This is a genomic window from Streptomyces sp. NPDC102451 (genome assembly GCF_044765485.1).
GTDB lineage: Bacteria > Actinomycetota > Actinomycetes > Streptomycetales > Streptomycetaceae > Streptomyces.
This window is the reverse complement of record NZ_JBIWKD010000002.1, coordinates 456,598-513,349: the sequence shown is the minus strand read 5'-3', so window position 1 is coordinate 513,349 and position 56,752 is coordinate 456,598. Positions and strand designations below refer to the sequence as shown.

The following is a 56,752-nucleotide window of genomic DNA, read 5'->3' as shown; positions in this document are numbered from 1 at the left end:
GGCGCTGCGCTCCTGGCAGGAGTACAGCGAGGACAACCGGATCATCCCGTTCCTCAGCCGGTTCTTCAGCTACATGAACGCCCAGGGCCCCGGTGCCTTCGACACCAGCTGGATCGCCCTGCGCTGGGGCGACGGCCTCGACAGCGTCTACTGGCTGTTCAACCGCACCGGCGACACCTTCCTGCTGGATCTCGTCGACAAGATCCACCGCTACGGCGCCAACTGGGGCGACAACCTGGTCAACCCGCACAACGTCAACATCGCCCAGGGCTTCCGCGAGCCCGCCCAGTACGCCCTGCGCAGCGGTTCGGCGCAGGACACCCGCAACACGTACGGGACGTACGCCAAGGCCATGGACCAGTACGGGCAGTTCCCGGGCGGCGGTTTCGCCGGGGACGAGAACGCGCGGCCCGGGCACGGAGACCCCCGGCAGGGCTTCGAGACCTGCGGGATCGTCGAGTTCATGGCGAGCCACCAGCTGCTCACCCGGATCACCGGCGACCCGCTCTGGGCGGACCGCTGCGAGGAGCTGGCCTTCAACTCGCTGCCCGCCTCGCTCGACCCGTCGGGCAGGGCGATCCACTACATCACCAGCGCCAACAGCGTCGACCTGGACGACGTGCCCAAGCGGGACCGGCAGTTCCAGAACGGTTTCGCCATGCAGGCGTTCCTGCCGGGTGTCGACCAGTACCGCTGCTGCCCGCACAACTACGGCATGGGCTGGCCCTACTTCGTCGAGGAGCTCTGGCTCGCCACCCCGGACGGCGGTCTCGCCGCGGCGATGTACGCGGCCTGCGAGGTTACCGCGAAGGTCGCGGACGGCACGGAGGTCACCTTCACCGAGGAGACCGGCTACCCGTTCACGGACACCGTCGCCCTCTCGCTCGCCTCCCCCAAGGCACTGCGCTTCCCCCTGGTCCTGCGCGTGCCCGCCTGGTGCGCCGAGCCGGAGATCCGGGTCAACGGGCAGCGCGTCTCCGCTCCGGCGGGCCCCGCCTTCACCCGGGTCGAGCGGACCTGGTCCGACGGCGACCGGGTCACCCTGCGCTTCCCGCAGCGGACGACCGTACGCACCTGGGCGGACAACCAGGGCTCGGTCAGCGTCGACCACGGGCCGCTCACCTACTCGCTGCGCATCGGTGAGTCGTACGAGCGCATCGGCGGCACCGAGCAGTTCCCGGAGTACGCCGTCCACGCCACCAGCGCCTGGAACTACGGCCTCGTCCTGGACGGCGCGCGGCCGGCCGTCTCGACGCGCCGCCGGGCCGCCGACGCGAACCCCTTCACCCTGGAGGGCACCCCGCTCGTGATGACCGCCCGCGCGCGCCGCATCCCCGAGTGGGGCGCAGACGACGAGCACGTGGTGGCGCCCCTCCAGCGGAGCCCCGCGCGCAGCACCGAGCCGGTCGAGGAAGTCACGCTCGTCCCGATGGGCGCGGCCCGGCTGCGGATCACGTCCTTCCCGACGGCGGGCCCCGGCGCGGAGCCCTGGCTGGCGGACCGCTGGTACCGGATCGGCAACCGGAACTCCGGCAAGGTGCTGGGCGTGGACGGCATGTCCACCGCGAACAGCGCCCACGTCGTCCAGTTCGGCGACACCGGGACCGCCGACCATCTGTGGCGGCTGGTGGCCAACGGCGACGGCTGGTACCGCATCCGCAACCAGCACTCGGGCAAGGTGCTCGGGGTGGACGAGATGTCCACGGCGAACAGCGCCCATGTCGTGCAGTTCGACGACAACGACACCGCCGACCACCTGTGGCAGCTCGTGCCCGACGGCGACGGCTGGTACCGCATCCGCAACCGCAACTCGGACAAGGTCCTCGGCGTGGACGGCATGTCCACCGCCGACAGCGCCCACGTCGTGCAGTTCGAGGACAACGGGACCGCGGACCATCTCTGGCAGCTGCTCTGAGCGGCGGTTCCCGCAGACGTCCCATCCCCCGCGCCGGCCGGCGCGGGGGCTCCTCCTCATCAAGGAGTAACCGGAATGCGATCCGCACCCGCACCGCGCCGCGGCACCTGGTGGAGACGGTTAACCGCCGGCAGCGGCCTGCTGGCACTGCTCGCCACCGCACTCGTCGGCGCCGGCACCGCCCCGGCCGCCGCCGCACCCACGGCCTGGACACCGAAGCCGGCGCCGATGACGACGCCCTGGACGAACCAGGTGTCCGTCGACAACCCGCTCCCCGAGTATCCACGTCCCCAGCTCACCCGCCCCGACTGGGCGAATCTCAACGGCATCTGGGACTTCGCGGTGACCGGCCGCGACGCCGGGCAGCCCGCGTCGTTCTCCGAGCAGATCAGGGTGCCGTTCGTCGCGGAGTCCTCGCTCTCGGGCATCAAGCGGAAGATCACCGAGAACGACAAGCTCTGGTACAAGCGCACCTTCACGGTGCCGTCGAACTGGAACGGCCGCCGGACCGTGCTCAACTTCGGCGCCTCCGACTGGCAGAGCACCGTCTGGGTCAACGGCACCCAGGTCGGCGCCCACAAGGGCGGCTTCGACTCGTTCTCGTACGACATCACCCCCCAGCTCAACGGCGGCACGAACACCGTCGTGGTCTCCGTGTACGACCCGACGCAGACCGGCGGCCAGGCCGTCGGCAAGCAGCGGATCAACGACGTGAACCCGCACCCGGGCGGCGGGATCTTCTACACCGGGGCCTCGGGGATCTGGCAGACGGTCTGGCTGGAGCCCGTCGCGGCCTCGCACGTGACACGCCTGGACATGACGCCGAACCTCGGCAACAGCACCCTGCGGGTGAAGGTCCAGGCGGCGGCCGCCTCCGGCCGGAGCGCGCGGGTCACCGTATCCAGCGGCGGCACCGTCGTGGGTACGGCGACGGGCGCCCCCGGTGCGGACATCTCCGTGCCCGTGCCCAGCCCCCGGCTGTGGAGCCCGGACGACCCGTTCCTCTACGACGTACGCGCCGAACTGCTCGACGGGACCAGCGTGGTGGACTCGGTCGGCAGTTACGCGGGCATGCGGTCCATCGGCATCGCGAAGGTCGACAACATCCTGCGCCCGGTCCTCAACGGGAAGTTCGTCTTCCAGACCGGCACCCTCGACCAGGGTTACTGGCCGGACGGCATCTACACGGCGCCCACCGACGCCGCCCTGAAGTCCGATCTCCAGGCGCACAAGGACCTCGGCTTCAACATGGTCCGCAAGCACATCAAGGTCGAACCGCAGCGCTGGTTCTACTGGGCGGACAAGCTGGGCCTCCTCGTCTGGCAGGACATGCCCGCCATGGACACCGGGAAGACCCCCGACTCCGCGGCGCGCACCCAGTGGGAGGCCGAGTACCACGCGATCATCGACCAGCACCGCAGCTCGCCCTCGGTGGTCATGTGGGTCAACCAGAACGAGGGCTGGGGCCAGTACGACCAGGCCAGGATCGCCGACGAGGTGAAGGCGTACGACCCGTCCCGCCTGGTGAACAACATGAGCGGGGTCAACTGCTGCGGTTCCGTGGACGGCGGCAACGGCGACGTGATCGACAACCACATCTACGTCGGCCCGGGCAACACCGCTCCGACGGCGACCAGGGCCGCGGTCCTCGGCGAGTTCGGCGGGCTGGGCTACAAGGTGCCGGGCCACGAGTGGTATCCGGGCGGCGGGTTCAGCTACGAGGACCAGGCGAGCCTCTCCGCCCTCAACAACCGCTTCGTGGGCCTGCTCGACTCCATCCGCGTCGGACAGCTGCCGGCCGGGCTCTCGGCTTCGGTCTACACGGAGATCACCGACGTCGAGAACGAGGCGAACGGGCTGCTCACCTACGACCGCCAGGTGGTCAAGGTGGACACCGCCCGGGTGAAGGCCGCCAACCAGGCCCTCATCCAGGCGTCGAAGAACCCCCCGCCGCCGGTCACCCTGCCCACCGGGAACAGGTCGCTCCGGGTCACCACCCCGGGCCACACGAACAAGTACCTGCGCCACTCGCAGGAGCTCGCCTACACGGCGGTCGTCGACAGCGGCAGCACGGCGCTGCTGAAGAACGACGCCACCTGGAAGGTCGTCACCGGCCTGGCGAACGGCAACTGCTACTCGTTCGAGTCCCGCAACTACCCCGGTGAGTACCTGCGCCACCGGGACTTCCGGGTCCGCCGCGACGCGAGCGACGGCTCGGCGCTCTTCAAGGCCGACGCCACGTGGTGCGCGGTGGCGGGTCAGGGCGGCGTACGCCTGTCGAGCGCCAATCTGCCCGGCAGCTATCTGCGCCACATCGACTCGGAGGTGTGGCTGGCCACCCCGGGCGGCGGTCACGCGTGGGACAACGCGGCAACCTTCACCGAGGACACCACATGGGCGGTGGACAGCCCCTGGGCGCCCTGAGGTGAGTGCCTCCGGGCCCGGTGACCGACTGCCGGGCCCGGAGGCGTCACGCGTCACGCGTCGCCCATGACCAGCCCCTCGATGGTGTGCTTCTGCACGATGGGCGTCAGCTCCTCCACCACCGGGCAGTGCAGATGCGCCCGCACCCGGCCGGGCAGCGAGGACCAGTACGCGCGGGTCACCGCCATGTCGTGCTGTGCGTCGTTGCCCGCGCCGGGGGCGTCGACACCCAGCACCAGGACCGGCCGGGCGTCTGACGAGTGGTTCGCGGTCCCCCGGTGGATCGTCAGGGCGGAGCGGGCCGAGATGTCCCCGCGCATCGGGTACTTGCGCTCGGCGAGGTCCGTGTAGCGCGGGTAGGTGTCGCGGGGCGGGAACATCCCGTGGCCGAAGCCCGGGTCGTCGTCCCACTGGGTGCCCGGCGCGATCTCGAACGGGCCCATGTCGTCCCGGGTGTCCACGGCGGTGAGGTTGAAGGCGAGGGACGTCAGCCGGCGCCGGTGCCGGGTGGCGTCCGGCATGGGGAAGTCCCGGTGCCACGGCTGGTTCACCGCTCCGGCCAGCGGGACGTCGAAGCCCAGCTCGACGATCCGGTAGTCCGGCCCCAGGACCGCCTCGGAGACCGCACGCACCCACGGGTGGTCGACCAGGTCCACGAACCCCCTCAGCTGCTCGGGGTGGATCTCGGCGTAGAAGCGGTGGGGCCCCCTGCCGACCGCTCCGCCCTCCCGGCCGCGCGCCTCGGCGAAGGCCTTCTCGATGTCCTCGCGCATCGCGTCGGCCCACTGCGGGGTGAACGCGCCCCGGCACGCGGTGATTCCAGCGGTGTACAGGTCCTCGACGGCCGAGTCGTGGTGCGGGCCGGGAGCGGTCTCGGGCATGGCGGTGGATCCCTTCAACTGCACGGGAGACGGGGACGACAGGCAGGTCGCGGGGACGGTGTTCCTCTCCCGCCGACCTGCCGACGCGTTCATATTGCAACGTTGCAAGCAACGTGGCAAGAGGCGGTACGCGACTCACCGGTCCTGGCCTGTTACGGTGCACAGCGCAGAGGGCACGGTCCGCCGACCGCCCCCGCGGGCAGAGGGACGGGAGCGCACCGGCTGTGGCAGCGAGACTCAAGGACGTCGCCGCGCTCGCCGGTGTGTCCGTCAGGACCGTCTCCAACGTCGTGAGCAACGCCACGGCCGTCGCGCCGGATACGCGCGCCCGGGTCATGGCGGCGGTCGAGGAGCTGGGCTACCGCCCCAACCTCGCCGCGCGCAACCTGCGGCAGGGGCGCACGGGGCTCATCGGAGTGGTGGTGCCGGAGATTCACTCCCCCTACTTCGGCGCGCTGGCGGGTCTCCTCATCGACGCGGCCCAGGAGCGCGGCTGGACCGTGCTCCTGGAGCGGACCGGAGGGCGTGCGGACCTGGAGCGGCGGCTTCTCGACGGGAGCGAGGGGCACCAGGTCGACGGGATGATCGTCAGCCCGTGGTCGACGTCCCCGGCCGAACTGGCCTCGCGCGCCGGGGGCCTGCCGCTGGTCGTCCTGGGCGAACTGGAGCCGGACGGGGCCATCGACCATGTGGCCCTGGACAACGTGGGGGCCGCCCGGGACGCCGTACGCCATCTGGTCTCCCGGGGCCGCCGGCGCCTCGCGGCGATCGGTCTGCAGTCCGGGCTGGGTCATGGCACGGCCGAGCTGCGCGCCGAGGGTTTCCGGCAGGGGCTGCGGGAGGCCGGTCTGGATCCGGTGGCCGAGGTGGAGGTGGCCGACCTGCACCGGGCGGAGGGGGCGCGGGCCCTGCGTGAGTTGCTCCGGCTGCCCGCGCCTCCCGACGCGGTCTTCTGCTTCAGCGACGAACTCGCCCTCGGCGCCCTGCGTGTGGCCGCCGAACAGGGGGTGCGGGTGCCGGACGACCTGGCGCTGATGGGCTTCGACGACATCGAGGACGGCCGGTTCGCCGCTCCGTCCCTCACGACGATCGCCCCGGACCGGGAGCAGATCGCCGAACGTGCGGTGCAGTGTCTGACCGAGCGCGTCTTCGGCCGTCTGGAGGCGCTGCCCGCCCGCCGGATCGTGGTTCCGCACCGTGTGCTGGTCCGGGAGAGCACCGGGGCCGCGGTCTCCCCGGTGTGACCGGGGTCAGCCGTACCGGAGGAAGAGCGCGTGGAGGTACTCCTCCATCCTGTGCGTGAGCAGGGCCGGCGTCAGGTCGGTGCGTCCCAGGTCCTGCCAGGGCATCGCGACCTTCTCGAAGTCCGAGAAGGCGAGCGCGTCCAGGATCCGCCAGTACAGGTGCGCCGAGGGATCACTGCTCAGGACACCTCCGGCGGCTGCATAGCGCTCGGCCAGCCGCATGGCTTCCGCGGGGCCGTGCAGGAGAGCCAGGGCCGTGGAGCAGTGGGCCACGTCGAGATCCGCCGGGCCCCAGGACGTCTCGACCCAGTCGACCACCCCGGTGATCCGCGTGCCGGCGCCTTCCCCGCTGAACAGCACGTTCCCGGGGTGGAAGTCGCGGTGCAGGAAGCAGGGGCGGTGGTCCGGGGGTTCACGGCGGATGACGTCGACGGCGCGCTGCCACAGGTCCATCCGCTCCGTGGCCTCGGGCAGGCGCACGCGTTCCGGGGAGGTCCACGCCTCGTAGGCACGCGGCCTGGCCTCGGCCGGGACGCGCACCCGGTGGATGCCGACGAGCTGGCGCGCCAGGAGTTCCGTCCGCAGTCCCGCGTCCTCCTCACCCAGGCGCACGGTGCCGGGCAGCAGCGTCATCAGCAAGGACGGATGGTCGCAGTGCTGCGCGGTCGCGTCGACGGCCTCGAACGCGGCCACCGGCACATCGGTCTGCGCGAGGAGCCGCAGGATGTCGGCCTCCCGCGTGAGGAGCCCCTCCGCGTGGCGGAGGAAGAAGGGCTTGACGAAGGACCGCAGCACGAACCACCGCGGGGCGTCCGGTCCGCCGAGGCGCAGACGGCGCATCTCCGAGGTCCAGCCGCCACGCAGCCGTTCGGCGGCGTCCACAGGACTGCCGTCGCCCACCTGCTCCTCGACCCACGTGCGCGTACGGGACCATCCTCGGTCATCGACGCCGGGCTCCGCGAACGCGACATGTTCGTCCATGCGCACGACTTTATCGATCACGGCAGACGCAGCACACGGACCGGTGGCGGATGCCGGAGCTCCCGGCGGCGCGGCGCGTGCGCGCGCTGCCGGGAGCGGTCCTGCGGGGGTGCTCCCTACGGCTGTTCGCCGTCATGGGGAGCGGGGGCGGTCACTTGCCGGCGGCGGCGCCCGCGGCGATGACCTCCTGGTTGATCTTCCGCACCTTGGCGGGGTCGACCTTGATCTCCCGGCGGTCGTACGTCCAGAGACCGTTGAGCTCGGTCTCCAGGTCGGTCACCTGGGTGTAGATGGAGCCGGAGAGCTCCGCGCCGGCCTGCTTCAGGTAGTACGTACGGGTGTTCTCGACGTACTTGGCGGTCAGGGCGTCCTTGTCCGCGACGCCGCTGTAGATCGCCGTGGGGGCACCCGGCCACATGTGTCCGGGCATCCGCAGGGTGAAGCCGCCGTGCTCACCGTCCATCGCGGCCCGGTTCTCGTCCGGGAACGCCGGGTCGGTGTTGTTGTAGTCGTGGTGGTCGATGATGTCGCCCTTGCCGGAGTCACCCTTGGAGTTGCAGCAGTTGACACCGCTGTGGGCGTTCACGACACGGGAGGGGTCCGCGGCCTGGACCTGCTCGGTGATCTTGCCGGTCTCGGTGCGGTCCCACTCACCCCAGCCCTCGTTGAAGACGATCCAGGCGCCGATCGAGGGGTAGTTGTGCAGCTGCTGCATCATCTCGGCACCCTGGTCGAGGAAGGCCTTCTGGCCCTTCTCGCTGACGATGTCGCCGGAGACGAAGTCCTGCCACACGAGGAGACCCAGCTGGTCCGCGTGGTAGTACCAGCGCGCGGGCTCGACCTTGATGTGCTTGCGGACCGAGTTGAAGCCGAGGTCCTTCTGGGCCTTCAGGTCGAAGACCAGGGCGTCGTCACTGGGCGCCGTGTTCAGACCGTCGGGGTAGAAGCCCTGGTCGAGCTGGGCGAGGGAGAAGAACGGCTTCCCGTTGAGCACCAGCTTCTGGTAGTTGCCGACCTTGGCGACGCCGAAGGAGCGCATACCGAAGTAGCTGTCGACGGTGTCCTTGGAACGGCCGTCCTTGAGGGTGACCTCCAGGTCGTACAGGTACGGGTCGTCCGGGGTCCACAGGTGCTGCTTGGCGACCGGCAGGCTCAGCGCGCTGTTGGCCGCACCGGTGACGGTGCCGACGACCTTGCCCTTCTTGTCCCGGGCGACCGCGGTGACCTTGGCGGACTTCGAGGCGCCCGCGGAGTTGACCTTGACGGCGAGACGGCCCTTGTCGATGTCGGGCGTCGTCGTCAGGGAGTCGACGGCCGCCGGGGCGACAGGCTCCATCCAGACGGTCTGCCAGATACCGGAGGAAGGCGTGTACCAGATACCGCTGGGGTTCGTGACCTGCTTGCCCCTGGGCTGGTCGGCACCGGTGGTGTCGGTGACCGCGACCACGATCTCCTGGGGGCCGCTGCCCTTGACGGCGTCGGTGATGTCGGCGCTGAAGGCGGTGTAGCCGCCGGTGTGCTCGGCGACCTGCTTGCCGTTGACCCAGACCCGCGCCTGGTAGTCGACGGCGCCGAAGTTGAGCTTCAGACGGTCGTCGCTGTCGTGCTTGCCGATCGACCAGCTCTTGGGCACCGTGACGAGCTTGCGGTAGAACATGTGGTCTTCGTGGCGCTCGACCCCGGAGAGCTGGGACTCGACGGGGTAGGGCACGGTGATGCGCTCGTCGAGCTTCTTGCCGAAGACCGGCTCCTCACCGGCGGTGGCTCCCGCGAACTCCCACTGGCCGTTGAGGTTCTGCCAGTCGTCGCGCACCTGCTGCGGCCGGGGGTACTCGGGCAGCGGGTTCTTCGGGTTGACCTTGTCACCCCACGGCGTGGTCAGCCGGTGCGTGGAGGCGTTCTGCGCCCTGCGGCTGATCTCCGGAACGGTCTCGTCGCCGTTCTTCAGGCCGCCCTCGCCGTCGTAGACGAACTTGGTCTGCTGGCCCTTCTGGATTGCTTCGCCCAGGGTGACGACGAGCGCCTTGCGGTTGTTCGACGCCCTGGCGACCGACTTCACCGGCATCGGCGTGGTGTCCGCCTCGATGGCGAGGTGGTCCTTGAGGTCCTTGTAGCCGCTGACCTCGTGGTCGAAGGTCGCCTGCACCTTGCGGCCGTCCGCGGCGACGTCCAGCCCGACCGGGTAGACCTCGAAGTCGGCGGGCGGGGTGAACGCGGACTCGGGCACGATCTGCTTGGCGAGCTTGTCGCTCGACCAGCGCAGGAACATGTTCGCGCCGCCGGTGTCCTGGAACATCTCCAGCCGGAACGTGTGCTGTTCGCCGGCCTTCAGGGAGACCGGAGCGCTGGTCTGCTCCTTGTCCCAGTCGGGCTCCCAGTGGTCGATGACCGCCTTGTCGTCGATGAACAGCCGGAAGCCGTTGTCACCGATGGCGGAGAAGGTGTAGTCGCCCGTCTCGGGAGCCGCGATCTGGCCCGTCCAGCGGGCGGTCGTGTGCTCGGTCCTCCCGGTGGCCGCCTCGAACGCCCCGGTCAGACCGGGGAAGTTGATGTCCGGGTCGAGCGCGGTCGCACCGAGCTCGGCGAAGTCACGGGCGCCCGGCTCGGACATGGCGAAGTACTCGCCCTTGAGGCCGTGCACCTCGGTGGAAGGGTCACCCTTGACGAACGCCGGAGCGGCGGCGGCGCCTCCGGTGGCGGCGGGGGCGGCCGTGGCCGGGACCACGGCGGCCCCGACCGGCAGCAGCAACGCCGCCGTACAGGCAAGCGCTCTCACATACGTGCGGGGGCGGACTGGTTGTTGTATCAAGGCGTCGTCCTCATCGAAGAAGCCGTAGTGCTCCGAACCGCGAAGCACTGCACATAGTCGAACATTGAGCCACAGCCTCAAACACCTGACAACGGTCGTGCACACATAATTTTCAACGATAGAAAATCGAGACCTGTCCCGCCGCCCACGACGGACGTCCGGGACCCGGCGGCCGGCACGTGGCCGCCCACCGGGCCTCGGACAGGGCCGAGTTGGTGCGCTATCGCGGAAGATCCGCAGGTCCAGTGGCCCAGGACGTGTTCGGCCGGTCAGCGAGCCGGTAGCTCAGCGACCCTCCCTCGGTGACCAGCCGAGCATCCGTCCACGACCTGTCGGCCGCCCGCCCGTCGACCCTCACCGCGTCGATGTACGGATGTGTCGCATCGGCCTCCGGAGCGGTGATGCGGATGTCCCCGCCCTGCGGCCGGTCCAGCACCGCGGAGGGGAACAGCGGTGCTCCCAGCAGCATGGTGGCGCTGCCCGGCGTCTGCGGGTAGAGGCCGAGCGCGGAGAAGACGTACCAGGCGGACATCGTGCCGAGGTCGTCGTTGCCGGGCAGGCCTCGCGGGCCGGTCCCGTAGACCGTGTTCACGATCTCCCGTACGGTCTCCTGGGTCTTCCAGGGCTGTCCCAGCGCGTTGTAGAGCCATGGGGCGTGGATGCCCGGCTCGTTGGTCGGGTCGTAGCGCAGCGCGTCGCCGCCCTTGACCGACCAGGAACCGTCCGCCTTGTGGAAGAAGTCGTCCAGCCGCTCCGCCGCCACGTCCCGGCCGCCCATGGCCTCGGCCAGCCCCTGCACGTCCTGCGGGACCATCCAGGTGTACGTGGCGCTGGTTCCCTGTGCGAAGCCCCGGTCGCTGCCCGGGCTGAAGGGGGTCACCCAGGAGCCGTCGAGGTTGCGCGCCTGGATGTAGCCGGTGGTCCCGGCGCCGTCGCCGGCCTCGGGGTTGAACACGTTGCGCCACCACAGGCCGCGCTCCTCGAAGGCCGCGGCCTCCTCGTCACGTCCGAGCAGCCGGGCCCACCGGCCGAGCGCCGCGTCGGCGACCGCGTCCTCCAGGGTCTCGGCGGCGCCGCCCCAACAGTGGCAGACGTCCTGGGCCGCGTAGTGGGACTCCAGGTACTGGGCGAGGTTGGGCCGCTGCCCGGTGCACTGACCGGGGCATCCCGCGTCGGAGAGGCCGTCCGGGTGGGGCACGGTGGCCTGTCGGGCCAGGGACTCGAAGGCACCCTCGTAGTCGAAGTTGCGTACGCCCATGGCGTAGAAGGTGGCGAGGGTGGCGGCCGTGGGGTCGCCCGTCATCACGTGCGTGGCGCCGTTGACGTGCACCCAACGGTCCCAGACGCCTCCGTTCTGCCGGGCGAAGTTGTAGAGCGACTGGGCGAAGTCGCCCGCGATCCTCGGTTTGAGGAGGGCGAGGAGCTGGATCTGGGCGCGGTACTGGTCCCAGCCGGAGAAGTTGCTGTACTGCGCCTTCTGCCCGCGCGTCACGCGGTGCGGCTTGCCGTCCATGCCGGGGTAGCGGCCGTCGGTGTCGCTGATCAGGTTCGGCTGCATCAGCGAGTGGTACAGCGCGGTGTAGAAGGAGGTGCGCTGCGCCTCGCTGCCGCCGCCGATGCGCGCGGAGGACAGCTCGCGGTCCCAGGCGGCGGATCCCGCCCGGGCCACGTCGTCGACGCTCGCCCTCGGTGCGATCTCCTGGCGGAGGTTGGCCTCGGCCCCGGCCTGGCTGACGTAGGAGATCCCGATCCGCATACGGACGTCGTCGTCGGCCGTGGTGTCGAAGCCGACCCAGCCGCCGGAACCCCGCCCGGCGCGGTCCGCCCCGGTGGCGTACCCCTCGCCGCCGCTTCCGCTGGTGGCGCCGGGCGCGAGGGTGCCGTCACGCCAGGTGCCCGTGGTGGAGAAGGCGCGGTCGAAGGAGGCGCTGAAGTAGAGCCGGTAGTAGCTCTTGCGGTTGTTGGTTCCGCCGTTGGCACGCCGGCCGCAGAACGCCCCGGTGAGCACCGAACCGGTCACCTTGCGGTGCGCGGTGTCGATCTCGATCTCGGCGTCCTCGCTGCCGTTGAGGGAGTTGGACACCCTGAAGAGCAGGTTGGCGGGCTTGTCGGCGGGGAAGCTGAAGTCGGCCACCCCCGCGCGTTCGCTCACGGCCAGGTCCGCGGTGGCGCCGGAGTCCAGTCCGACGGTGTAACGGCCCGCTACGGCGCGCTCGTTGTCGTGGGAGAAACCCGAGGCGTAGACGGCGTCCTTGGTGTCGGCGGAGGGCGAGGACGTGACGTCGCCGACGAACGGCATGATCGGCACATCACCCGCGGCGCCGGGGTTGCACCCTGCGCCGTTGACGTGGGTGAGGCTCAGTCCACGCATCCGGGTCACCCCGTACTCGTAGCCGTTGGCCGCCCCGGTGCTCGTCTGGTCGCCCGTCGTGCTGGTCGGGGACCAGGCCATCATGCCGTACGGGCGGACGGCGCCGGGATAGGTGTTGCCGCCGTTCGCCGTGCCGATCATCGGGTCCACGTATGCGGTCGGCCGTGTGACGAGCGCATCGGCCTGGGCGGCGGGCGGCATGAAGGCGCCGGCGAGCGCGCCGGTGAGGACGATCGCGGCGGCCCGTGCGGCGGCGCGCCGGGCCCGGGACGGTCTGGGGGGCATGTTCTCGGATACCTCCGACAGAGGGGGACAACGTTGTCAGTGCCGTTCGGACCACGGCCGGCAGCGTTGATCGATTCGCGGCCGAGCGTAGGTCCCCGGGGCGTGCGAGGGAATGCCACGGACGGATCCGACCGGTGAATGAGTGATGAACGGGCCTCCGCGACCGAGCCCCTGACACGATGGAGCGTGCCGGAAGACGCTTCGGGCCACAGCAGAGGAGCACCGTGATCCGCTGGACGTACGCCTTCATCGACCGCCCCGCGGCAGCCGCCGGCCGCGCCACCGCCTTCTGGAGCGCGGTCACCGGGACCCGCCCGTCCACGATGTGGGGCGAGCGGGGCGAGTTCACCACTCTGCTCCCGGACGGGGACGGAGCCGGGGCCGATGCCTGTCTGGCGATCCAGGCGGTGAGTGGGGCGGCCGGAGCCCACCTCGACCTGGCGGTGGAGGACATGACCGCCTTCACCGCACGGGCCGGGCGGCTGGGCGCCGAGGAGGTGGCCCGGCTCCCGGAACTGACCGTCCTGCACTCCCCCGGTGGCATGCCCTTCTGCGTCGTACCGTGGCGGGGCCAGAGGACCCGGCCACCGGTCCTCACCGGGCCCGGCGGTTCGGTGAGCCGACTGGACCAGATCTGCGTCGACGTGTCACCGACGGCGTTCGAGGCGGAGGCCGCCTTCTGGGCCACGCTGACCGGCTGGGACCACCGCCCGGGCGTCCACCCGGAGTTCCATGTGTTCCGCCCCTCCCTGGACCTGCCCGTCCATCTGCTCGTCCAGCGCCTGGACGAGGAACGCCCCGCCTCGGGACATCTGGATCTGGCCTGCTCGGACCGCGTCGCCACCCGGGCGGAGCACGAGCGGCGGGGCGCCGCGTTCGTACACGAGGGGGCCACGTGGACGGTGATGCGGGATCCGGCGGGCGGGATCTACTGCCTCACCGGGCGCGATCCCCTCACGGGCGATTAGGGCCACGACCGCCGCCGCGCCGACCCCGCCCAGCTCCTCGGCGAGGGAAGGCGCAGCGGGCCGGCCCGCCTTGATATCCGGAGGCGATTCGGGCAGGAACGGCGTGGTCGCGGAGGGAATCGGCAAGCCGATTCCGATCGCGGCGATGCCGTGCGTGAACGCCGCCTACGTGCAACATCGGGCGTTCGAGCGGAGCCTCGCCGAGCTACGCGGCATGGGTGTGACAGTGCTGTACGGCGAGGGTGGCTTCGAGCCGAACCAGCCCGGAGAGCGGCGACCGTTCCCTTGGCACCTGGCCCTGAAGGCAGTCGAAGGGATGGTCGGTTCTCGCCCGTAGGGGTCGGCGTACGCGTAACTCCGGCTGTCCCGTTATCGGCGTCCTGTTCGACGTAAGGTCTGCGAGACGGTGCGGCCGGCGCTGTTGTCTCGGCGACATGAGAGGGCATCGTTGAACCCGAACCCCATCTGCTGCTTCTGCTATCAGGTCATCGATCTCGACCAGGACGGGGCAGCGACCAAGCTCAGGCTCGGTGCGGTTGACCCCATGCGAGGCGGTGCCGTGCGGCAGCAGGCCTATTCACACTCAGACTGTCTGCGCGAACAAGTCCACCCGAACATCGATCTGTGGTTTGAGCTCTGAGGCCAGGCTGACCTCCAAGACTGCCGACCGTAGGTGCGATGATCCTGCGATGTCTCGCGTGATCACGACGTCGGAGCCGTCCTGGACAGCCCGTTCACCGGACTGAGCCCGCGCGACTTCCGCAGCCGGGCCACATCGACCCGGCCCGCAGCCAGGGCGTCGTAGAGCCCGCCGTGCCCGCGACGGTGTTCGCCCACCAGCGACAGTTCCACCAGTGACCGGACCGGCACGTCCGCGCACAACACCGCGTCCACGAGTTCGAACAGCGCATCCGCACGCCTTGTCGGACAGGAGTAGACACCTTGCTGGTCCTCCCACGACCGAATCCCCTCCCAGCCCAGCGGCCGGCGACGGGTCTCTGCCACGAAGGCTTCACTTAGCAGGGCTGCGAGCACTCGGTCTCGGGGAGCGACATGGAACGTCGGTTCCAGGCTCGTTGCCTGGTGGTGGGAACACCAGGGGCAGCACACTCCCCTGTCTTTCGGTGAGGTGCTGCCAGGCTGACTGCCATGAACCAGCGCACGACATTGATCACCGGAGCCACACAGGGCCTGGGCCGCGGCATCGCGCTCGATCTGGCCGGCCGGGGCCAGGCCGTCCTGTTGCACGGCCGTGACCGGGCCCGTCTGGACGCCGTCGCGGCCGAGGTGCGTACTGCCGCGCCAAATGCGACCGTACGCACCTACCTCGCCGATCTTGCCGACCTCGACCAGGTACACGCGCTCGTGGCGCGGATCCGAGATGCCGAGCCGCGGCTCGATGCCTTGGTGAACAACGCCGTCGCCGGCGGCGGCCCCGACCCGCACGTGCGGCGGTTCAGCCGGCAGGGACACGAACTGCGCTTCGCGGTCAACCATCTCGCCCCCTACGCCCTCACCCGCGGCCTGCTGCCGCTGCTGACCGACTCGGCGCCGGCCCGCGTGGTCAACGTCGCTTCGATCGGACAGGAGGCCATCGACTTCGACGACGTCATGCTGGAGCAGGACTACGAAGGGCTGCGTGCCTACTGCAGGAGCAAGCTCGCCCTGATCGTGGCCACCTTCGAGCTGGCCGCGGAACTGGACGGCACCGGCGTCACCGTCAACGCGCTCCATCCCGCCCATCTGATGGACACCAACGGGGTCCGCGCCTACGGTCTGACCCCTGCGACCACGGTCGACGAAGGCGTGCGGCCGACGGTGCGGCTGCTCCTCGATCCGGATCTGGAGACGACCACCGGCCGCTACTTCGACCAGTTCACCGATGCCCGAGCCCATGAGCAGGCGTACGACACCGAGGCCCGGAAGCGGCTGATGACGTTGACCCGGACTTTCTGCGCCGGATCATGAGGTGAACCACAGCCGGATCGCGGCCACGGCAAGGGTGCCGTGTGGACGACGAAGTCACGCTTGTCGCATCCCCTCGCACCCGCCCGCTTCGAGCAGTACGCCTGAACGGCGGCTGCGGAGAGACTTCCCCGCAGCCGCCGTCCTGGTCCGTGCCCCGTTACGGCGTCGTGATGCTCGGCCGCGGCGCGGTCGCCATCCCGCTGCCGATGGCGAAGCTGGGGTGCGGAGGCTGGTTGTACGCCGTGTTCTGCCAGGCCAGCGCCGTCCGGTACATGGTGTCGTGGAGCAGCGTGGTGATCCTCGTGCCCGTCTCGTACGGCGTGGAGTAGATCCGCAGTGCCGTGTTGTTGGTGGTCGGCCAGACGACCTCCTCGCGCCAGTCGCCGAAGAGGTCGCCGGAGATCGCGGGCGTGGCCTTGGTCCCGTTACCGGAGTGGACCGAGGACCCGGTCAGCAGACGGGTGTCGCCCGAGGTGCCGTACTTGTCGATGTGGGTGTCGTCCAGGAGTTCACGGGTCGTGTCGCCGTCCCACCAGGACAGGAAGTTGGTGCTCGACGGCTTGCGGCTGCTGACCACGTCCCCCTTCGGTCCCCGCACACCGGAGACGGCGGAGGACCAGGACTCGGCGCCGGCGCTGCCGGACCAGATGTCGCCGGACACACCGCGTCCGTTGTCCCCGCTCGCGGGGGTGGACCAGAGGATCTGCCCGGTCTTGGCGTCCGCCATCCACGAGGACGGCTTCGAGCTGTCCTCGTCGACCTTGAACTCCTCCAGCCCCGCCCGGGAGGGGTCGAGGTCGCCGACGTGCATGGCGTCGCCGTGGCCGTTCTTCGTCGTCCAGAGTCCGCTGCCGTTGTCGTCCACGGCCATGGCGCCGTAGATGATCTCGTCCTTGCCGTCCCCGTCGGCGTCGGCGACGGACAGCTGGTGGTTGCCCTGGCCGTCGTACCCCTTGCCGGAGTTGGTCGAACTGCTCGTGTCGAAGGTCCAGCGGCGGGTGAAGGCACCGCCCCGCCAGTCCCAGGCCGCGATGACGCTGCGCGTGTAGTAGCCGCGGGCCATGATCAGGGAGGGCCTGGCGCCGTCCAGGTAGGCCGTACCGGCGAGGAAGCGGTCGACCCGGTTGCCGTAGGAGTCGCCCCACGAGGACACCGTGCCGCGCGCGGGGACGTAGTCGACGGTGCCCATCGCCGCGCCGGTCCTCCCGTTGAACATCGTCAGGAACTCGGGTCCGGAGAGGATGTATCCGGAGGAGTTGCGGTAGTCGGCGGAGGAGCTGCCGATCACCTTCCCGGTTCCGTCGACGCTGCCGTCGGCGGTCTTCGTCGCGACCTCGGCCTGGCCGTCACCGTCGTAGTCGTACACCTGGAACTGGGTGTAGTGCGCGCCGGAGCGGATGTTGCGCCCGAGGTCGATCCGCCAGAGCCGGGTGCCGTCGAGGCGGATCCCGTCGATGATCGTGTTGCCCGTGTAGCCGGACTGGGAGTTGTCCTTGGCGTTGGTGGGCTGCCACTTGAGTACGAAGTCGAGGGCGCCGTCGCCGTCCAGGTCGCCGACGGACGAGTCGTTGGCCTCGTAGGTGTAGGCGACCCCGTCGGGTGTGGTGCCGCCGGCGGGCGGGCTGATGGGGACGTCCTTGTATCCGGTGCGGAACTGGATCGCGTGCACGGAGTCGCTCTGCTCCACGCCGCCGACGACCGCGCGCACCGTGTAGTCGGCGGTGGCGGGCGCGCCGGAGTGGAAGTAGTTCGTCGAGGCGGTGACCGGGGTGGCGTTGACCTTGGTGCCCGCCCGGTAGACGTTGAACGACACGTTGTCGGGGTCGGTACCCAGCCAGCGCCAGCTGACGAGGTTCCCGCTGTCGGTGTGCACGCTCACGACGCCGCGGTCGAGCGCCTCGGCCTGCCGGGCGGTGGCGGCCTGCGAGGCCGGGCCGAACGCCACGAGACCGCCGGCGGCGAGCAGTCCGGCCGCCAGGGCGCCCAGCAGCGCGCGGGTACGGGTGATGCGGCGTCTGCGACGGGGGCGGGAATCGGGGTGGGGAAGCAGAGGCTCCACGAGAGGCACCTTCTGGCAGGGGATGGCTTACGCCCCCTCAGTTGCTCCCGGACGCCGAAAGGTTGCCGTCGGATTTCGCCGGTGTCGCCGCCGGCCGCCCCCGCCCCACGCCGGCCTTCTGCGCCGCGGCGTGCAGCGAGCGCAGGGCGAGCAGCAGGAAGCCGATGTCGTCGAGGTAGACGGGGTCGGGCAGGAGGTCGACGGGCGACACGGTGTAGATCACCGACGCCCAGACGAGCGCCTTGTCGCGCAGGGGGATGCCCGCGTCGACGAGGAGCTTCCTGGCCCGGATCACGCGTACGAGCAGGACGGCGGCGGCACCTGCCATGAGCAGGAGTACGAGCGCGCCGATGAGGAGCCAGACCGAGGTGTCCATGGCTCATCGTCTCCCGGCGGGGCGGCCGGAGCGCGGAGGCGTCATCCGTGGCTCCTGGCCTGTTGCCGGGCGCGGCGGCGCTTGAGGGCACGGCGTTCGTTCTCGTCCATGCCTCCCCACACTCCTGCGTCCTGCCCCTTTTCCAAGGCCCATTCCAGGCACTGCTCCCGCACGGGGCAGATCCCGCAGACCGCCTTGGCCTCCTCGGCCTGTACGAGTGCCGGGCCGCTGCTGCCGATGGGGAAGAACAGGTCGGGGTCCTCTTCGCGGCAAGCCGCGTGCATGCGCCAGTTGTCCATGTCTCTCACTCCTTCTCGCCGGGAACGGTCCGTCGGTCTCTGCTGGGTTCTGCTGGTTCTGCGTGTACCGCACTGTGCGCGTGACCGTCATCCGGCGATCGAAACCACAACAGGCCCGGCCTTCAGGGGTTCGCGGCGCCCCAGCCGTCCTCCGGCAGCGGGGAACCCGGGTGCGGGGCGGCCGCGCACGCGCCGTCCAGCCGGATGCGGTAGTCCATGACCGCTGCCGGTTCGTCGATGATGTCGACCCGCACCCCCGCCGTCTCCAGGAGGACCCGGTCGCCGATCTCCGGGGCCGGTACGCGGAGCAGGTGCAGCGACGGGACACCGGTCATGGGGTGCGGCGGGAAGTCGAGGGGCACCACCTGCACCGTAAGGTGCTGCCGCTGCGTGGCCTCCTCCAGTGCCGTCCGCTGTTCGGCCATCACGGCGGGGCCGCCGACCCTCGTGTGGAGGGCGGCGGACGGGAACAGGGCCCAGAGGGCCGCGCCCCTCGCCTCCAGCCGGCGCTGCCGCTCGGCCAGCAGTTCGACCTGGCGGTCGCGCCGCTGCGGCGGATCGGCGGTCAGGGTCCGGCGCAGGGCAGCCTCGTAGGCGGGGGTGCGCAGGAGTTCGGGGACCAGCGCGGGGTGCCACGTCCGTACGAGTGCGGCGGAGGACTCGATGCCGATGACCTCCTGCTGCCACGGCTCCATCGCGTCCCGCCACGCGTGCCACCAGCCCGGCAGGTTCGCGGCCGCGATCCCCGCCATGATCGGTTCGGCCTCCTCGGCGGACACCGCGTAACGCTCCAGGAGGACGCGGACCTGGTACGGGTCGAGCCCGGTCTCGGCGCGTTCGATGCGCCGGACGGTGGCGGGGTGGGCACCCAGTGCCACGGCCGCCGCCTGGAGGCTCACGCCCGTGCGCTCCCGCAGCATCCGCAGGCGCGCCGCCAGGACGCGGTGTTCGACGGTGGGGCCGGACCGGGGCCTCATCCACGTCCCTTCCTGGTGCTCCGACGCCGTACGGATTCCGGGCGGTCTCACAGCAGATCCGGAAGCATCCCGACATTCTGCCTCTTGCAAAGTATGCACTTTGCACGGAGAGTACGTACATGTCGGAAATAGTTACGTGCGTGCGTTCGGCCCCGGAGGGATCGGGCGGGCGTAGCGCACAGAGCTGGTGGATTCCCCGCCTCCCACGGGCCGTGCCCGTGGCGAGGCACCGCGTGCAGAAAGCCATGCGGGGGTGGGGAGAACCCGACGAGCGGGTCGAGGCGGCGGCCCTGGTCATGACCGAGCTGGTCACGAACGCGGTGGAACACACCGCGGGCCGGCGGATCCGGTGCCGTCTCCTGCGGACCCGCGGCCGGGTGCGCGTCTGCGTGTGGAACCGCGGCCGTCGGCACATGCCGGAGCTGCCGGGTCCACGGGCCCCGCAGCCGTCGGACGCGCCTGCGGGGGGTTTCCACGGGGCGGAAGGTCCCGGCCCGGTCCCCTTCGGTGGGCCGGACGGCACGGACGACGGCTTCAGCCTCGCGTCCGTGGCCGAGGACGGCCGGGGTCTGATGCTCGTGGACGCGCTGGCGACGCGATGGGGCACACGTACCAGCGTGTCCGGCCGGCTCGTCTGGGCCGACATCTGACGCCTGCCTGACGCCCCCGGGACGGCCCCGGAGAGCTCAGGCTCGGGACGGCCCCGACAGCTCAGGCCCGGGACGGCCCCGGACGCCTCAGGCCCGGGACGCCCGCGGACGGCTCAGGCGAGCGCCGCCCGGCACTCCGGGTGACCCCAGCCGTTCGGATTCTTGGCGATCATGTCCTTGGCCGCGTACGGCCTTCCGCAGTGGCACCGGCCCGCGAACTTCGCCCGGATCGTGCCGCTGGAGCGCGCCTTACCCGTCGAGCCACCGGTCACCCCGCCCTTCGCGGCGCCCGCCGACCTGCTCTTCGTCGAGCGTGCGGGAGCCGGCACCGGCAGGTCCGCGGTGCCGTGCGCGGTCCCCGCCGCCTGCTGCGAGACGGCCACCTCGCTCGCGGCCTGGTCGGCGAGAGCGTTCAGCGGATCGCCGTCCACCTGGTGCGCGGGCACGTAGCGGAAGGTCACCGCACGGCTGCTCAGCAGTTCGTCGATGCCGACCACCAGCTCCCGGTTGGCGACCGGCTTGCCCGCCGACGTCTTCCAGCCGTTGCGCTTCCACCCCGGCAGCCACTTGGTCACCGCGTTCATCGCGTACTGCGAGTCCATGCGCACCTCGACGGGCACGGCAGGATCGGTCGACCTCAGCAGTTCCAGCAGGGCGGTGAGCTCGGCGACGTTGTTGGTGGCGGTGCCCAGCGGGCCGGCTTCCCACCGCTGGGGGTTCCCCTGGCCATCGGCCACGACCCATGCCCAGGCGGCAGGTCCCGGATTGCCCTTCGATGCCCCGTCACACGCGGCGATGATGCGCTCTTCCATGCCCCTGATCATGCCAGCCCAGAAGCTCAGGGCACGATCGAGTCGATGTACCCGCCGTCCACCCGCATGGCCGCGCCCGTGGTGGCGGACGCCTGCGGGGAGCTGAGGTAGACGACGAGGTTCGCGATCTCCTCGGGTTCGATCAGTCGCTGGATCAGGGACTGCGGGCGGTGCAGGCGCATGAACTCGCGCTGCGCCTCGTCCCACGGGAGATCGCCCACGAGCTCGCGGACGAAGTCCTCGACACCACCGGTGTCCGTGGGCCCGGCGATCACGGAGTTCACGGTCACCCCGGTGCCCGCGGCCTCCTTGGCGAAGCCACGGGAGACGGCGAGCAGGGCGGTCTTCGACATGCCGTAGTGGATCATCTCGGCGGGGATGACGATCGCCGAGTCGCTCGCGATGTTCTGCACCCGGCCCCAGCCCCGCTCGGTCATGCCGGGCAGATAGCGGCGGATCAGGCGCACCGCGCTGAGGACGTTGGTGTCGAAGTAGGTGCGCCACTCCTCGTCGCTGATCTCCAGCGGCGGCCGGGAGCCGAAGACGCCGAGGTTGTTGACGAGGATGTCCGTGGCGGGCACGGCGTCGCAGAGCTCTGCCGCTCCCTGCTCGGTGGTGAGGTCGCAGGCGACGGTGCGGACGTCGGCGTCCGGCTCGGTGCCGCGCAGCACCTCAGCCGCTCCGTCGAGCCGGTCCTGGCCCCGCCCGGTCAGTACGACGCGCGCTCCGGCCCCGGCCAGCCCGGTGGCGATGGCGAGCCCGATGCCCTGCGAGGAGCCGGTCACGACAGCCGTCCTGCCGGCTAGATCGATACGCACCTTGCGGTCCTTCCGTCCCGTGCCCACGGTGTGCGGGGTTCCACCCTGGCACTCCCCGGTCCGGGACGCCTTCCGGCCGTACGGGGATCCCCCCGCAGCCCCGGCCGGATCAGGCCATGGCACGGCCCGGGGCCCCCGGCCGGGTCGAACCGGCCGGGGGCCCCGTGGCGTGGCTCAGAGAACGCCGGACTCGGAGACGGCGATCTTCGACTTCGTCTTGCCGGTCGAGGAACCGTACGACTCGATCTTGCGGACGAGCTCCAGGCTCGCCTCGTCGGCGACCTCGCCGAAGACGACGTGCTTGCCGTCCAGCCACGGGGTGACGACGGTGGTGATGAAGAACTGCGAACCGTTGGTGTTCGGGCCCGCGTTGGCCATCGAGAGCAGGCCAGGCTTGTTGTGCTTCAGCGTGAAGTTCTCGTCGGCGAACTTCTCGCCGTAGATGCTCTTGCCGCCGGTGCCGTTGCCGTTGGTGAAGTCACCGCCCTGGAGCATGAAGTCGGGGATGACACGGTGGAACGGCGAGCCCGCGTAGCCGAAGCCCTTCTCACCGGTGGCCAGGGCGCGGAAGTTCTCCGCGGTCTTGGGGGCCACGTCGTCGAAGAGGTTGAACACGATCCGCCCGGCGGGCTGGTCGTCGATGGTGATGTCGAAATACGCCTTGATGGTCATGAGTCCCATCCTGACATCACCCGCCGCCTGCCGATGCACAGCCCCCGCCCACGGCGGGTGCGCGCCGCATGAGTACGGCGTACCACGGGGATCAGCCGTGGTACGCCGTTTCAGTCAGTCAGGGAGTACGCCGCTCCCCCTGCCGGTGCGGTTCAGCGGTTGCCGCGGTGGCCTCCCCCGCGGTGCCGGCCGCCCCAGGACTCGGAGTCGACCTTGTGCCCGCGGGCGTCGCGGAGCGTGGCGGTGTCCCGGCTGTCCCACACGTAGTGGCGCCGGTCCTGGTACACGTCGTGCCGGGTGTCACGGCCGACACCGGTGTGGACGCGGACGGAGGAGCGGCCGGCCAGCCGCAGGTCGAAGGTGTACGAGCGGCGGCTCTCGTCGGTGAGCGTCCAGCCACGGAGGTTGACGGCGTGGCGGCCGGTGTTGGTGACGGTGACCCACTCGCCGTTCAGGCTGCGGTTGGAGCCGTTGTCGCGGCCGGGGCTGTCGTACTGGATCTCGCCCAGGACGACCGCCGAGCGCTGTGCCGGCCGGTGGTGACCGTGGTCCCGGCCATCGGCCGTGGCCGGAAGGGCCGCTGCGGCGAGCAGGGCGCCCGAGGCGAGAACCGTGGCGGTGATCCGTCGTGCGGAACGGGACATTGAAACCCCTCATCATGCAGGCCCGGAATGGAGTTCCGGGCGTTTTCCGATCCCGGCGACGTGCCGGGAACGCAAACTTTGTCCCGCTTTCGAGGTGGCCGAAAGGCGCCCTGGTTCGTGTGACGAAGTACGGACATTTCTGTCACACACGACTGCACCCGACATGGATCCGGGCGGTCGTATACCTGTCAACCGTTGATCGTTGCACCGACCCTTTCGAGGGACGGTTCGCCTGGTCGTGGCGCCCCGTTCACCCCCGCCCCGCTCCCCCGCGCACCCCCGTCCCGACCGGTCGGATCCGTGTAACAGCAGCGACAGCGCTTACCTGGACAATCGTTCCATTACCGACGGGAAAGAAGCTCGCGCGTTCGAGCCTTCAGCATCCATCGCGAGGGGGCGAGACGTGCACGCTGTCCGCCGCTGGTGACCAAGGCGTTCACCGGTGCCAGCGGATCCAGCGCCATCGTCCTGGCCAGCAGCACGCCGACGGCCAGCGGGAGCAGGGTCACCGCCAGCGCGGTGCCGGCGGTGGTCAGGCTCTGGATGCGGGGGCGCGTCGGCGCGGCGGGGACCATGGCCCCATTCCACCGGCACCGGCCCGGGCCGGGATCGGGCCGCGTACTCAGACCTTCCGCTCCCCCGTACTCACTCCCGCTCGCCCCGGCCCGGGAACGTACCTACGGGCGTGCCCTCTCAGCCGGTGTGCAGGACCCGGAAGCGGCCGGGATCCGCCGGATCCCGGTCGACGACCTGGACCGGAGCCCGGACCCATTGCCGGATGCCGGTGCCGGGGGTGCGGGAGAAGCGGATCTCCCCGCGGGTGCCCTCGACCGCGACGTCCGGCCAGGACCGGGCGACCGCTGCCCGGTCCGCTCCGTGGGAGCGGAGCACGTCGGCGAGGACGGCGACCGCGTCGTACCCCTCGAAGGCGACGAAGGAGGGTGCTTCGGCCAGGCGCTCACGGAGGGCGGCCCCGACCCGCGTACCGAGCGGGCCGAAACGTTCGGGCAGGTAGCGCAGGAACGGGACCGCGGCACCGTCCTCGCCCAGGGACGCCGCCCACGCGGGGAACTCCGGCTGCCCGGCCGGAGCGCCGATCGTGATTCCGGCCAGGCGCGGGTCCCGGCGGACGGCCGCGACGATCGGCACCGCCGGCTCCGGGTATCCCGTCAGGAGAAGGACGGCGCTCGCGCCGCTCCGGGCGAGTGCGTCGCACACCGCTGTGGGGTCCGGCGCGCTCATGTCCAGCTCCACGACGGTGCCGCCGCGGGGAGCGAGGTGGTCCCGCAGTACGCGGACCCCGGACGCCCAGTAGACGCTCGGCTCGGCCGCCACGGCGATCCGGCTGTGACCCGCGCCGAGGAGGAAGTCCGCGTAGATCCGCCAGCCGTGGGACTGCGTCGGGGCGAGGCGCGCGACCCATTCCGTGGGCTGTTCCGTGAGGGCGTCGAGAACCGCCGACGAGCAGAGGAACGGCAGTCCGAGGGCGTCGGCCCTGGCGGCGGCGGCACGGGCGACGACGCTGTGGTACTCCCCCGCCAGGGCTGCCACGCCCAGACCGGCCAGCTCGTCCACCGCCGCCGCGGCCCTGGGGGGATCGGCGGCGGTGTCCCGGACCACGAGTTCGAGCGGTCTGCCGGCGATGCCGCCGGCCGCGTTGACCTCTTCGGCGGCCAGCTCGAATCCGGCGAGCAGGTGCCGGCCGGCCTCGGCCCAGCCGGGCCGCGTCAGCGGGGCGAGGACGCCGATCAGGACGGACGGTCCGTCGGTCCGCTCGACTCCGGTGGGCGATGGTGGCGTGTTCATACGTCGACGTCTCCCCTGTGACGACCCGGTCGCGGTCCGCCGGACCGCAGCGTGGACGTCAGTGTGGCCGAGCCGGCCCGGGACGGCGTCGGCGCCCCCACCCCAGGAGACCTGCCGCGTGCCCGTACGTGCCAGGCGTCGGCCGGGGCCACAACCCGCACCCGGCGGGCCACAACCACCGGTTGTGCACGCCTAGGGTGATCCGGTGGACACCGAGGCACTGCGATCGTTCGTCCGGGCCGCCGAGCTCGGACGGATCAGCCATGCGGCCGATGAGCTGGGGGTGACGCAGCAGGCGGTCTCCAAGCGGATCGCCGCACTGGAGCGCGAGCTGGAGGTCCGCCTCTTCACGCGCACCGCCCGGGGGGTCGAGCTGACGCTCGACGGCCAGGCGTTCCTCCCCCACGCACGGAGCGTCGTCGTGGCGGCCGAGCGAGCCGTCACCGCGGTCAGGCCGGGCTCCCGGGCTCTCCGGATCGACGTTCTCGGTCTGCGCAGCGCGCAGGCCGTCGTTCTGCACGAGTACTGGCGGTCGCGTCCCGGCACCGGCCTCGACGTGGTGACCCTCCGGGTCGACGACCCACGCGTGGCGGCCGCCGCGGTCGCGGCGGGCGATGTCGACGCCTCGTTCCGTACGGTCACCTCCCCGGACGCGCTGCCGGACGACGTGCGGATGATCCACGCGTTCGACTCGCCGCTGGAGCTCCTCGTCGGACCGCGGCATCCACTGGCCTCAGCGTCGAGCCTGACGCCACCGCAGTTGCGCAAGCACCGGATCTGGGTGCCGGGCATCGCGCCGCGCAGCGAGTGGTCGGAGTTCTACGATCAACTCGCCGACGCGTTCGACCTGCGCGTCGACGCGGCAGGCCCGCACTTCGGGGACGAAGTGCTCCTGGACACCCTCGCGGACTCCGCGGACGTGGCCACGCTCGTCGGGGCACGCGACCGGTACATCTGGCCGGCAGGTCACGACCTGCGCCGCATCCCCGTCGTGGATCCGGTCCTCGCGTACCCGCTCTCCCTCCTCGTCCCTGGGACGAACCCGCATCCAGGGCTGCGCGGAGTCATCGCACACCTCGGAAGCCTGCCGAAGCTCCCCGGGACGGTCTGGCGCCCCTCGTGGGCGACGGCTCCACGACACGACGGCGACTCCGCCGGCCACTGAAGGCGGCGTGGCGGGTCCCGTCCGGTCACCGGTACACCAGAAAGGATCGCTGTATGCCCGGCGAACACCTCATGCGCATCCACAGCCCCGAGTTCGAGGCCATGTCGGAAAGGGTCCTGCGGGCCACCGAGCTCACCTCCCGCCTGAACGTGCTGCCCTTCGACGACGAGGCGGGCAAGGCGGAACTGTTCGAACGGATCCTCGGCCGGCCGCTGCCGCCGAAGGTCACGATCTACCCGCCGTTCCACACGGACCACGGCCTTCGCCTGGAGCTCGCGGAGCGGGTGTTCATCAACCAGAACTGCACGTTCCTCGACTACGCCGGCATCCGGCTCGGCGAGCGCGTGATGGTGGGGCCGAAGGTCACGTTCATCACCGTCGGCCACCCGGTCGATCCCGGGGAGCGGCGGGAGTGGCTGAGCGGCGGTCCCATCGACGTGGCGGAGAACGTGTGGATCGGCGCCGGTGCCACGATCCTGCCCGGCGTCAGCCTCGGCCGCGACGCCGTGGTGGCGGCCGGCGCGGTGGTGGCCGACGACGTACCGCCGGCAACCCTGGTCACCGGCGGCAAGGCGACCGTGAACCGGCAGTGGTGACGGGACCCGGTCACGCCGGTGCGGCAGCCGTCCGGCCCGCGCCCGGCCGGCTCAGCGGTCCGGTCCTCGCCTGCCCGCCGTGTCGGCCCTGCCGCCGGCCCCCAGGAGGCCCGTGGCCTCGAACGGAGCCTTCCGCGCCAGCTCGGGCAGCTCGCGCTTCGACAGCGCCGTGACGACCGGGGGCATCGCGGCACGTACCAGCTGCGTGGCGCGGAGCCACCCCGGCACGTACGCCGCGGCGCTGCGCCGTTCGACCGCACGCGCCATGTGGCGCGCCACGGTCTCCGCCGGGTAGACCTTGCGCGCGGGCCTCGGCATGTGTGCCCGCAGCTCGCGCAGTACGGGGTGCTGGTCGACGCCGCGGATCATGTCGGTGTCGGTCCAGTTCAGGTAGCCGATGCCCACCCCGACGTGCTCGTGGGCGAGCTCCGCCCGCAGGGAGTGCGCGAACGACTCCACGCCGGCCTTGGAAGCGCAGTAGGCGCTCATCATGGGCGCCGCGCCGATGGAGGCCAGCGACGCGATCTGGAGGTAGTAGCCGCGCGTGGCGCGCAGCTGGGGCAGGAAGGCGCGCGCGGTGATCGCGCTGCCGATCAGGTTCACCTCGACCACACGCCGCCAGGTCGCCGGGTCGGACTCCCCGAAGGGGCCGCCCTCGGCCAGCCCCGCGTTGGCGACGACGACCGAGGCGGGCCCGAGCTGCATCCGGACGTCGTCGGCCACCCCTGCCATCCCGGCCTCGTCGGTGACGTCGGCCTCCCAGCACCGCGCAGGGCCGGGGAGCGAGTCCCGCACGCCGGCCAGACCCGAGGCCTCCCGGCCGATCAGGGCGACCGTGGCACCACGACTCCCCAGTTCCCGTGCGAGGGCCGCGCCGAGCCCGCGTGCGGCGCCGGTGACCACGGCGACGCGGCCCTCCAGAGGACCGGCTGTGCCCGTCATACGCGTCTCCTCCGGGGTCGGCCGAGCCGGCGGGCCCGTTCCGCCGGCCTCATGAACGGTCCCTCCACCTAAGCATTCCCGGAGGCCGGTCGCGCTGCGGGACGGACCGGCGCGCACCGTCCCGGAGGGCGGACGGGCTTCATTCCGGGGAGGGCGGGCCCCAGTGGGAGAATCGGGGCAGCCACTTCACCCGGTAGTCGGGGTGCCCGGCGTGCTCGGCGGCCATCTGCCGGACGACGAATCCCAGCCCGACGGCACGCCCCGAGGTGAAGTCCTGGGCCGGACGGTCGGTGTCCAGGGCCGCGATCTCCTCGTACTCGTCCAGGAGGACCCGGGTCGTCTCGACGCGGCGCAGGGTGCGTGCGGGATCCTGGAAGGCGATGTGCCGGTCGTAGCCGCGCGACCGTACGACGAACGCGATACCGCTCGTACGGTCGTGCACCTCTCCGGGCGCCTCGGCCGGAGTGCGCCAGCCGTCGCCACCCGCCTCCCGCGCGATGTCCTCCTCCTCGGCGAGGCGTGCCCGCACGAAGGCCAACAGGTCCGAGTTCTCTGCCATCTGGTTCCGAATCCTTCTCCGTCACAGACCGCGGGGACGAGCCACTCGCCTCCGCGGGCCCGTTCTGCCCGACCAGCAGAGGATGCCTCACCCGCGCGCCTCCGACGCAGTCGGCACGGGGAGCGTTCCGGATGACGGACACCGCATCCGGCTGTGGTGGCACGCCGCCGCCGGGAGCCAGGGCTGCTTCGGAGACCGGCGCCCCGTACGTGTCGGGCCCGCCGGGGGCACCAGGTCACACGGCCAGGATGCGCCCGTCCGTGCAGACGCGCGCACCCTGGCCGTGTGACCGTGCTCCGTCAGATGCCCGCCGGGGCGGTGGGCTCGGTCCCCGCCCGCGCGCACACGGAGGCGGCCGCCTCGGAGGCGAAGGCCAGCATGTCCCGCACCTCCTCCGGGTCCTGTGCGGCGGTGAACGCCCCGCGGGAGCCCATCCGGCTCAGCAGGCCCGCGGCGAACGCGTCCCCCGCGCCGATCGTGTTGACGACCTCGACGGGTACGGCCGCGACGGACACGGGCGGCGCGGACGCGGTGTACGCCGTACTCCCCCGGGCGCCCCGGGTGAGGACCACCAGCCGCCCTCCGGCCGCCAGTTCCCGGCAGGTCTCCTCCGGGGCGGCGCCCGGCCACAGCCGCTCCAGGTCCTCGTCGCTGGCCTTCACGACGTGGGCGAGGCGGCACAGTTCGCGCAGCGCCGCCGCGCCGTCGTCCGCGCCCAGGGTCCGGTCGCGGCGGACGTTGGGGTCCACGAAGAGGAGTGAGTGCTCGGAGGCCGCGGCGGCGGTCGCACGTACGGCCGAGGCCGCGGGCTCCACGACGGCCGCGAGCCCGCCGACGTAGACGGCCCCGAATCCGGCGGCCCGCGCGGACAGGTCGGGCAGCCGGAACGTCGCGGTGTCCTGGAGGTGGAAGTGGTAGCCGTTCCCCCCTTCGCCGGGCTCGGCGACCGCCAGCGCGGTGGGCAGGCCGGAGCGTGCGCACAGCGTGAGGTCGGCCCCGGCGGCCCGCAGCCGGTCCTCGATCATGCGGGCGAAGCCGTCGCCGCCCAGCCCTCCGGCGAACGCCGCCGGGGTGCCGAGCGTGGCCAGCCCGACGGCGACGTTGGCCGGCGCCCCGCCGAACTGCGCGGCCCGTACCCCGCCGTCCCCGGCCACGGGCACGAGGTCGACGAGGGCCTCGCCGAGCACGAGGACGGCGCCCGGGCCGCCCGTCACGGCTCGACCACGATCTTGCGGCCGATGCCCGCCTTGAAGCGGTCGATGGCCTGCGGGTACTGGTCGAGCGGCAGACGGTCGCTGATGAAGACGGCGGGGTCGAGTACCCCGGCGGCGAAGAGCGCGGCGGCGCGTTCGTAGCTGTGCAGGACGGCCATCGAGCCGGTGATGGTGATCTCCTGGTTGTAGATGCGGTACGGCTCGATGACGGCCGTCGTCGCGTAGTCGGCGACCCCGAACTGGAGGAAGGTCCCTCCCTTGGCGACGCGGCCCAGGCCGTCCTGGATGGCCGCCGCGTTGCCCGTGGCGTCGATGACGACGTCCCAGCCGGTTGGCCGCTCCAGCTCGTCGGCACCGGCCGCCGACCGGGAGCATCCGAGGAGGCCGGCCGTGGCGAGGCGGTCGGGGTTGACGTCCAGGACGTCCACGCTCGCCGCCCCGGTGCGCTTGGCGAGCTCCAGCATCATCAGGCCCATGGTTCCGGAGCCGTAGATCAGGACCTCCGCGCCGAGGGTGCTGCTCAGGACGTCGTAGCCCCGGACCGCGCAGGACAACGGCTCGATCAGGGCAGCGTCCTTCACGTCGATGTGCTCGGGCAGCCGGACGCAGTTGGCGACGGGCGCCACGGCGTACTCGGCGGCCCCGCCGGAGACGGTGACACCGATGGCGGCCCAGCGTTCGCAGAGGTTGCCGCGTCCGCTGCGGCAGTAGCGGCACTCGTGGCAGTGCAGGGAGGGGTCGACGGCGACGTGGTCCCCGACGGCCAGTTCCGTGACGTCACGTCCGATACCGACGATCTCCCCGGCGAACTCATGGCCCGGGACGAGCGGCAGGCTGGGTGCGAACTCGCCCTGGAGGATGTGCAGATCGGTGCCGCACAGCCCGCACGAGGCCACGGACACGACGACCTCGCGGGGGCCGGGTGTGGGGTCGGGGACGGTGGTGACGGAGATCTTGCCGGGTGCTTCGACGATCGCTGCCCGCATTATTTCACTGCTCCGAGAGACAGGCCCTGGACGAGTTTGTCCTGGGCGGCGTAGCCGGCGGCGAGCACCGGCAGGGACACGACGACGGACGCGGCACACAGCTGGGCCAGGAAGAGGCCCTGGCTGGTGACGAATCCGGTGAGGAAGACGGGTGCGGTCTGGGCGACGACGCCGGTGAGCACCCGTGCGAAGAGCAGTTCGTTCCAGCTGAAGATGAAGCAGATCAGCGCGGTGGCCGCGATGCCGGGGGCGGCCATCGGCGCGACCACCCGGGACAGGACCGTCGGCAGCCGCGCACCGTCGACCTGGGCGGCCTCGATGACCGACACCGGTACGTCGGCGAGGAAGGACTGCATCATCCAGACCGCGATCGGCAGGTTCATCGAGGTGTAGAGCAGGACGAGGAGCCAGATGTTGTCGAGCATCCCGGCGTTCTTGGCGAACAGGTAGACCGGGAGGAGTCCGGCGACGACGGGCAGCATCTTCGTGGAGAGGAAGAAGAACATCACGTCCGTCCACTTGCGCACGCGCCGGATGGACAGGGCGTACGCCGCCGGGAGCGCCAGCAGGAGCACCAGGACCGTGGAGAAGAACGAGGCGCCCAGGGAGTTGAGCAGCGGCGGCCACGGGGTGACGCCGGTGTCGGCGCCGAAGAAGGCCCGGTAGCCGTCGAGGGTGAGGGGCGCGAAGACGGAGGGCGGGTTGGTCGCGGCGTCGGACTCCGCGTGCAGCGAGGTCAGCAGCATCCAGAGCGCGGGCAGGCAGAAGGCGAGTCCTGCCGCCCAGGCCAGCAGGCCCAGCGCGGTGGAGCGGCGTTTGGCCCGACGCAGGATCCGTGACGCGGACGGGGCGGGGACGGTGGCGGTGGTCATGCGCGGTTCGCCTCCTCGCTGAAGAGGGACGAGACGGTCCGGAGCGCGAAGGTGGCGATGATGATCGTGCCGATCACCACCACGACTCCCGCGGCGGACGCCAGTCCGTATTCGTGGGCCTGGTAGAAGGTCTGGTAGATCGTGTACGGAAGGTTGGCGGTGCCGAGCCCGCCGGCGGTGATGGTGAACACCGCGTCGAAGTTCTGCACGATGTAGACGGCGCCGAGCAGAACGCCGAGTTCGAGGTACCTGCGCAGGTGCGGCAGGGTCAGGTAGCGGAAGGTCTGCCAGGCGCTCGCCCCGTCCAGGCGCGCCGCCTCGACGACCTCGGCGGGCCGGCTCTGGAGCCCCGCGAGCAGGATCAGCATCATGAACGGCGTCCACTGCCAGACCAGTGCGGCGATGACGGCGAGCAGCGGCATGTCCGCGATCCAGTCCGGCTGGCTGGGGTTCGTGTCGCCGAAGAGGTCGCCGATCCAGCTGAGTGCGCCGTTGAGGAGGCCGTACTCCGGGTTGTAGAGCGCGTGCTTCCACAGGAGGGCGGCGGAGACGGGCACGATCAGGAACGGCGTGATGAGCAGGGTGCGGACCATGCCCCGGCCGAAGAACGTCCGGTCCAGGAGCAGTGCGAGGGCCAGCCCGATGACCACGGTGGCGAGGACGACGCCCACGGTCAGCAGGATCGTGGTGAGGACCGAGTCGCGGAGCGCGGCGTCGGTGAACACCGAGGCGTAGTTGTCGAGCCCGTTGAAGGCGCGTTTGTCGGGGCTGAGGGAGTTCCAGTCGAAGAGGGAGATCACCAGGGTCGCCACGAAGGGCAGTTGGGTGACGACGATCAGGAAGACCAGCGCGGGCAGGAGCGGGGCCCTGGTGGCCCAGGCCTTGGCGCGGTTCGCCTTGGGGGCCGGGGCTGCGGGTGGCCGGGGTGGTGACTGGGGGGTGGTGCCGACTGCTGTGGTCATCGGTACTCCTTGGCGACCTGTTCGGCCAGCTTCTGGGAGGTGGCCAGCGCCTTGTCGACGGACTGGCGGCCCGCTATGGCCGCGCTGATCTCCTGCGCGACCCTGGTGCCGAGATCGGTGAACTCGGGGATGCCGACGAACTGGATGCCCGGCACGGGGCGGGGCTGGGTGCCCGGGTTCTTCGCGTCGGCCCCGGAGATGGCCTGCTCGGTGACGTCCGCGAAGGCGCCTGCGGCCTTGCGGTATTCGGGGTTCTCGTAGGTGGAGGCGCGTTTGCCGGCGGGGGCGTTGGACCAGCCGCTGGTCTCGCCGACGAGCGACTCGTACTCCTTGCTGGAGGCCCAGGAGACGAACTTCCACCCGTCGTCGGACTTCTTGGAGGCCTTCTGGATGCCCCAGGCCCAGGTGTAGAGCCAGCCCGAGCTCCTGGTCTTCTCGACCGGCGCCGGTACGTACCCGATCTTGCCCTTCACCGGGGAGCCTGCCGCCTCCAGCGAGCCCGCGCCCGCCGTGGCGTCGTACCACATGGCCGTCTTGCCCTGCGTCATGTTGTTGAGGCACTCGGCGTACCCGGACTGGGAGGCGCCGCGTTCGCCGTGCTTGCGCACGAGGTCGACGTAGAAGCGGGTGGCCTTCTTGAACTCGGGTGAGGTGAGCTGGGGTTTCCAGTCCTCGGTGAACCAGGTGCCGCCCATGGTGTTGACGACGGTGGTGAGGGGGGCCATGAGCTCGCCCCAGCCGGGGAGTCCGCGCAGGCAGATGCCCTTCATGCCGGGTTCGGCGCCGTCCGCCTCGGCGGCGAGGCCGGCGACCTGCTGCCAGGTGGGGTGCTCGGGCATCGTGAGGCCCTTGGCCTCGAAGACGTCCTTGCGGTACATGAGGAAGGACGACTCGCCGTAGAAGGGCTCGGCGTAGAGCTTGCCCTCGGCGGTGAGCGAATCCCTCAGGGGTTCGAGGATGTCCTCCTGGTCGAAGGCGGTGTCCTCGGCGGCGTACGTGTCGAGGGGGTGCAGCCAGTCGTTCTTCGCGAAGAAGGGCACCTCGAAGTTGCTGATGGTGCCGACGTCGTACTGCCCGGCCTGGTTGGAGAAGTCCTGGCTGATCTTGTCGCGGACGTCGTTCTCGGGGAGCACCGTGAAGTGGACCTTGATGCCGGTCTCCTCGGTGAAGTGCTCGGCGGTGAGCTTCTGCAGCTCCACCATCTGCGGGTTGTTCACCATGAGTACGTTCAGTGCGTCACCCCCTCCGAACGCGGTGCCGCCGGCTCCGGCGCACCCGGCGGCGAGGAAGGTCATCACTGCCGTGCCCGCGACCGCACGCACGCGGGTCCCACGGCGTCGTTGCTGGTGGGGCATAAGTTCTCCTGATCGTTCGTAGCGGCTCGAGGATCGGTGGTGCGGGTGCCCTCCGGCTCTCCTGACGGTCGGGGGCACGGCGAGGCTGCCCTCCGGCCTCGGACTGCCCGGCGAGGACGAGGACGGGGCGGGGGCGGGGTGAAGTTATGGGGACGGGGGGGGCGTCTCCGCCGTCGCGTCAGACGCGGATGACGTTCGGGCCGAGCAGGGAGTAGCGCTGCGCCTCCGCCGAGGGCAGACCGGTGTCGGTGACGACGGCCTCGAAGTCGCCGACCCCGGCGAAGCGGCAGAAGCTCACCGCGCCGAACTTCGAGTGGACTCCGGCGAAGAGACGGCGGCGGGCGCTGCGCATGGCCTGCGCCTTGACCTCGCCGACCGCGGGGTCCGGGGTGGTCAGCCCGTACTGGCGGGAGATGCCGTTGGCGCCGACGTACGCGAGGTCGATGACGAAGTCGGCGAGCATACGGGTGGCCCAGTGGTCGACGGTCGCCATGGTGCTGCCGCGCACGCGCCCGCCGAGCAGGAGCACGGCGATCTTCTCCGCGTCCGCGAGGACCGTGGCGACGGCCAGGGACGCGGTGACCACCGTCAGCGGGCGGTCGCGGGGCAGTGCCTCGGCGATGAGCTGCGGGGTGAAGCCCTCGTCGATGAAGACGGTCTCGGCGTCACCGAGCAGATCGGCGGCGGCCGCCGCGATCCGGGACTTCTGCGGTACGTGGTGCGTGGTGCGCATCGCCAGGGTGGTCTCGAACCCGGCGCTCTCGACCGGGTACGCACCACCGTGCGTGCGCCGCACGAGACCGTGCTCCTCAAGGGTGTGCAGGTCGCGCCTGATGGTCTCCTTGGCCACCTCGAACTGTTCGGCCAGCCGGTTCACGTCGACCGAACCGTCCCGTCGGGCCGTCTCGAGAATTCCTCGTCGGCGTTCCTCGGTGCCCACGACACCCATCCCTGCGCTAGTGCGAATCCGGTGTGGTCCCTGCGTCCGTTCGGGCCCACGCACTGTTTGTACAAGCAGAAACGGCTCCACGACCAGCTTCTTCGCGCCACGGGCTGTGCCCGTTCATGCCCGTTTCACCTCGGGTTCCCACGCTGGTGGCCTGCACCACGGCATCAGCACAGCCACTCCGGGCGCCTGCTTCGCCCACAGCCGTGCCCGTTTCATGCCCGTCAGCGGTCACACAGGCATCAGGACGCCTAGCACAGCCCTCGCGCACCCGGGGAGGAAACAGCAGGGAAATGTCTGATTGCGCACCTCAAAGCCTGCTTTCGGCCAACATCCCCTGCCTCACGGGATTTCGGACAACCTCCGGGCGCGGTTGTCCTCTCTCATGGGCAAAGCGACTCCACCGCCCCACGGGGCACTCGGACATCGGAGAAGGATGAGCACCAGAACCCCCCGCAGCCGGCTGTGGCGTCCGGCGCTCGCGGCCGCCGCCGCGATCGCCGTGACAGCCGGCGTCACCGCCGCCTCGCCCGACACCGGGAAGGCGTCCCCCGTCCCGCGGCTCGGACTGGTCGCCGCGTCGGCGTCGGTGACGCTCGACTCGTGGAAGGAGGAACCGGGTGTCTACCTGGACCTCGGGACGTATCTCACGGCTTCCGGAGCCCCGCTCGAACTGCGGGTGACCCGTAAGAGCTACAAGGACCCGGTCGTCGCCACCCAGATTATCCGCGAGGGCAAGAAGATCCGGACCAAGGCCCTGCCCAAGGGCTTGGTCAAGAACTTCTCGGGGCTGCCGGACTTCGTCCGGATCACGGTCCGGGACGCCGCCGGCAAGTCCGTGGTGAGCCGTACGGAGCCCTTCTGCCCGAACAACGCGTCGGGCAGGGTACAGCCCGATGCCCCCGCCACGTCGAAGTATCCCGAGAGCTGCCCCACGAATCCCTTCACGCTCGGCTCGGTGTGGGGGGTCGAGAACGGCTGGGCGTCCAACACCTACGCCGGCTACTACGCGGAGCCGGTCGTCCTCCCCGCCGGGAAGTACACCGCCCAGGTGGCCGTCACCAAGCGCTACCGCGACCTGTTCGGGATCGCCGACGAACCGCAGACCGTCAAGGTGACCGTGCGCGAACGCAGTTGGGAGGAGGAGAGCGCCGCCTCGGCACCGGAGGCCCGCTCCGGGCACGCGGCCCACGCCGCCGGGCATGCGGGCCACACCGCCGCCCGCCCGCCCGCGCCGGTGTCCGCGACCACCGGCGCGGGCCCCTCGTACAACGTGGGCCACGGCCCGCACCCGCCCGCTCCCGCCGCCGTGCCCTGGGCCGCGGATCGCCGGGGGTTCCGTTCGGCACAGGGCGACGGACCAGGACGTACGGACGGTTCCCGGCAGGCACCCGCGGAACGGCCGAACGCGCAGCGCCCGACGGGCCGGGCGAGCGTGCCGGACGTACCCAAGCCCGATCTGCGTTCCCTGCCGGCGTACGGCATCACCATCGGTGAGGGCGACACAGGCACACCGGGCAAGGACTACCTGGCGTTCAGCGCCAACGTGTGGAACGCGGGCCCCGCGCAACTGGTGGTGGACGGCTTCCGCAAGCCGGGCAACGAGCTGATGGACGCCTACCAGTACTTCTACGACGCCTCCGGCAAGCAGGTCGGCTACACCCCGACCGGCACCATGGAGTGGGACCCCCGTCCGGGTCACGAGCACTGGCACTTCACCGACTTCGCGAGCTACCGGCTGCTGAAGGCGGACAAGAAGGAGACCGTGCGCAGCGGCAAGGAGGCCTTCTGCCTGGCCAACACCGACGCGGTGGACTACACGGTGAAGAACGCCAACTGGCACCCGGACAACACCGATCTGTCCACGGCGTGCGGCCAGGAGAACTCCATCTCCGTACGGGAGGTGCTCGACGTGGGGTCCGGTGACACGTACACCCAGGACCTTCCGGGCCAGTCCTTCGACATCACCGGGCTGTCGAACGGCACGTACTACATCCAGGTGCTGGCCAACCCGGAGAACCGGCTGAAGGAGACCGACCTCGGCAACAACAGCGCCCTGCGGAAGGTGGTTCTGGGCGGCAAGCCCGGCGCCCGCACGGTGACCGTGCCCAAGCACGACCTGGTCGACGCCCCCTGAGGCACCGGCCTGCCGCAGCGGCCCCCGGGGAGTGGTCCCGGGGGCCGCTGCTGCCGTCCCGTGCGGTCAACGTCTGCCGCCCACGCGCGAGTTGCTGTGGCAGACTTCGCAGGCGGAGCGGTTCACCTCATCTGCGACGGAGCGCGACATGACGACTGGGACACCACGGCCCGCGATCGACACCAGCAGGCCTCACTCGGCACGTGTGTACGACGCGATGCTCGGCGGCAAGGACAACTACCCGGTGGACCAGGCGGTCGCCCAGCACCTGCCGGCCGAGGCGAAGGCCGGGGCGTTCCAGAACCGTGCCTTCATGAACCGTGCGACGGCCTGGCTGGCCCGCGAGGGGGTGAGCCAGTTCCTGGACATCGGTACGGGGATCCCGACGGCGCCGAACCTGCACCAGATCGCCCAGGAGATCGAGCCCCGGTCGCGGGTCGTGTACTGCGACAATGACCCGATCGTCCTGCGGCACGCGGAGGCCCTGCTGATCAGCAGCCCGGAGGGGGCCACGGACTACGTGCACGCGGACGTGCGCGAGCCCGCCACGATCATCGAGGCGGCGCGCAAGGTCCTGGACTTCGACCGGCCCGTCGCCCTCTCGCTCCTGGGCCTCCTGCACTTCCTCCCGGACGACCAGGACCCGCGGGGCATCGTGCGCACCCTGGCGGACACCCTGCCCGCCGGCAGCTACGTGGTGCTGTCCCAGGGCGCCTCGGACGTGAACCCCGAGCGCGGCGAGCAGGGCGCGGCCGAGTACGGCAGGGGAGGAATCCGCCTCGCGCTGCGCACCCGCGCCGAGTTCGCCGGCTTCTTCGAGGGCCTGGAGATCGTCGAGCCCGGTCTGGTGACGGCCCCCGAGTGGTTCCGTGGCACCCCGGCCCCGCAGCCGGAGGAGAGCGGCGTCTACGTCGCGGTCGCCCGTATCCCGTAAGCCCGTATCCCGTCGGAACACAGCCCGGAAGGGGACGCACCTCATGGCAGAGGGCAACAGGCACCCGGCGGCAGAGGCCTTCGACGCCATCGGTGCCGACTACGAGACGGCCTTCGCCGGCTCGGCGGCGCACCGCGCGTCGCTGGACCGGCTGCTGGAGCGGCTGGCGCCGCACAGCAGGGTCCTGGACGTCGGCAGCGGGACGGGCCGGCCGACCGCGGAGACCCTGGCGGCCGCGGGGCACGAGGTGCTGGGGGTCGATGTCTCGCCCGTCATGGTGGAGCTGGCGGCACGTCGCGTCCCCGGGGCGTCGTTCCGCTGCGCCGACATCCGCGAGGTCCCGCTGGAGGAGGCGGGTTTTGACGCGGTCTGCGTCTACTTCTCGCTCCTGCAGATGTCGCGCGGCGAGCAGCGCTCCCTCGTGCACCGCCTGGCGGAGGCGCTCCGTCCGGGCGGCAGTCTGGTGCTGGCGACCGTGCCGCTGGACGTGGAGGGCGTGAGCGCCGTCTTCATGGGCCAGGAGGTACGGGTGACCAGCTTCGGGCCCGAGGCGCTCAGGGCGCTCGTGTCCGGTGCCGGGCTCACCGTCGTACACGAGGACGAAACGGTGTTCACGCCGGACCGTCCGGGATCGGTGCCCGAACCCCACCTCTTCCTGGAGTGCCGTCGGTGACCTGCCGGGTGCAGCAACCGCCGGCCCGATGCGCTCGTCCGACGCATGGACGGGGAGCCCCGCCCATGCTGCTGCCCCGGCCGCCGTACCGCTGACGACGCGCCGGGGGCGTCTCGGCCGGTCAGGGTGTAGGCGTTGCCTCGGTGAGTGACATCCAGTCTCGGACGGTGTCCTGGTGCGAACCGCTCGCCGTGCTGTGGGCCACGGCCTTCGCGTCGTCGACGGAGCACGGCGTTCCTGCTCGGGTGAGCAGGACGAGGGGCCACTCCGGGCCCGCGCCGACGGGCTGTCCGTCAAAGGCGGTCCAGTCCCACGGCCCGTTGAACTGCCACGCCCGGCCGACGGCGTCGGCAACCTCGTCGCCCACGCGCAGAGACGCGTACGGCCGCATCAGCAGTTCGTAGGAGAAGGGAATTCCGTCGCCGGGGTGGATGGTGTACCCCGACCCGTCGAGGTGGCTGCCGTCCGGAAACTCTCGATAGGACAAGCCTCTACGCAGCACGGACACGGTCCGGGTGGGACGCGGCAGCCAGACCGTCTCCAACGGAGGGTCATGGTGATCGACAGCCGTGACGTGCACCGGAGTGGGTGGCACGCCGATGCGGCAGACGTCTCCCGCCTTCAGATGTTCGGGGGCAGGAACTATGCGAAACAGCTCGGCCTCCACCTCAGACGCGACGCGCCCCCCGCTGCCCACACCCAGAGCGACGATCCCGTTCCAGTGCCCGAACTTGCCGGTGGTGTCGATTTCCCACCACGGCCATCGCACCGCCACGTCACCCCACTTGAGGCCCCGCTCGACCGTGGTTGTCGTGAAGGGGCATGCGACCGACAGCACGTCGCCCACCCGGAAGTCCCCCGCATCCATCATTTCGCCAGGATAGATGTTTGCCCAGCTCAGGCGTTCATGGATGGGCGGCGAGCGGTGAGCTCCGCCTTTCGCAGCCAGTCGGTGTACCAGCCACTGAAGGTGACAGGCTTCCCGGCCTGGTCGAGGAGCGGGGCGAGGTCGGCGTCGTCGGCTCGGCAGTCGGACCAGATGGTGCCGCGGTGGGTGCCGCTGATGACCAGCCACTCCCTCTGGGCGCAGCCGAGGTGGGAAATCACGATGGCCCCGGCGGTGCGCTCAGGGGCGAACATCACGGCTTCCCAGCGTTCGTCCCACGCTTCGATGGCATCGTCGAACTCCTCGATCTCATCGAAATCCTCTTCGTCGGGACGAACAGCGAGAAGGGCGTCCAGGTCGTCGGGAGCTGGGCCGTGGTCAGGAAAGGGCTGGGCGAGCAGGGCCAGGTCGGCCAGATCCGCACCGTCTCCTTCCCAGCGCCAGCGACCTTGCACACGGCGAACAGGGAAGAGGCCGTACGCAGGCCCCGCGCCGCCCGCGCTCACGCAGGTGAGGAAGCCCCGGTAATCATCCGGCAACCGCGTGCCTATCTGCGTTTCGAGTTCGGAAAGCCCGTCATCCGTCAGGGGGTCTTCCAGAACCCATCTGTGCCCGAGCGAGCCGAACACCTCGTTGCTCGACGGATGGGCACCCAACGCGACCACACATTGGCGGACACCGCTCCACTGCTGATCAATCATGCGCAGACCGTACGCGGAGCCAGTGACAGCGGCACCAGCCAGGGGAGGAGGAGCCGCATAGAGAGAGCGGCTGTGCCGGCTTCTCACACTCACGGCGCTGAGCACCCGTCCGGATGTCTCGATCGCCTACCTCACCCTGGAACGCATCCGGTCGAGGAAGGCACCGAAGCCCGCTTCCGTCTCGGCGCAGCTGGCTACGGACCGCGCGGGCACGCGCACGCGGAGCGGCTGTGCACCCAGATCACGGCGACGGCTACGTCATCGAGAAGTCATCGGCCCGCATGGTGATCACCTACTGACAACGCCTCGCCACCTGAAGCCCAGGGCGCCTGAGGCTCACGCTCCGGCGGGGCCTCCAGCTCTACCGGGGCGGGCCTTGGGGTTCGGGGAGCGAAGGGGAACTGAGGTGTGCTGGGAAGCACCGCAAGGCGGGCCCCGTACGGGACTCCGTGGCAGGCATCCCCGCGGGCGCGGGAGCATAAGTGCGGCGACACTGCCTTACTGGTCGGCTCCGGAAATCCTTCGAGGGTTGCAGGGTCCACGACTTGATACCGAGAGCGCGTCGACGCTGGGGCCGGAGTTCCTCACCTGTCGTTGAGTGCGGCACGAGCGGCCTTCCGAGTGGCATTGCTGCAGGCGAAGACGGCAGTTCCAGTGACCGGGTGGGATTGTCCACGATCTCCGCTGAACGCACCCCCGGCTTCCTCCACGATCAGCGACAGCGGTGCGTAGTCCCAGATCTTCCCGCCCACCTGCACTGCCACGTCCAGTTCCCCTGAGGCGACCAGCAGGGCCGCATGTGCCGACCAGTCGGCCACGACCGCCTTGTCCACCAGCCTGTCGACCTGAGCCCGGTAATTCACGGGGATCATGTCAAGCGGAGGGAGAACCCCCACAGTGCACTCCGCCAGCGTGGACGGCGACCCACCGACCCGCAACGGCCGCTCACGGACCAGTTGACCGTCCTCGACGTCGGCCACGAACGCGCCCTGGCCGCGTACGGCATACCAGATCCGCCGCTGGGCGGGGACTATCGCGACTCCGACGACCACGCGGCCGTCCTCCTCCAGGGCGATCAGGGACTGCCAGCGATCGTCTCCCTGGACGAACACCAGCGTCCCGTCAATGCCGTCGAGTATCCATCGACGCCTGCCCTCTCCATGTTCTCCGGTTTCCTCCCCCAAGAAGGCGTCCTCAGGCCGCTCAGCGAGCAGGACGCGGCGCACCTCCTCTTCAACAGCGAGATCCGCCTCGGTCACAACCGACCCATCCACCTTCTGCTGCTGAGCGAGGGAACGTACACGGGCGAAGTAGCGCAGACCCACGGAGGCGCCGGCAAGAGCCGCACGCTGGGCCAGGGCAAGGTCATCAGGCATAGCGTGAATGATGCAGCATCAGCACATACGGCGGGCTGCGACCCGTAGTGATCCACTTCTCCCGATCGGCCCGTCTGCCATGCCTGTTGGTTTTGCAGCCGCCGGGGCTGGTGCAGCAACTCGCGGCCGTGGAGCAACGGCGGCGGGGCGAGGGGACTTCGAGTGCGCAGGCGGCTCGCTCTTCGTTCCTGGCAAGGTCACCGAGAGCCTCCAGACCGACGCACCCACGTACCTGGCCGAGCACCCGGACGCACTCGAGCAAGTCCGAAAGATACCGGCGAAACCGGCGGCCACTCCCTCGCCGGGACATACGGCACCTGCCGGCCCAGCCGTCACACCAAACCGTCGTTCTCCGGCTGCAGCAGCTGTTCCGTCCAGATGACCTTGCCGCCGTCGTCGGTGTAGCGGGCGCCCCAGCGTTCGGCCAGCTGGGCGACGAGGAACAGCCCCCTGCCTCCCTCGTCCATGCTGGCCGCCTGGCGCAGATGGGGTGAGGTGCTGCTGCGGTCGGACACCTCGCAGATCAGCGTCCTGTCACGGATGAGCCGTACGCGGATGGGGCCGTTGGCGTAGCGGATGGAGTTGGTGACCAGTTCGCTGAGGATCAGCTCGGTCGTGAAGGCCTCCTCGATCAGATTCCACTCGGTCAGCTTGCGGGAGACGTCGGAGCGGACCCGGGCGACCGCCGAGGGGTCCGAGGGCACGTCCCACTCGGCCACGTTCTCGGCGGCGAGGCGGAGCGTACGGCCGACGAGCAGAGCGATGTCGTCCCGGGCCCTGGCGGGCACCAGGACGCGCAGGACGGCCTCGCAGGTCTCCTCCGGTGTCCGGTCGGGGTGTCCGGACAGGGTGTCGCGCAGCATCTCCAGCCCCTCGTCGATGTCGCGTTGCCGGTCCTCGACGAGGCCGTCCGTGTAGAGGACCAGGCGGCTGTCCTCCGGAAGCTGCATGTCGAGCGTCTCGAAGGGCATTCCGCCGAGGCCGAGGGGCGGGCCGCCGGGCACGTCCGCGAACACGGCGTCGCCGTCGGGGCTGACGATCACCGGCTGGAGGTGGCCGGCCCGTGCCATGGTGCAGCGGCCGGACGCCGGGTCGTAGATCGCGTAGAGACAGGTGGCCCCGGTGACACCGCCTCCCTCGGAGCCCTCGGCCGACTCGTCCTGGTCGATGCGGGCGACCAGCTCGTCCAGGTGCCACAGCAGCTCGTCGGGGGGCAGGTCCAGGCTGGAGAAGTTGTGGACCGCCGTGCGCAGGCGTCCCATGGTCGCGGCGGCGTGGAGCCCGTGCCCCACCACGTCCCCGACCACGAGGGCGACCCGTGCGCCGGGCAGCGGGATGATGTCGAACCAGTCGCCGCCGACCCCGCCCAGCCCGCCGAGTCCGGCCTGGGCGGGGAGGTACCGGTAGGCGGCGTCGATGGCGCTCTGGTCGGGGAGCCCCTGCGGCAGCAGGCTGCGCTGCAGGGTGACCGCCACGTTGTGCTCGCGCGAGTAGCGGCGGGCGTTGTCTATGCTCACCGCGGCGCGGGCGACGAGCTCCTCCGCGACGGACAGGTCCTCGTCCTCGAACGGCTCGGGGCTCTGGGCCCGCCAGAACAGGGCGGCGCCGAGAATCACGCCCCTGGCCCGCATCGGGACGGCCATCAGCGAGTGGAATCCGCTCTCCACGATGCGCTCGGCGCGTTCCGGGTTCTGCTGCTGCCAGCCGGCGAGCCGCGCCAGGTCGGTGTCGAGGACGGCTTCGCCCCTGAGGAGACCGGCGCCGATCTCCGTGGACGGCAGGAAGCGGATCATGGAGCCCAGCGGGTGGAGTCCCGTGTCGTCCCGGGGGCCGCTGAAGGCGGAGCGGCGCAGACCGTCGGTGGTGGCGCGGACGGCCGTGGGTTCCTCGCCGCGCAGGACGCCCTCGGCGAGATCCACGGTGGCGTAGTCGGCGAACCGGGCCGTGGCGAAGTCCGCCAGCTCCTCGCACGTCCGTACGACGTCCAGGGCGGTGCCGATCTCCGTGCCCGCGTCGTAGAGGAGCTTCAGCCTGCCGCGCGCCAGGGCGGCCCTGCCCGTGAGGGCCTGGAGCTCCGTGGTGTCGCGCAGGGTCGTCACGGTGCCGGGCGGCCCGCCGTTCCGGTCCGTGGCCCGCTGGCTGACGGTCAGGAGGCGGTCGCCCACGGAATGCACCTCGTCGGTCGCACTGCGTTCCGAGGTCAGCAGCCCGGTGATTCCCTGGTCGAGCCCGAGCTCCCCGACGGATCGGCCCTCGACGTCCGGGGGAAGGCCCAGGAGCCTTCGCGCCTCGTCGTTGGCCAGCAGCAGCCGCCCGTCGCCGCCGACGATGAGCACCCCCTCCCGCACGGCGTGCAGAACGGCGTCGTGGTGCTCGTACATCCGGGTCATCTCGGTCGGGCCGAGACCGTGGGTCTGGCGTTTCAGGCGTCTGGTGACGAGCGCCGTGCCTCCCATGGTGAGCAGGAGGATCCCGCCGGCCGAGCCGAACAGTAGGGGGAACTGGCTCTCGGTGACCCCGCTGACGTTCTTGATGGTGATGCCGGCCGACACCAGGCCCACGACCTCGCCGTTCGCGCCGGTCACGGGGACCACGGCCTGGACGAGCGGGCCGATGGTGCCGTCGACCTTCTCGGTGACGACACGGCCTTCCAGGGCGGGTTCCACCGTGCCGACGAACTTCTTGCCGATCCGGTCGGGCAGCGGATGGGTGTAGCGGATGGCCTGCAGGTTCATCACGACGATGAAGTCGACCCCGGACCCCTTCCGCGCCGCCTCCGCCTTCGGCTGGAGCACGGCGGTGGGATCGGGGCTCTGCAGCGCCGCTTCCACGCCGGGGGAATTCGCGAAGGTCTCGGCCACGGCGACCGAGCGATTGCGGGCTTCGCGTTCGCTGTCGGCCCGCGACTGCAGCACGAGCGCGGCCACGGATGCAGCGACGAGCAACACCACGATCGCCACCTGCAGGAGAAAGACCTGACCAGCGAGGCTTCTCATTCGGAGAAGCGAACGCGGGCGGCCGTAGCGTCCGGCCATGTCCCCCTTTCTACACGGCTTCCCGCTTCCTCGCCGCCCGGTGGGGCCGGGAAGTGCCGCGGGCGCCGGACCGTTCGCTCGCCTACGGGCGGGCCGGGCGGCCGAAGCGCACCCGGACCCCGGGCGAGTACAGCACGCTCACCGGTTCCCCGGCAGGCGCGGGCAGTCCTGCCGCCGTCACCAGGCTGTCGTCGCACTCGAGGAGCTGTGCGCGGTGCAGGGGCCAGCGGGGGTGGGCGTTCGGCAGGTACATCGGGCGCCCGTGGAAGGTGCTGTGCATGCCCCACCGTGCGGTCAGGAAGTGTTCGAGCTCGCTGGGCTCCTCGATCCGTCCGCCGGTGCGCAGCACGATCCGGCTGTGGGCGCCCCGGGGGCCCGGGACGCGCCGCCTGGTGGTGTAGGTGAGGGTGTCGGCCTCGCGCCGGATCTCCATCCGGGACCACAAGTGGTCGTCCCGGGTGTACAGCCGGACGTTGGTCTCGGGGAAGGTGCCCAGGTACGGGATGCCGGGGAGCCGGAGCCATCCGACGCGGTGCATCCGGAAGGCGACCAGTCCGATGTAGGTGACCCCGTCCAGGGTGTCCGGCACGGTTCCGGCGGGCAGGAGCGGCGCCACGTCGCGGGGGTCGGCCGCCCAGTGCAGGAAGGCCAGGTCCAGCCAGGACTGCGTCATCAGCGGCTTCATCGCCGGGTGGGGCGGGTCGGGCGTGACGGGCTGCGGCGTACGGGGTGTGGGCGGCACCCGCACAGAATGGCAGACGGCGCTCCCGGCCCCCGGGCCGGAGTCCCGCCATGGGGGGCGCCTACTGCAGGGCGCGTACGGCGGCGGCGAACAGCGGGGGCAGCCGGTGGGCGGCGGGCACGATCAGGCCGGCGGTCCACGGGTGTCCCGCGGCGCGCAGCAGTGCTCCGGTGATCAGCCGGTGGCGTCGCGTCAGCCGCGCCCACTCGGCCGGGTACGCCTCGGGCCGCCCGGCGACGAGGCAGTCGACCGCCGCCGACGCCGTGGCCGCCGCCAGGGCGATGCCCTCGCCGGTGAGCGCGTCGACGTAACCCGCGGCGTCACCGGCCAGCAGGACCCGTCCTGCTCCCGGCGCGCTCGCGCTCCGGCGCAGCGGACCGGCGCCGCGTACGGGACCCGCCTCCAGGCCGGTGAGCCTGTGGGCCAGTGCGGGGAAGGCGGAGAGGTGCTGCTCGTGGGAGCGCCGGTGGCGGCTGAGCACGGCGACACCGACCAGCCGCTCCCCCACCGGCGTCACGTACGCCTCGCCGTGGCGCGACCAGTGGACTTCCACCAGGTCCGTCCAGGGGGCGATCCGGTAGTGCCGGCGCAGCCCGTATCTGCGGGGCGCCGGGCAGGGGCGTTCCAGGCCCAGCGCACGGCGCAGCGGCGAGTGCAGGCCGTCGGCGGCGATCAGCCAGCGGGCCGTCAGCCCCGCCGTCGTGACGCTGTCCGGCCCCTGGCGCACCTCCCCCGCCCGGCCCGCGACGACGCGTACCCCCAGCTCCTGGGCCCGCCGGTGCAGGGCGGCGTGCAGTTCGGTCCGCCGGACGCCGAGCCCGGGGTGGCCCCGGAAGGCCGCTTCCACCTGCCTGGCGCCCTCGACGTACCGGATCCCCCGGAGTTCGCGGCCGGCCGGGGTGACGCCCAGGGCGCGCAGGGCGGCCACTCCGCTGGGCATGATCCCCTCGCCGCAGGCCTTGTCCACGGGGGTCGGGCGGGGTTCGACCACAACGGCCTCCAGGCCGGCCGCGGCGGCCCGGATCGCCGCCGCCAGGCCGGCGGGCCCCCCGCCCGCCACCAGGATGTCGATCACGCGTTCGCCTCCGCTCCCGCGGGCCGGGACAGCGCGCCCTCCTCGCAGCGGATGCGTACGGTCATGAGCGCCGCGTTGAGCACGGTGAACAGGACGGCGGTCACCCAGGCGCCGTGGACCAGCGGCAGCGCGGCCCCCTCGGCGGCGACGGCCACGTAGTTCGGATGGCGGAGCCACCGGTAGGGCCCTCCGGTCACCAGGGGCAGCCCGGGAACAACGATGACCCGGGTGTTCCAGCGGCGCCCCAGGGTGCGGACGCACCACCAGCGCAGCCCTTGCGCAGCGGCCACCACGGCCACCATCGTCCAGCCGAACCAGGGCACGAACGGCCGGCCGGCCAGCGAGGTCTCGGCGAGACACGCGGCGAGCAGCGCGGTGTGCAGGGCCACCATCACCGGGTAGTGCCCGCGTCCGGCTTCGGTGCCGCCCCGGGCGAGGCTCCAGCGGGCGTTGCGCAGCGCCAGCGCGAGTTCGGCGAGGCGTTCGGCGGCGACGGCCAGCACGAGGGCCGCGTACCAGATCATGTGTTCCTCCGGACTACCAGCGCAGCAGCACCAGTTCGCAGCAGAAGCCGGGCCCCATGGCCATCAGCAGACCGGGCGTCCCGGGCTCGGGCCTCCGCCGGTCCATCGTGTCCCGCAGGACATGCAGGACCGAGGAGGACGACAGGTTGCCGACCTCGGCCAGCGAGCGCCAGGTGACGTCCAGGGCGCCCTCGGGGAGGGACAGCACATCGGTGACGGCTTCCAGGACCTTGGGACCGCCGGGGTGACACACCCAGCGGCCGATGTCCTTCGGTTTCAGCCCGTGCTGTTCCAGGAAGCCGCCGACGTCCTCGGCGAGATAGCGGCGTACGACGTCGGGGACAGCGGGGTCGAGGACGACGGTGAAGCCGGAGCCCCGGATGTCCCAGCCCATGACGTGCCCGGTGTCCGGGTAGAGGCGGCTGCGGGTGTCGACCACCTCGGGGCCGTCCGCGGGTGCCGGGTGGTCGCCGCCGACGAGGACGGCGGCCGCGGCGCCGTCGCCGAACAGGGCGGTGGCGACCAGGTTGGCGGGGCTCGCGTCCTCGCGCTGGAAGGTCAGCGAGCAGAGCTCGACCGAGAGCAGCACGGCCACCTGCCCGGGCCGGCCGAGCAGGTAGTCGTGCAGCCGCGCCACCCCGGCGGCTCCGGCGACGCAGCCGAGCCCGAAGACGGGGAGCCGCTTCACGTCGGGGCGCAGGCCGAGCCGTCCGACGAGCCGCGCGTCGACGGAGGGCGCCGCGATCCCCGTGACCGAGGTGAACATCAGCAGGTCCACGTCGGCGGGGCGCAGTCCGGCCTTGCGCAGGGCGCCGCGGACGGCTTCGGCGCCGAGGTCGACCGCCGCGCCGATGAACACGTCGTTCGCCGCCCCGAAGCCGTCCAGTTCGCCGTAGCGGTCCAGGGGCAGCACCGTGTTCCGGGTGCGCACGCCCGCGTTCGCGTGGATCCGGTCCAGTACGCGGCGGTCGGTCTCCGCGGGCAGACAGGTGCGCGCCACCATGTCGGTGACGTCACCCTGGGTGTGACGGTGCGGCGGCAGGACTCCGTGCACGGCCGCGATCCGGGTCACCCCGGCCACCGTTTCGGAATGGTCATGCCCCACATCCTGCCCATAGACCGGGGCAAATCGGCGCACATGCGACGCGCGGCTGCCGTGTTCGTGCGCCGTGGTGGCCCTACGATCGGCCCGTGGACACCTTGGACCGGCCCCCTGCGCACGCCCCGGCTCCGAGCCTGCCCCGCTCGTCGGCGGGGCTCGTGCTGTCCTGTCATCCGGGCCCGGTCGCGGCGGTGACCGGACTCGTCACCGCACTGGCCGTCAGTTCGGGCTCCGGGAACGGCCGTCGGCTGATGGTCGCGGCCGCGGTGCTGGCCGGGCAGCTCTCCGTGGGCTGGTGCAACGACGCGTACGACGCCGTCCGCGACGCCGGGGTCGCGCGGCCGGGGAAGCCGGTGGCCCGGGGCGTGGTGGGGCGGGGCACGGTGTGGGGTGCGGCGTGCACCGCGCTGTTCCTGTGCGCGGTGCTGTCGTTCGCGTGCGGTTCCGCGGCGGGTGCGGCGCATCTGGCCGGTGTCCTCGCGGCGTGGGCGTACAACCTGAGGCTCAAGGGGACGGTGCTGTCGTGGCTGCCGTACGCGATCGGCTTCGGCAGCCTTCCGTGTCTCGTCGCCCTGAGCCTGCCGGGGAGCCCGTGGCCCGCGTGGTGGGCGGTGGCGGCGGCTGCGCTGCTCGGTGTCGCGGCGCATCTGGGCGACGTGCTGCCGGACATCGAGGAGGATCTGCGGGCGGGTGTCCGTGGCCTGCCCCAGCGGCTGGGTCCGGCCCGCGTCCGGCTGCTGCTGCCCCTCCCGCTGGTGGCGGCGACCGCGGTGCTGGTCCTCGGGCCCGCGGAGCCGGCCGGACGCGGGGTCGCCGTCCTCTCCGGGGTCGCGCTCTGCGCCGTGGTGGCGGCGACGGCGTGCGCGGGTCCACGACCGGTCAGGGCCTGGCGCAAGGCGGCACTCGCGGGGACGGTGGCGGTGGCCGCGGCGGACGTGGCGCTGCTGCTGGCGCGGGGCGCGGAGATCGCCTGACGGCCCGTGCGGGCAGGGTGCCGTACGGGCCGTCGGGTGCCGTGGCCCCTACTGCCCGGCGAGACCGGTGTGCGCGATGCCGCGCACGATCTGCCGCTGGAAGAACGCGAAGACGATCAGGAGCGGCGTTCCGGCGATCACGAGCGAGGCCATGATCTGGGCGTACCGCACCCCGAAGGTCGACTGGACGTTGACGAGACCGACGGGCAGGGTCATGCCGCCCGGGTCGGTGGTCACGAGGAACGGCCAGAGGAAGTTGTTCCAGGTGGAGATGAAGGTGAAGATCGCCACGGCCGCCAGCACGGGCCTGGACAGCGGGATGACGATCGTCCAGAACACCCGCCAGCGGCCGGCGCCGTCGACGAAGGCCGCCTCCTCCAGTTCGCGTGGCACGCCCTCGAAGAACTTCACCAGGATGAACACCATGGCGGGCACGGCGACCTGGGGCAGGATCACACCCCAGTACGTGTCGACCAGGCCGAGCTGGACCATCTCCCGGAACAGCGGTGCGATGAGCACCTGCGGCGGCACCATGATCCCGGCGAGCACCAGCCCGTAGAGCAGCCGCTTGCCGCGGAAGTCGGTGCGGGTGAATCCGTACGCGGCCATCGCGCAGGTCACCACGGTCAGCAGGGTGGTCATCACGGAGATGTACGCCGAGTTCATGAGCCAGACCATCAGGTCGCCCGACTCCCAGACCTTGCTGTACGCGTCGAGGGTGACGCGCGAGCCGATCCAGGAGAGCGGCGTCCTGGTCGTGTCGCCCTCCGGCTTCAGGGAGGTGGCGACGGCCCAGGCGATCGGCAGGAGCCAGGCCGCGGTGAGGAGCAGGGCGACGACGAGCAGTACGATCCTGCCGCGCGTCCAGCGCGGGCGTCGGCCCCCGGCGTCGGCGGCCCGCCCGGACCGCGGGGCGGGGCTGGTGGTGACGGTGGTCGTACCGCTCACTTCGCGGCCTCCTCAGCTCGGCGCCGGGACAGCAGCGGCTGCACCAGGGAGACGGTCAGGATCAGGGCGAAGAAGATGTACGAGACCGCCGAGGCGTAGCCGATGCGGTAGCCCGTGAAGCCCTGCTGGTAGACGTACTGGAGGATCGGCCGGGTGGACCCGTCGGGGCCGCCGCCGGTCATGATGTAGACCTGGTCGAAGATCTTCAGCGAAGCCAGCACCTGGAGGACCACGACCAGTCCGGTGGTGCGGCGGAGCATCGGCAGGGTGATGTGCAGGAGGCGCTTCCCGGCGCCCGCCCCGTCCAGTTCGGCGGCCTCGTAGAGATGCGCCGGGATGGCCTGGAGGGCGGCGAGGTACAGCAGGAAGTTGAAGCCGACGGTCCACCAGACGGTGGTCGCCACGATGCTGAGCATGGCGTACCGCTCGTCGGTCAGCCAGCCGATCTCCGGCGTCAGCCCGACGGTGGCGAGCAGCTGGTCGGCGAGGCCGAAGCCGGACGGCAGGATCATGTTCAGGAAGAGCAGGCAGACGACCCCGGACGGCAGCAGGAACGGCGCGAACCAGCTGAGCCGCCACAGCCACTGCACCACCCGGAGCTGGTGGGCGAGCAGCGCCAGCACGAGGCCGACGACGACGAGCGGGACGGTGGACAGGACCGTGAACCAGACGGTGTTCCACAGCGAGGACCACACGTCGGGGTCGCGCACCGCCTCGGCGTAGTTGTCGAGGCCGACGAACTCCCCTCCGGAGCCGGTGATGTTCTCGCTGGTGAGGCTCATGCCGAGGCCGGATATGAGCGGCCAGATCAGGAACCCGGCGTACACGAGGAGGAAGGGCGCGATGAACACCAGGCCGTGTTCGGTCCACTTCCGGTGCACGGCGCGGGCGGGCCGGCCGGCCTTCCCTTCGGCGGGCCTCGTCACGGGTGTCGGCGCCGCCGCGGTGGTGGAGGTCATGACGCGGCTCCCGGGAGGGGGTTGCGGGTGTCGAGGAGTGTCCGCAGCCGGGCCTTCGCCTCGGTCAGGGCGTTGCGCGGGCTCCGGGAGCCGGTGAGGACCCCGGAGAACACGGCGCCGAGCTCGATCCACAGCCGGGAGGCGGAGCCGGCGAACCACGCGGGTTCGTCGAGCGCCACGTCGTCGATCACGGTGCGGTATTCGGACTGCGGCTTCAGGGCGAGGTAGGCGGGGTCGTCGAGCACCGGCAGATAGGCGGGCACGTGCCCGCCCTCGGCCCAGGCCACGGAGTGCTTCAGCATCCAGGCGACGAGGGTGTGGGCGGCCTCGTTCGGGGCGCCGCCGCGGTCCTTCTGGTGCGGCAGGACGAAGGCGTGGCAGTCGGCCTGCGTGGCCGCGGTCCCGAAGAGCGCGGGGATGCGGGTCATGGAGAACGGGAGCCCGGTGGCCTTGAAGGTGGAGATCTCCCATTCGCCGTTGAGGTGGAACGCTGTCTTCCCGCCGTTGAAGACGCCGACGGACCCCGGGTAGTCGACACGGCGCACCATCAGCCCTTCCTCGATGAGCCTGGCCAGGTACTCCAGGACCCGCAGCGCCTTGGCGTCGTCGAGCGCCAGGCGCTTGCCGTCCGCGGAGAGCACCGTGCCGCCGGTCTGCGCGTAGAAGCTGGAGAAGAGACGCCAGGGGGTGATGCAGTCGGGTCCGAGCGTCTCGGTCACCAGACCCGGCTGTCCGGTCGCCTTCTTCGCGGCGCGCAGTGCGTCGGCGAACTCCTCCGCACCGCTGATCGGCTTGAGCCTGCCGTCGGCCATGAGTCCGGCCTTCTCACAGATCTCGGTCTGGTAGTAGAGGACGAAGGGGTGGGTGTCGAGCGGGACGGCGTACTGCTTGCCGCCCACCCGGCCCCGGCGCCAGATGTCCGGCGGGAAGTCCTCCTCCTTTACGCCGTGTTCGGCCAGCAGGCCGAGGTCGAACGGGTCGAGGAGCCTGCCGGGGGCGAAGCCCGCGAGCCGGGCGAGGTGCAGGGCGGCGAGCTCGGGGGCCCGTCCGCCCGCGCCGGCCATGCCGAGCTTGGTGTAGTACGGGGCGCCCCATTGCAGGGTCGAGGCTTCCAGGGCGATGTCCGGGTGCCCGGCCCGGAAGTCGTCCAGCATTCCCTGCATGTTGACGCCGTCGCCGCCGCCGAACAGGTGCCAGTACCGCAGCAGGGTCTGCCCCGGACCCGCGGCGGTCGCGGGGGCGGCGCAGCCGGACAGGGAGCCCAGGGCTCCCGCGGCGGCCAGGGCGCCGGCACCGCCCGCGAGGGCTCGGCGCCGGCTGAGGAGAGGTGGTTGCATGGCGGCTCGTCTCGGCTCGTCTCTGAGGTGCGGGGACGCGTGAAGGGGAGGCTCACGTTCGATATTTCGACACGTGGCCGCTACTTCGGACGGGACCGTAGGCGCGGGAAAAGGCGGCGTCAATGACTCGCACTGATATTGCGAACAATGTTCGACACTACGAACAGATCCCTCTTTTCCCGCTCCCCGGGCCTCATCCAGGGACGCGCTCGTACGGGCGCGGGCGGGGAGATATCGCGGGGATGCGCACACATTCCTTACTGGGGGGTAGGCCCGCCCGGCCTCCTTGCTATACCTTCCGTCTAACAAGCGGGACGGAGGGCTGCCCGGCAGGGGCCGGCGCCGGTTCCTTGCTCACGGCTGCCGCCGTCTCCGGTCGGCGGCCCGGCATATGACGTTCCGTCACCGACATCGCACATGTGACAGCACCAGGGACAGCACTGACGAACCGAGGAGCCGCACCATGGCAAGCAGCACTGTTCGACCGGATGCAGAGGACCGGCCGCCCGAGGACCACCTCACCCGGCGGCTGCTCGAATCGGCGGCCACTCTGGCGTACGACCCGGCCACGGAGGTCGACTGGGACACGCCTCTGGACAAGGACTTCCACGGCGCGAGCCCGGAGTGGAGCACGCTGTACGGCACCGCGTACTGGGGCGAGCTGACCGAGGAGCAGCGCAAGGAACTGACGCGCCAGGAAGCCGCGTCGGTGGCCAGCACCGGCATCTGGTTCGAGATGATCCTCCAGCAGATGGTCCTGCGCGACGTCTACGCGAAGGACCCCACGAGCGCCGATGTCCAGTGGGCGCTGACCGAGATCGCCGAGGAGTGCCGGCACTCGATCATGTTCGCCCGGGGCGCGCAGAAGCTGGGCGCCCCTCCCTACCGGCCGCACCGGCTCGCGGTGGAGCTGGGGCGGGCCTTCAAGACGCTCGCGTTCGGCGAGGCGGCGTACGCGGCGATCCTCGTCGCCGAGGAGGTCCTCGACGTCATGCAGCGCGACTGGATGCGGGACGAGCGGGTCGTTCCCTTCGTCCGCACCATCAACAACATCCATGTCGTCGAGGAGTCCCGGCACATGAAGTTCGCGCGCGCGGAGACCCGCAAGCACCTCAGCGGTGCGGGCCCGGTGCGGCGGCGGATCAACGCGCTCGTCATCGCGATCGCGTCGTACGTGATCGTCACCAGCATGGTGAACAAGGGCGTCTACGCCAACGCGGGACTCGACGGGAAGCGTGCCGTCGAGGAGGCGAAGGCCAACGAGCACCACAAGTCGATGATGCGCTCCAGCTGTTCGGGCCTCATGGAGTTCCTGGCCTCGGCCCGTCTCCTCACCAAGCCCGCCCTGGTGTTCTACAAGCGTGCCCATCTGATCTGAGCGGACGACATGACCTACGCCATCACCCAGACGTGCTGCGGCGACGCCACCTGTGTCTCGGTGTGCCCCGTCAACTGCATCCACCCGACGCCGGAGGAACCGGACTTCGGCCGGACGGAGATGCTGTACATCGACCCGAAGTCCTGTATCGACTGCGGTGCCTGCGCCGACGCCTGCCCGGTGGAGGCGGTCTTCCCGGTGGACAGCCTCTCCCCCGCACAGCAGGAGTACGCCCCGCTCAACGCGGCGTACTTCGCGGACCGGGAGCCCGCCCAGGCCCCCGCGGGGCCGAACTTCCACGCGTGGGGGGAGCCGTCCTTCGAGCGCAGCCTGCCGTCGGACTTCGCGCCGCTCCGGGTCGCCGTGGTGGGCACCGGACCGGCTGGGATGTACGCCGCCGAGGACCTGCTGCTGCACACGAGCGCCGAGGTGACGCTGATCGACCGGCTGCCCGTCGCGGGCGGGCTCATCCGCTACGGTGTGGCGCCCGACCACCTGTCCACGAAGAAGGCCGGCGACACCTTCGCCAGGTTCCACCGGCATCCGAGGGTGCGCATGCACCTCGGTGTGGAGGTGGGCCGGGACATCACTCCGGAGGAGCTCTCCGCGCACCACGACGCGGTGATCTACGCCGTCGGCGCGTCGGCGGGCCGCCGGCTCGGGATTCCCGGCGAGGACCTGCCCGGCAGCATCTGCGCGACAACGTTCGTCTCCTGGTACAACGCCCACCCCGAGGTCGCCCCGGACGCCGTGGACCTGTCCACGGAGCGGGTCGTCGTGGTCGGCACCGGAAATGTGGCCCTCGACGCGGCGCGGATCCTGGTCTCGCACCCCGACGCGCTGGCCGCCGGGGACATAGCCGGCCACGCCCTGGACGCACTGCGTGCCGGGTCGGTGCGCGAGGTGGTGCTGCTGGGGCGGCGGGGGCCCGAGGACGCGGCGTACACCAGGTCCGAGCTGCTTGCGCTCAAGCACCTGCCCGGCGTGGAGCTGGTCGTCGACGACCACGATCCGAGGACCGCCGCGGCGATCGACGGCGCGGAGCCGGGCGACAGGGCCGCGCTGCTGGCGGATGTCACCCGCGAGGAGGTGGACTGGTCGCGGCCGCCCCCGGCGGGGCGCCGCATCGTGTTCCGCTTCCACTCCGCGCCGGTGGAGGCGCTCGGTGACGACGGTGTCCGCGCCGTCCGGGTCACCGGTGGCGACGACGGCCGGGAGATCCCGGCCGGACTGCTGCTGCGCGCCGTCGGCCAGCGTGGACTGCCGGTCACCGGGCTGCCGTTCGACGAGGCGACGGGCACCGTCCCGCACGAGGGCGGACGGGTGGCGGGCCTGCCGGGGACGTATGTCGTGGGGTGGATCAAGCGCGGCCCCTCGGGCGGCATCGGGGCCAACCGGACGTGCGCCGCCGAGACCGTGGGCACGCTGCTCGACGATGCAGTCGGCGGCACGCTGCCCGTGCCGGAGCAGGGGGCGAAGGCGTTCCAGCGCCTGGTGCGGCGCCGTAACCGGCGGGTCGTGGACGCCCGCGGGCTGGCGGAGATCGAGCGAGCCGAACTGGCCCTGGGGCGCCGCGACGGCCGCCCCAGGGTCAAGCTGGCGACGCTTCCCGAGCTGGTGGCGGCGGCGAGGGGCGGCCGTCGGCGGATCCCCGGCTGACTCTCCGGCCCGGCCCGCCGGCAGCACCGGCGGGCCGGGCGACGGGGGCCGGGGAGGGCCGGGGCCTAGAGAGGAGCGCCGACCTCGCCGACGGCGTCCTGGGGCCGGCCGGGGGCGTCCTTCGGTGTGCGCTCCACGACCGAGTCGAGGATCTCGCCGACCCTGACCGCGGTGTTCGACAGCAGGGACGACGTGATGCCGTGGGTGTGCTCGGTGCCTCCCTGGAGATAGATCCCGCACCGCAGTCCGGGATCGGTCGCGACCCGGTAGTCGCGCTCGACGCGGACCCGCCCCTGGTCGTCGCGCAGGCAGTGCCCCTCGACGTCTCCGAGGAGACCGAGGGCGTCGGCGGGCAGATAGCCGGTGGCGTAGACGACCACATCGGCGTCGAGGGTCGTACGGTCGCCGGTGACCAGCGACTCGACGGTGGTGTGGACCGTGTCCGGCGTCTCGACGGCGTCGACGACCCTGGAGACGTTGAGGAAGCGCAGCCGCTCGGTCCCGAGGACCTTCTCCTGGTAGGTCATGCGGTACAGATCGTCGATGAGGTCGATGTCGACCACGGCGTAGTTGGTGTTGCCGTGATAGTCCATCAGTCTGCGCTTGGTCTCGTCCGGGGCCGTGAAGTACTCGTCGACCGCGCCCGGGTCGAAGATCCGGTTGGCGAACCCGCTGTCGTCGGCGGGACTGTAGCCGTAGCGGGAGAAGACCGCGCAGACCTCGGCCTCCGGGAAGCGGCGGTGCAGGTACGCCACGTTCTCGGCCGCGCTCTGACCGGCGCCGACCACGACGAAGCGGGACGGCGGCTCGGCCGTGTCCAGGCCGTCCACCCGGGCCAGCAGGTCGGACGTGTGCCAGATCCGGTCCGTGCGCTTGACGCCGTCGGGCATCTGCGGCCGCAGGCCTGTGCCGATCACGAGGTTGCGGGCCCGGTGGACCACGACCTCCGACCCCGAGCGGGCGGTCACGTCGACGTACTCCACGACACCGTCGCGCTCGACGGGCCGGACGTCGATGACCTCGTGCCCGTAGGACACCATGTCGTCCACCTTGGCGGCGGCCCACTCGAAGTAGTCGTGGAACTCGACGCGCAGCGGGAAGAGGCTCTTGCCGTTCACGAAGTCGACCAGCCGGCCCTGGCTCTGCAGGTAGCAGAGGAAGCTGAACTCGCTCGACGGGTTCCGCAGCGTCACCAGGTCCTTGAGGAAGGACACCTGCATCGTGGCGTCGTCGATCAGCATCCCGCGGTGCCAGCCGAACCGCGGCTGGCTCTCGAAGAAGTGAGCGGTGACGGCCTCCTGCCTGCCGACGCGCGAGTTGCGCTCCGTGAGCGCGATCGCCATGGCCACATTGGACGGTCCGAAACCGATTCCTATGAGGTCGTGGACCGGTGGTGCATCGTCAGGTGAAGCCTGTGACATGTCACTCCCATCGTGCGGGGGGCCGCTTGGCGGACGCGGGGAAAGCGGAAAAGAGCACACCGACTGAGCGGCAGCCGGGGTGGAACTTAGGTAAAGCTAACCTCATCACCGCGCCCTGTCGACAGGACAAATCGGGTGGGTTCCGGATGAGCCACCGTCAATTGACCTTGAGGCAATAGGCATTGCATAGTTAGGTTAGGCTTGCTTTACTAAGCTTTCTCACATTGTCGTTCCGAGGAGGAACCTGTGCGCGTCGTCATGTTCGGCTATCAGACGTGGGGGCACCGCACCCTGCGCGCTCTTCTGGACTCCGCGCATGACGTGGTGATGGTCGT

49 protein-coding genes and 2 pseudogenes (2 of these 51 running past the window's edge) are annotated in these 56,752 nt (G+C 71.1%); 16 read left to right on the top strand and 35 right to left on the bottom strand.

Going from position 1 to position 56,752, the window contains the following annotated elements:
* Both ACIRD8_RS05820 and ACIRD8_RS05815 read left to right on the top strand, forming a co-directional pair.
* On the top strand, positions 1–1,915 hold the 3' portion of the coding sequence (locus ACIRD8_RS05820) for an RICIN domain-containing protein (RefSeq protein ID WP_403986615.1). The gene continues 518 nt to the left of window position 1, outside the view; the window shows 1,915 of its 2,433 coding nt (coding positions 519–2,433); the start codon falls outside the window, past its left edge; it ends in the stop codon at positions 1,913–1,915.
* A gap of 75 nt (positions 1,916–1,990) precedes the next feature.
* A complete protein-coding gene (locus ACIRD8_RS05815; RefSeq protein WP_403986612.1) occupies positions 1,991–4,339 on the top strand; it encodes an AbfB domain-containing protein in 2,349 nt (782 codons plus the stop codon).
* A 53-nt stretch (positions 4,340–4,392) separates the two neighbouring features.
* Here ACIRD8_RS05815 and ACIRD8_RS05810 read toward each other — a convergent pair whose 3' ends face one another.
* Entirely contained in the window at positions 4,393–5,220 is an 828-nt protein-coding gene (locus ACIRD8_RS05810; RefSeq protein ID WP_403986609.1) for a phytanoyl-CoA dioxygenase family protein, read from the bottom strand.
* Between the two features lie 224 nt (positions 5,221–5,444).
* Between ACIRD8_RS05810 and ACIRD8_RS05805 the strand changes: the two genes are divergently transcribed.
* Positions 5,445–6,464, top strand: coding sequence for a LacI family DNA-binding transcriptional regulator (locus ACIRD8_RS05805; RefSeq protein ID WP_403986606.1), 1,020 nt, complete (start codon positions 5,445–5,447; stop codon positions 6,462–6,464).
* Positions 6,465–6,470: 6 nt separating this feature from the next.
* On the opposite strand, the gene ACIRD8_RS05800 is transcribed toward ACIRD8_RS05805, so the two are convergent.
* The 3 genes from ACIRD8_RS05800 to ACIRD8_RS05790 form a co-directional block, all read right to left on the bottom strand.
* Complete coding sequence (locus ACIRD8_RS05800) at positions 6,471–7,445, bottom strand: phosphotransferase family protein (RefSeq protein ID WP_403986603.1); 975 nt, start codon at positions 7,443–7,445, stop codon at positions 6,471–6,473.
* 151 nt (positions 7,446–7,596) lie between these two features.
* Positions 7,597–10,251, bottom strand: coding sequence for a PA14 domain-containing protein (locus tag ACIRD8_RS05795; protein WP_403987281.1), 2,655 nt, complete (start codon positions 10,249–10,251; stop codon positions 7,597–7,599).
* A gap of 223 nt (positions 10,252–10,474) precedes the next feature.
* Positions 10,475–12,910 (bottom strand): GH92 family glycosyl hydrolase, encoded by a 2,436-nt coding sequence (locus tag ACIRD8_RS05790; protein WP_403986600.1) that lies wholly within the window; start codon positions 12,908–12,910, stop codon positions 10,475–10,477.
* A 224-nt stretch (positions 12,911–13,134) separates the two neighbouring features.
* Between ACIRD8_RS05790 and ACIRD8_RS05785 the strand changes: the two genes are divergently transcribed.
* Together ACIRD8_RS05785 and ACIRD8_RS05780 are read left to right on the top strand one after the other, a co-directional pair.
* Positions 13,135–13,878, top strand: a complete 744-nt coding sequence (locus tag ACIRD8_RS05785; RefSeq protein WP_403986597.1) for a VOC family protein — start codon at positions 13,135–13,137, stop codon at positions 13,876–13,878.
* A 100-nt stretch (positions 13,879–13,978) separates the two neighbouring features.
* A pseudogene (locus ACIRD8_RS05780) lies at positions 13,979–14,215 on the top strand (flavoprotein); the annotation flags it as partial.
* Positions 14,216–14,613: 398 nt separating this feature from the next.
* On the opposite strand, the pseudogene ACIRD8_RS05775 reads toward ACIRD8_RS05780, so the two are convergent.
* A pseudogene (locus tag ACIRD8_RS05775) lies at positions 14,614–14,859 on the bottom strand (transposase); the annotation flags it as partial.
* 168 nt (positions 14,860–15,027) lie between these two features.
* Between ACIRD8_RS05775 and ACIRD8_RS05770 the strand changes: the two are divergent.
* Positions 15,028–15,846, top strand: coding sequence for an SDR family NAD(P)-dependent oxidoreductase (locus tag ACIRD8_RS05770; protein WP_403986594.1), 819 nt, complete (start codon positions 15,028–15,030; stop codon positions 15,844–15,846).
* A gap of 157 nt (positions 15,847–16,003) precedes the next feature.
* Here the strand turns inward: ACIRD8_RS05770 and ACIRD8_RS05765 are convergent, their stop codons facing one another.
* The 4 genes from ACIRD8_RS05765 to ACIRD8_RS05750 all read right to left on the bottom strand — a co-directional run bounded on the left by ACIRD8_RS05765 (position 16,004) and on the right by ACIRD8_RS05750 (position 19,557).
* Positions 16,004–17,905 carry a rhamnogalacturonan lyase gene (locus ACIRD8_RS05765; RefSeq protein ID WP_403986591.1) on the bottom strand — a complete coding sequence of 634 codons (1,902 nt, stop codon included), beginning with the start codon at positions 17,903–17,905 and terminating at the stop codon, positions 16,004–16,006.
* Between the two features lie 37 nt (positions 17,906–17,942).
* A complete protein-coding gene (locus ACIRD8_RS05760) occupies positions 17,943–18,281 on the bottom strand; it encodes a YkvA family protein (RefSeq protein ID WP_403986588.1) in 339 nt (112 codons plus the stop codon).
* A 41-nt stretch (positions 18,282–18,322) separates the two neighbouring features.
* The gene (locus ACIRD8_RS05755; RefSeq protein ID WP_403986585.1) at positions 18,323–18,580 is read right to left on the bottom strand and encodes a WhiB family transcriptional regulator; all 258 of its coding nucleotides are present in this window, start codon (positions 18,578–18,580) and stop codon (positions 18,323–18,325) included.
* A 122-nt stretch (positions 18,581–18,702) separates the two neighbouring features.
* Positions 18,703–19,557 (bottom strand): helix-turn-helix domain-containing protein, encoded by an 855-nt coding sequence (locus ACIRD8_RS05750; RefSeq protein ID WP_403986582.1) that lies wholly within the window; start codon positions 19,555–19,557, stop codon positions 18,703–18,705.
* 191 nt (positions 19,558–19,748) lie between these two features.
* Here ACIRD8_RS05750 and ACIRD8_RS05745 point away from each other — a divergent pair, with 191 nt between their 5' ends.
* Entirely contained in the window at positions 19,749–20,207 is a 459-nt protein-coding gene (locus tag ACIRD8_RS05745; protein WP_403987278.1) for an ATP-binding protein, read from the top strand.
* A 113-nt stretch (positions 20,208–20,320) separates the two neighbouring features.
* Here the strand turns inward: ACIRD8_RS05745 and ACIRD8_RS05740 are convergent, their stop codons facing one another.
* From ACIRD8_RS05740 to ACIRD8_RS05715, 6 genes are all read right to left on the bottom strand, one after another.
* A complete protein-coding gene (locus tag ACIRD8_RS05740; protein WP_403986579.1) occupies positions 20,321–21,019 on the bottom strand; it encodes a ribonuclease H in 699 nt (232 codons plus the stop codon).
* Positions 21,020–21,045: 26 nt separating this feature from the next.
* Positions 21,046–21,837, bottom strand: coding sequence for an SDR family NAD(P)-dependent oxidoreductase (locus ACIRD8_RS05735; protein WP_403986576.1), 792 nt, complete (start codon positions 21,835–21,837; stop codon positions 21,046–21,048).
* Positions 21,838–22,011: 174 nt separating this feature from the next.
* The gene (locus tag ACIRD8_RS05730; RefSeq protein ID WP_403986573.1) at positions 22,012–22,509 is read right to left on the bottom strand and encodes a peptidylprolyl isomerase; all 498 of its coding nucleotides are present in this window, start codon (positions 22,507–22,509) and stop codon (positions 22,012–22,014) included.
* Between the two features lie 152 nt (positions 22,510–22,661).
* Complete coding sequence (locus ACIRD8_RS05725) at positions 22,662–23,153, bottom strand: lamin tail domain-containing protein (RefSeq protein WP_403986570.1); 492 nt, start codon at positions 23,151–23,153, stop codon at positions 22,662–22,664.
* 341 nt (positions 23,154–23,494) lie between these two features.
* Positions 23,495–23,728, bottom strand: coding sequence for a hypothetical protein (locus ACIRD8_RS05720; protein ID WP_382989399.1), 234 nt, complete (start codon positions 23,726–23,728; stop codon positions 23,495–23,497).
* A gap of 118 nt (positions 23,729–23,846) precedes the next feature.
* A complete protein-coding gene (locus ACIRD8_RS05715; RefSeq protein ID WP_403986566.1) occupies positions 23,847–24,959 on the bottom strand; it encodes an ABC transporter substrate-binding protein in 1,113 nt (370 codons plus the stop codon).
* A 205-nt stretch (positions 24,960–25,164) separates the two neighbouring features.
* Here ACIRD8_RS05715 and ACIRD8_RS05710 point away from each other — a divergent pair, with 205 nt between their 5' ends.
* Together ACIRD8_RS05710 and ACIRD8_RS05705 are read left to right on the top strand one after the other, a co-directional pair.
* Positions 25,165–26,124: a LysR family transcriptional regulator gene (locus ACIRD8_RS05710; RefSeq protein WP_403986563.1), complete on the top strand. Its 960-nt coding sequence runs from the start codon at positions 25,165–25,167 to the stop codon at positions 26,122–26,124.
* A 53-nt stretch (positions 26,125–26,177) separates the two neighbouring features.
* Complete coding sequence (locus tag ACIRD8_RS05705) at positions 26,178–26,720, top strand: DapH/DapD/GlmU-related protein (protein ID WP_403986560.1); 543 nt, start codon at positions 26,178–26,180, stop codon at positions 26,718–26,720.
* 51 nt (positions 26,721–26,771) lie between these two features.
* Here ACIRD8_RS05705 and ACIRD8_RS05700 read toward each other — a convergent pair whose 3' ends face one another.
* The 8 genes from ACIRD8_RS05700 to ACIRD8_RS05665 all read right to left on the bottom strand — a co-directional run bounded on the left by ACIRD8_RS05700 (position 26,772) and on the right by ACIRD8_RS05665 (position 34,550).
* Positions 26,772–27,662, bottom strand: coding sequence for an SDR family oxidoreductase (locus ACIRD8_RS05700; RefSeq protein WP_403986557.1), 891 nt, complete (start codon positions 27,660–27,662; stop codon positions 26,772–26,774).
* 139 nt (positions 27,663–27,801) lie between these two features.
* Positions 27,802–28,221: a DUF6221 family protein gene (locus tag ACIRD8_RS05695; protein WP_403986554.1), complete on the bottom strand. Its 420-nt coding sequence runs from the start codon at positions 28,219–28,221 to the stop codon at positions 27,802–27,804.
* Positions 28,222–28,520: 299 nt separating this feature from the next.
* Complete coding sequence (locus ACIRD8_RS05690) at positions 28,521–29,435, bottom strand: PfkB family carbohydrate kinase (RefSeq protein WP_403986551.1); 915 nt, start codon at positions 29,433–29,435, stop codon at positions 28,521–28,523.
* Positions 29,432–30,421, bottom strand: a complete 990-nt coding sequence (locus tag ACIRD8_RS05685; protein WP_403986548.1) for a zinc-dependent alcohol dehydrogenase family protein — start codon at positions 30,419–30,421, stop codon at positions 29,432–29,434. The genes ACIRD8_RS05690 and ACIRD8_RS05685 overlap by 4 nt, the downstream gene beginning before the upstream one ends.
* Entirely contained in the window at positions 30,421–31,293 is an 873-nt protein-coding gene (locus tag ACIRD8_RS05680; RefSeq protein WP_099171634.1) for a carbohydrate ABC transporter permease, read from the bottom strand. Before ACIRD8_RS05680 ends, ACIRD8_RS05685 begins: the two co-directional genes overlap by 1 nt.
* Positions 31,290–32,255 carry a carbohydrate ABC transporter permease gene (locus tag ACIRD8_RS05675; protein ID WP_403986545.1) on the bottom strand — a complete coding sequence of 322 codons (966 nt, stop codon included), beginning with the start codon at positions 32,253–32,255 and terminating at the stop codon, positions 31,290–31,292. Before ACIRD8_RS05675 ends, ACIRD8_RS05680 begins: the two co-directional genes overlap by 4 nt.
* Positions 32,252–33,610, bottom strand: a complete 1,359-nt coding sequence (locus tag ACIRD8_RS05670) for an ABC transporter substrate-binding protein (RefSeq protein ID WP_403986542.1) — start codon at positions 33,608–33,610, stop codon at positions 32,252–32,254. Before ACIRD8_RS05670 ends, ACIRD8_RS05675 begins: the two co-directional genes overlap by 4 nt.
* Before the next feature lie 178 nt (positions 33,611–33,788).
* Positions 33,789–34,550, bottom strand: coding sequence for a DeoR/GlpR family DNA-binding transcription regulator (locus ACIRD8_RS05665; RefSeq protein WP_403986539.1), 762 nt, complete (start codon positions 34,548–34,550; stop codon positions 33,789–33,791).
* 442 nt (positions 34,551–34,992) lie between these two features.
* On the opposite strand from ACIRD8_RS05665, the gene ACIRD8_RS05660 reads away from it, so the two are divergent.
* The 3 genes from ACIRD8_RS05660 (at position 34,993) to ACIRD8_RS05650 (ending at position 38,300) form a co-directional block, all read left to right on the top strand.
* Positions 34,993–36,693 (top strand): lysyl oxidase family protein, encoded by a 1,701-nt coding sequence (locus tag ACIRD8_RS05660; protein WP_403986536.1) that lies wholly within the window; start codon positions 34,993–34,995, stop codon positions 36,691–36,693.
* A 148-nt stretch (positions 36,694–36,841) separates the two neighbouring features.
* Positions 36,842–37,627, top strand: coding sequence for an SAM-dependent methyltransferase (locus ACIRD8_RS05655; protein ID WP_403986534.1), 786 nt, complete (start codon positions 36,842–36,844; stop codon positions 37,625–37,627).
* 43 nt (positions 37,628–37,670) lie between these two features.
* Positions 37,671–38,300, top strand: a complete 630-nt coding sequence (locus ACIRD8_RS05650; RefSeq protein WP_403986531.1) for a class I SAM-dependent methyltransferase — start codon at positions 37,671–37,673, stop codon at positions 38,298–38,300.
* A gap of 121 nt (positions 38,301–38,421) precedes the next feature.
* Here ACIRD8_RS05650 and ACIRD8_RS05645 read toward each other — a convergent pair whose 3' ends face one another.
* The 8 genes from ACIRD8_RS05645 to ACIRD8_RS05610 all read right to left on the bottom strand — a co-directional run bounded on the left by ACIRD8_RS05645 (position 38,422) and on the right by ACIRD8_RS05610 (position 47,744).
* The gene (locus ACIRD8_RS05645; RefSeq protein WP_403986528.1) at positions 38,422–39,171 is read right to left on the bottom strand and encodes a hypothetical protein; all 750 of its coding nucleotides are present in this window, start codon (positions 39,169–39,171) and stop codon (positions 38,422–38,424) included.
* A gap of 26 nt (positions 39,172–39,197) precedes the next feature.
* On the bottom strand, positions 39,198–39,887 hold the full coding sequence (locus ACIRD8_RS05640) for an SMI1/KNR4 family protein (RefSeq protein WP_403986525.1): 690 nt from the start codon (positions 39,885–39,887) through the stop codon (positions 39,198–39,200).
* A gap of 584 nt (positions 39,888–40,471) precedes the next feature.
* Positions 40,472–41,263 carry an inositol monophosphatase family protein gene (locus tag ACIRD8_RS05635; protein ID WP_403986522.1) on the bottom strand — a complete coding sequence of 264 codons (792 nt, stop codon included), beginning with the start codon at positions 41,261–41,263 and terminating at the stop codon, positions 40,472–40,474.
* Between the two features lie 332 nt (positions 41,264–41,595).
* Positions 41,596–44,298, bottom strand: coding sequence for a SpoIIE family protein phosphatase (locus ACIRD8_RS05630; RefSeq protein ID WP_403986519.1), 2,703 nt, complete (start codon positions 44,296–44,298; stop codon positions 41,596–41,598).
* An 82-nt stretch (positions 44,299–44,380) separates the two neighbouring features.
* Positions 44,381–45,040, bottom strand: coding sequence for a YqjF family protein (locus ACIRD8_RS05625; protein ID WP_403986516.1), 660 nt, complete (start codon positions 45,038–45,040; stop codon positions 44,381–44,383).
* A gap of 61 nt (positions 45,041–45,101) precedes the next feature.
* Positions 45,102–46,115 (bottom strand): NAD(P)/FAD-dependent oxidoreductase, encoded by a 1,014-nt coding sequence (locus ACIRD8_RS05620; RefSeq protein WP_403986514.1) that lies wholly within the window; start codon positions 46,113–46,115, stop codon positions 45,102–45,104.
* Positions 46,112–46,639 carry an isoprenylcysteine carboxyl methyltransferase family protein gene (locus ACIRD8_RS05615; RefSeq protein WP_403986511.1) on the bottom strand — a complete coding sequence of 176 codons (528 nt, stop codon included), beginning with the start codon at positions 46,637–46,639 and terminating at the stop codon, positions 46,112–46,114. The genes ACIRD8_RS05620 and ACIRD8_RS05615 overlap by 4 nt, the downstream gene beginning before the upstream one ends.
* A 13-nt stretch (positions 46,640–46,652) precedes the next feature.
* Complete coding sequence (locus ACIRD8_RS05610; protein WP_403986508.1) at positions 46,653–47,744, bottom strand: type III polyketide synthase; 1,092 nt, start codon at positions 47,742–47,744, stop codon at positions 46,653–46,655.
* Between the two features lie 86 nt (positions 47,745–47,830).
* Between ACIRD8_RS05610 and ACIRD8_RS05605 the strand changes: the two genes are divergently transcribed.
* A complete protein-coding gene (locus ACIRD8_RS05605; protein WP_403986505.1) occupies positions 47,831–48,715 on the top strand; it encodes a UbiA family prenyltransferase in 885 nt (294 codons plus the stop codon).
* A gap of 48 nt (positions 48,716–48,763) precedes the next feature.
* Here the strand turns inward: ACIRD8_RS05605 and ACIRD8_RS05600 are convergent, their stop codons facing one another.
* Genes ACIRD8_RS05600 through ACIRD8_RS05590 form a run of 3 tightly spaced genes read right to left on the bottom strand, consistent with a single transcriptional unit; the run spans position 48,764 to position 51,959 of the window.
* Entirely contained in the window at positions 48,764–49,663 is a 900-nt protein-coding gene (locus ACIRD8_RS05600; protein WP_403986502.1) for a carbohydrate ABC transporter permease, read from the bottom strand.
* Positions 49,660–50,622, bottom strand: coding sequence for a carbohydrate ABC transporter permease (locus tag ACIRD8_RS05595; RefSeq protein ID WP_403986499.1), 963 nt, complete (start codon positions 50,620–50,622; stop codon positions 49,660–49,662). Before ACIRD8_RS05595 ends, ACIRD8_RS05600 begins: the two co-directional genes overlap by 4 nt.
* The gene (locus ACIRD8_RS05590) at positions 50,619–51,959 is read right to left on the bottom strand and encodes an extracellular solute-binding protein (RefSeq protein WP_403986496.1); all 1,341 of its coding nucleotides are present in this window, start codon (positions 51,957–51,959) and stop codon (positions 50,619–50,621) included. The genes ACIRD8_RS05595 and ACIRD8_RS05590 overlap by 4 nt, the downstream gene beginning before the upstream one ends.
* 463 nt (positions 51,960–52,422) lie before the next feature.
* On the opposite strand from ACIRD8_RS05590, the gene ACIRD8_RS05585 reads away from it, so the two are divergent.
* Both ACIRD8_RS05585 and ACIRD8_RS05580 read left to right on the top strand, forming a co-directional pair.
* Positions 52,423–53,337, top strand: coding sequence for a diiron oxygenase (locus tag ACIRD8_RS05585; protein WP_403986493.1), 915 nt, complete (start codon positions 52,423–52,425; stop codon positions 53,335–53,337).
* A 9-nt stretch (positions 53,338–53,346) separates the two neighbouring features.
* Entirely contained in the window at positions 53,347–54,996 is a 1,650-nt protein-coding gene (locus ACIRD8_RS05580; protein ID WP_403986490.1) for an FAD-dependent oxidoreductase, read from the top strand.
* Positions 54,997–55,061: 65 nt separating this feature from the next.
* Here the strand turns inward: ACIRD8_RS05580 and ACIRD8_RS05575 are convergent, their stop codons facing one another.
* On the bottom strand, positions 55,062–56,417 hold the full coding sequence (locus ACIRD8_RS05575) for a lysine N(6)-hydroxylase/L-ornithine N(5)-oxygenase family protein (RefSeq protein WP_403986488.1): 1,356 nt from the start codon (positions 56,415–56,417) through the stop codon (positions 55,062–55,064).
* A 246-nt stretch (positions 56,418–56,663) separates the two neighbouring features.
* Here ACIRD8_RS05575 and ACIRD8_RS05570 point away from each other — a divergent pair, with 246 nt between their 5' ends.
* On the top strand, positions 56,664–56,752 hold the 5' portion of the coding sequence (locus ACIRD8_RS05570) for a methionyl-tRNA formyltransferase (RefSeq protein WP_403986485.1). Its footprint extends 859 nt past the window's final position; 89 of the gene's 948 nt are visible here — the first part of the coding sequence; the start codon lies at positions 56,664–56,666; the stop codon falls past the right edge of the window.

Bases quoted from the DNA above. Each gene is read 5' to 3' on its own strand.
- ACIRD8_RS05790 (WP_403986600.1), bottom strand. From the start codon at position 12,910: ATGCCCCCCAGACCGTCCCGGGCCCGGCGCGCCGCCGCACGGGCCGCC.
- ACIRD8_RS05615 (WP_403986511.1), bottom strand. From the start codon at position 46,639: ATGATCTGGTACGCGGCCCTCGTGCTGGCCGTCGCCGCCGAACGCCTC.
- ACIRD8_RS05720 (WP_382989399.1), bottom strand. From the start codon at position 23,728: ATGGTCCCCGCCGCGCCGACGCGCCCCCGCATCCAGAGCCTGACCACC.
- ACIRD8_RS05695 (WP_403986554.1), bottom strand. From the start codon at position 28,221: ATGGCAGAGAACTCGGACCTGTTGGCCTTCGTGCGGGCACGCCTCGCC.
- ACIRD8_RS05730 (WP_403986573.1), bottom strand. From the start codon at position 22,509: ATGACCATCAAGGCGTATTTCGACATCACCATCGACGACCAGCCCGCC.
- ACIRD8_RS05685 (WP_403986548.1), bottom strand. From the start codon at position 30,421: ATGCGGGCAGCGATCGTCGAAGCACCCGGCAAGATCTCCGTCACCACC.
- ACIRD8_RS05760 (WP_403986588.1), bottom strand. From the start codon at position 18,281: ATGGACACCTCGGTCTGGCTCCTCATCGGCGCGCTCGTACTCCTGCTC.
- ACIRD8_RS05810 (WP_403986609.1), bottom strand. From the start codon at position 5,220: ATGCCCGAGACCGCTCCCGGCCCGCACCACGACTCGGCCGTCGAGGAC.
- ACIRD8_RS05800 (WP_403986603.1), bottom strand. From the start codon at position 7,445: ATGGACGAACATGTCGCGTTCGCGGAGCCCGGCGTCGATGACCGAGGA.
- ACIRD8_RS05670 (WP_403986542.1), bottom strand. From the start codon at position 33,610: ATGCCCCACCAGCAACGACGCCGTGGGACCCGCGTGCGTGCGGTCGCG.
- ACIRD8_RS05705 (WP_403986560.1), top strand. From the start codon at position 26,178: ATGCCCGGCGAACACCTCATGCGCATCCACAGCCCCGAGTTCGAGGCC.
- ACIRD8_RS05680 (WP_099171634.1), bottom strand. From the start codon at position 31,293: ATGACCACCGCCACCGTCCCCGCCCCGTCCGCGTCACGGATCCTGCGT.
- ACIRD8_RS05590 (WP_403986496.1), bottom strand. From the start codon at position 51,959: ATGCAACCACCTCTCCTCAGCCGGCGCCGAGCCCTCGCGGGCGGTGCC.
- ACIRD8_RS05815 (WP_403986612.1), top strand. From the start codon at position 1,991: ATGCGATCCGCACCCGCACCGCGCCGCGGCACCTGGTGGAGACGGTTA.
- ACIRD8_RS05585 (WP_403986493.1), top strand. From the start codon at position 52,423: ATGGCAAGCAGCACTGTTCGACCGGATGCAGAGGACCGGCCGCCCGAG.
- ACIRD8_RS05755 (WP_403986585.1), bottom strand. From the start codon at position 18,580: ATGGACAACTGGCGCATGCACGCGGCTTGCCGCGAAGAGGACCCCGAC.
- ACIRD8_RS05675 (WP_403986545.1), bottom strand. From the start codon at position 32,255: ATGACCACAGCAGTCGGCACCACCCCCCAGTCACCACCCCGGCCACCC.
- ACIRD8_RS05700 (WP_403986557.1), bottom strand. From the start codon at position 27,662: ATGACGGGCACAGCCGGTCCTCTGGAGGGCCGCGTCGCCGTGGTCACC.
- ACIRD8_RS05660 (WP_403986536.1), top strand. From the start codon at position 34,993: ATGAGCACCAGAACCCCCCGCAGCCGGCTGTGGCGTCCGGCGCTCGCG.
- ACIRD8_RS05630 (WP_403986519.1), bottom strand. From the start codon at position 44,298: ATGGCCGGACGCTACGGCCGCCCGCGTTCGCTTCTCCGAATGAGAAGC.
- ACIRD8_RS05740 (WP_403986579.1), bottom strand. From the start codon at position 21,019: ATGGAAGAGCGCATCATCGCCGCGTGTGACGGGGCATCGAAGGGCAAT.
- ACIRD8_RS05650 (WP_403986531.1), top strand. From the start codon at position 37,671: ATGGCAGAGGGCAACAGGCACCCGGCGGCAGAGGCCTTCGACGCCATC.
- ACIRD8_RS05645 (WP_403986528.1), bottom strand. From the start codon at position 39,171: ATGATGGATGCGGGGGACTTCCGGGTGGGCGACGTGCTGTCGGTCGCA.
- ACIRD8_RS05750 (WP_403986582.1), bottom strand. From the start codon at position 19,557: ATGAGGCCCCGGTCCGGCCCCACCGTCGAACACCGCGTCCTGGCGGCG.
- ACIRD8_RS05655 (WP_403986534.1), top strand. From the start codon at position 36,842: ATGACGACTGGGACACCACGGCCCGCGATCGACACCAGCAGGCCTCAC.
- ACIRD8_RS05575 (WP_403986488.1), bottom strand. From the start codon at position 56,417: ATGTCACAGGCTTCACCTGACGATGCACCACCGGTCCACGACCTCATA.
- ACIRD8_RS05635 (WP_403986522.1), bottom strand. From the start codon at position 41,263: ATGCCTGATGACCTTGCCCTGGCCCAGCGTGCGGCTCTTGCCGGCGCC.
- ACIRD8_RS05640 (WP_403986525.1), bottom strand. From the start codon at position 39,887: ATGATTGATCAGCAGTGGAGCGGTGTCCGCCAATGTGTGGTCGCGTTG.
- ACIRD8_RS05715 (WP_403986566.1), bottom strand. From the start codon at position 24,959: ATGAACACGCCACCATCGCCCACCGGAGTCGAGCGGACCGACGGACCG.
- ACIRD8_RS05595 (WP_403986499.1), bottom strand. From the start codon at position 50,622: ATGACCTCCACCACCGCGGCGGCGCCGACACCCGTGACGAGGCCCGCC.
- ACIRD8_RS05770 (WP_403986594.1), top strand. From the start codon at position 15,028: ATGAACCAGCGCACGACATTGATCACCGGAGCCACACAGGGCCTGGGC.
- ACIRD8_RS05580 (WP_403986490.1), top strand. From the start codon at position 53,347: ATGACCTACGCCATCACCCAGACGTGCTGCGGCGACGCCACCTGTGTC.
- ACIRD8_RS05725 (WP_403986570.1), bottom strand. From the start codon at position 23,153: ATGTCCCGTTCCGCACGACGGATCACCGCCACGGTTCTCGCCTCGGGC.